The organism is Arthrobacter liuii (genome assembly GCF_014639275.1).
GTDB lineage: Bacteria > Actinomycetota > Actinomycetes > Actinomycetales > Micrococcaceae > Arthrobacter > Arthrobacter liuii.
This window is the reverse complement of the sequence record NZ_BMFW01000007.1, coordinates 55339-112491: the sequence shown is the minus strand read 5'-3', so window position 1 is coordinate 112491 and position 57153 is coordinate 55339. Positions and strand designations below refer to the sequence as shown.

Here is a 57153-nt window from a genome sequence, read left to right as displayed (position 1 = left end):
CGCTGCGTCCTGGAAGCCGCCATCAGGCTGCCCCGGTTCTTCCCGCTGTACATGACGGCAGCAGGGACCATCCCGCCGGCCCGCGTCCTGGTGCTCGGCGCCGGCGTGGCAGGGCTGCAGGCCATCGGCACCGCCAAGCGCCTGGGTGCGCGGGTCTTCGCCAACGACATCCGCCCCGCCTCCGCTGACGAGGTCGCGTCGATGGGCGGCACCTTCGTCCGGCTGGACCTTGAGACGGCGGAGTCGGCCGGCGGCTATGCCCGGCAGTTGAGTTCCGACGCCGGCACCCGGCAGCGGCAGCTGCTGGCACCCCACGTGGCGCAATCGGACGTCTTGATTACGACGGCGGCCGTCCCCGGGCGGCCGGCACCCCTCCTGGTGACCCGCGAGATGGTGCAGGGCATGCGGCCGGGATCGGTGGTCATCGACCTCGCCGCCGAGTCCGGCGGCAACGTGGAGGGTTCCGTTCCGGGCCGGGACATCCCCATCCCCACCGCCGACGGAACCGGGCACATCACCCTGGTGGGCCTGAAGGACCCCGCCTCCGCGATGGCATCGGACGCCTCCCGCCTCTACGCCAAGAACGTGGCAAACCTGCTGGCCCTGTTGGTCCGTGACGGCGCGCTCAACCTGGATTTCGACGACGAAGTGGTGGCAGGTGCGTGCCTCACCCACTCCGGTGCTGTGCGGCACCAGCCCACGGCGGATTTGCTCGGGGCCCGGACCGCCGCGGCCGCCGCACGGCAGGAAGGAGCGGTTTGATGGACGGAATAGCCCTGCTAACCGTCACGGTGCTGGCGGTGTTCGTCGGCTTCGAGGTGGTGTCCAAGGTCTCCAGCACCCTGCACACACCCCTGATGTCCGGCGCCAACGCCATCCACGGCATCATCCTGGTGGGGGCCATCATTGTCGCCGGGCAGGCAGCGGACCCGTGGGTCCTGGCGGTGGCGCTGCTCGCCGTCGTCCTTGCCACCGCCAACCTGGTGGGGGGCTTCGTGGTGACCGACCGGATGCTGCACATGTTCCACGCCAGGAAGGACGCGGCCCGGACCGCGGCCGGACCCAAGGCAGGCGGCAAATGAGCCTCCTTGACCCCGTCTGGACGTCACTGCTCTACCTGGCCGCGGCGATCTGCTTCATCCTTGCGCTGAGGCGGCTCAGCTCCCCCCGCACGGCCCGCCGCGGAAACCTGGTGGGGGCACTCGGCGCCCTGATCGCCGTCGTCACCGTGTTCCTGTCTTCCCGGCTGGAAAACATCCCCTGGATCCTGGCCGCGATTGCGGTTGGCTCTGCCGTGGCGGCGCCGGTGGCCCGCCGGGTGAACATGACCCAGATGCCGCAGTTGGTGGCGCTGTTCAACGGGGTGGGTGGCGGCGCGGCTGCCTTGGTGGCGCTCCTGGAACTGGGGCATGCGGACAACCCTTGGGTACGTGTGGCCATCGTTTTCACGCTCCTGGTCGGTGCCGTTTCCTTCGCCGGCTCAGGCGTCACCTTCGCCAAGCTGCAGGAACTGATGACCACCCGGCCTGTCGTGTTCCCCGGGCTTCCCGTGGTGATGGGCCTGGTCCTGCTCGCCGCGGTGGCTGCCGGCGTGGCAGTGGTCCTGACCGGTTCACTGCTCCTCGCTGTCCTCTTGCTCCTCCTGGGCCTTGCCGCCGGTGTCCTGCTGGTGCTGCCCGTGGGCGGCGCCGACGTGCCGATCGTCATCTCGCTGCTGAACGCCTTCACCGGCCTGGCAGTCGCGGCGTCCGGCTTGGTGCTGGGCAACGTTCTGCTGGTGGTGGCAGGCACCCTGGTGGGCGCCTCGGGCACCATCCTCACCCGGGCCATGGCGGCTGCCATGGGCCGGAGCGTGGCGGGCATCCTGTTCGGGGCATTCCGCGGGGGTTCGACGGCGGGGTCCACCGCCGTGAGCGAGCGTCCGGTCCGTTCGTCCTCGGCGGAGGATGTGGCAGTCCTTCTGGGGTACGCCCAGCGGGTGATCATCGTTCCCGGTTACGGGCTGGCGGTGGCACAGGGCCAGCACACGGCTGCCGAACTGGCCCTGGCCCTGGAGGCCCGGGGCATTGAGGTGGATTTCGCCATCCATCCGGTGGCCGGCCGCATGCCGGGGCACATGAACGTGCTCCTGGCGGAGGCCAACGTGCCGTATGAGTCGCTCAAGGAGATGGGCGAGATCAACGCGGAGTTCAAGACGACGGATGTGGCCCTGGTAGTGGGTGCCAATGATGTGGTGAACCCGGCCGCCAAGACCTCCTCGGGGTCGCCCATCTACGGGATGCCCATCCTGGAAGTGGCGGAGGCGCGGCAGGTGGTGTTCCTGAAGCGGTCCATGCGCCCCGGATTCGCCGGCATTGAAAACGACCTGCTTTACGAACCGCAGACCTCGCTGCTGTTCGGCGACGCCAAGGACTCCCTGGCCCAGGTCCTCGGGGCGGTCAAGGCACTGTAGGCGCGGAACAGCCCCCGTGCCGGGTTACCCTTCTTTCAGAAGCCTGCTTTCCATCCGCCATCAGAGGACGCCATGACTGACAACAGCTCTGCTACGCCCAAGCGCGCCGCCATCATCGTCAATCCCGCCAAGCCGGTGGACATCGACGTGCGGGGCCTGGTGGCCAAGCACTGTGTGGAAAACGGCTGGGGCGAGCCCATCTGGCTGGAGACCACCAAGGAGGATCCGGGGGTTGGCCAGGCGAAGGAGGCGCTGGCCCAGGGCGCGGACATCGTCATCGCGGCCGGCGGCGACGGCACCGTGCGGTGCGTCGCCGAGGTCCTGTCCGGCGGCGATACCCCGATGGGCCTGCTGCCCCTCGGAACGGGCAACCTGCTGGCGCGCAACCTGGGCATGGATGTGACTGACTACGACGGCGCCATGGCCGGGGCGCTGATCGGAACGGAGCGGAAGATCGACGTCGTCCGCGCCCGCCGCAGCGACCCCGACAAGGACCAGCTGTTCCTGGTCATGGCCGGCATGGGCTACGACGCCACCATCATGGCGGACACCAACGAGGACCTGAAGGACAAAGTGGGCTGGCTGGCCTACGTGGATGCCGGCATCCGGAACCTCCCCGGCAAACCGGTCAAGGCGACCGTGCTGATCGACGGCAAGTCCGTGGTGCACCGGGGTGTCCGCAGCGTGATGGTGGGCAACTGCGGGAAGGTCCAGGGCGGCCTGGAGATCTTCCCCGACGCGAAGATGGATGACGGCTTGCTGGACATCGCGGTCCTGGCGCCCCACCACGGCAAGCTGGGCTGGCTGTCCGTGCTGGCCGGCATCCTCGGCAAGGGCAAGAACAGGGACACTTCCGTGGAGTACTTCCAGGGCAAGAGCGTCGAGATCACGTTGGAGCACAACGACGACTACCAGCTGGACGGCGACCACGAGGGCCAGGGCAAGCACGTGCTCATGACCATGGAGCCCGGTGCCCTGACCCTGCGGATGTAGCGGCGGTTATCCCAGCAGCCGCCCCCAGTGCGGCTCCAGCAGCGGCGCGCCTGCCAGTCTCAGCGCGTGCCACAGGGTGACCGCCACCGAGTCCAGCACCGGCACCCCGGTGGCGTCCTCGATTTCCGCGGTGATGTTGGCGCCGTAGAGGTTGGTGCACAGGTACACCAGGGCATCGGGAGCCGCGGCGGCGAGTTCCATTGAACCCGGGCGCATCTCGTCGTCGGTGACCCGGGCAAAGGATTCGTTGTCGCTCAGGCCCAGTGCCCGGTGGTCCACGGTCTTGATGCCTTCACGCTCATAGGACGCGATGACCTGGTGGTTCACGTCCGCGGTATAGGGCGTGAAGAGGCCGATCCGCTCGGTGCCGAACGTCCGGAACGCCTCGAGGTAGGCCAGCGTGGAAGTGGTGGCCGGAATGCCGGTGGCGGCCGTGATCCCGTCGGCCAGTTCCTGGTCGTGCGCCGAACCCAGCCATGAGCCGGACGTGCCGTTCCAGGCGATCACGTCCACGTCCGCCGTCGAAAGCAACTGTGCCGCCTCGCGCATGACGGCGGGGTCGAATTGCCGGTCCGAGGAGTCATCCAGGGCGATCCGGGTGACCGGGATCCGGGTGAAGTGCACCGTGACGTCGGTGCGGCCGGCCAGGATGCCGTAGGTCTGCGGTTCCAGGCAGGTGTTGGAGGACGGCACGATCATGCCGATCCTGCGCGGGCGGGTGGTGGCAGGCATTGGGCTCCTAAAGGGCGGCGGCGGGCAGTTGGGTGGGTTCGGACGCGGCGGACTGGTGCTGCCGGAAGCCGTTGCGGTTGATGAAGCGGCCCACGGCGCCGGGATCGTGGAAGCCGTCAGCGTCCAGGACCACGCGCCCGTTGGAAACCACGACGGCGGGCCAGCCCGTGAGTGCCTTCCCCTCAAAGGGTGAGAAGTCCGTTCCCATGTGCATGGCTGCGCCGTTCACCGTGCGCTCCTCGGCGGGATCGAAAACCACCAGGTCGGCGTCGAACCCTTCGGCGATGCGGCCCTTGCCGGGAATGGCGTTGATCCGGGCAGGTTCTGCGGCGAAGGCGCTGACGAACTGCTCCACGGTTGCTCCGGCGGAGGCCATTGCGGTGAAGGTGACCGGCATCCGCGTCTCCACGCCGGGTAGTCCGTGCGGCATGGCGCGCACGTCATCGGTGCGCTCGCGCTTCTGGGACAGGTCGTAGCAGGAGTGGTCCGAGGACATGGTGTGGATGGCGCCGGACACCAGGCGCTCCTTCAATGCCGTCACGGTTTCCGGGCTCCGCATGGGCGGGCAGCAGGCGAACCACTCGGGGAAGGTGGAGGCGTACACGGAGTCATCGAGGGTGACGTAGTGCGGGCAGGTTTCGGAGTACGCCTGGAGTCCGCGCTCCCGCGCCTGTGATACCAGGTCCACGGCGCCGGGCGTGGACTGGTGGACAAAGTAGACGGGCGCGCCGGTGTATTCGGCCATGGCCAGGGTTTCCTTGACGGAGATCTCCTCGGCCAGCTCTGGCCGGGTCCGGTGCAGGTGTTCGATGCCGATCCGGCCGTCCTCGGCCTGCTGCTCGGTGCAGTCGGTAATGATCGGATCGTGTTCGGCATGGATATAGGCCAGTCCATCCAGCCGGACCATTTCCCGCATGACCTTCAGGATCGTGCCGCCGTCGGCCATCGTGGTGCCGCGGTTGGTGGTGTACATCTTCACCGAGCGGACGCCTTCCGCCGCCAGCTGCTCGAGCTGCCACGGAACCGTTTCGTCCCAGCTGACCACGGCGCCGTGGAGGGCCACGTCGCAGCGGGACTCAGTGGCGAGTTCCTTCTTGTGCAGGACGGCGGCGAGCGGAGTTTCCTGGGCGTCACGGGGAATCCCGAAGTCGATGATAGTGGTGGTGCCGCCCCACAATGCTGCCGTGGAGGTGGTCCGGTAGTCGTCGAGGGTGCGGAAGCGTCCGGTCACCTGGGCAACATGGCAGTGTCCGTCCACGCCGCCGGGGATAACGAGTTTTCCCGTGGCATCAATGGTGCGGTCCGCCGCGGGGACCGGCTGGGCGGCGTCGACCAGGCCGGCAATCCGCCCGTCGTGCACCGCGATGTGGGCTTCCTGGCGGCCGTGGCTGTTCACGACGGTGGCGTTGGCAATGACAAGTTCTGGCTGGCGGGACATCGGTGTCCTCCTTTGGTTTGATGGGGCCGTTTAAGCGGCGGGTTGGGGTGTGCCGGCATGTTGCTGGCGGGCGGCAAGGGCGGCGTCCAGGTTGCCGGACAGGCCTTTTCGGTCCTTGGCCGGCGGCGGGGCGAAGGCGCCGGCGCGGTGCGGTCCTGACTGCAGTGCGGCCACTGCCTCGGCCATGCGGATGCCGGCGGAGATGCCGTCCACCACGGGAACAGGGATCTGGCCGCGAAGGTCGCGGGCCAGGCCGGCCAGCGGGGCACCGGCAAGGATGACGACGTCGGCACCGTCCTCAGCCACGGCCTGCCGGCTCAGTGCCAACAGGGTTTCCCGAAAGTCCTGCTGGACCGAGGCAATGCTGGTGAGCGAGTCGTTGATGGACCGGATGGAGGCCAGCCGGCCGGCCAGGCCGAAGCGCTCCACGCACTGGCGGTACCAGGGTTTGATCCGGTCTGAGATGGCGATGATGGAGAAGCGGTGGCCCTGCAGGGCTGCTGCGCACAGGGCGGCCTCGGTGATGCCGATGACGGGCACGTCCGCCAGTTCCTTGAGGGCGGGCACACCGGGGTCACCGAAGGCAGCGACCACCACGGCATCCACCGGGTCCGCGCCGGGCCGGGTGTGCTCGGCGATGATCTCGGCCACCGCGCCGGCGGCCACCAGGGATTCGAAGCGGGTCTCGATGTATTCGACGCCATGGCCGGCCGTGCGGAGCAGCAGTTCGGTGCCGGGGGAGGCTGAGCGGACCGCCTCCGATTCGATCAGTGCGGTGACATCGGCGCTGATGTTGGGATTGATTACCAGGAGTTTCATTTTCTCTTCCGGTGGAATTCTGGTTCGGTCTTCTGAAAGTCCTCGGGGAACTGTTCCCGGTACTTTCCAATGTGGGACGCGGACTGCGCGGCCGCCCTGTCTGGATCTCCGCTGGCAATGGCCGCGTAGAGCTCGCGGTGTTCGCGGATGAGTTCAGGCAGGTCGCTGACGTGCCGGAACAGCCAGTGCATGCGGCCCTGGAGGGGTTCCAGGGCGGACTTGAGGAAGTTGTTGTCAGCGATGCCGGTGATGGCGTCGTGGAATTCGCTGTTGGAGCGGTGGGCTTCCCTCACTGCCCCCTTGGCCAGGAAAGCCTCCGCGTTGTCCAGGAGCCCTAAGAGGTAGGCGAGGTCGTCCGCGGTGGCCCGCTTGGCGGCGAGCCGGCAGGCCAGGACCTCCAGGGATTGGCGGACGTCGAAGAGGTCCTCCACGTCCTTGGGGCTGAGGCTGCTCACCTCAGCCCCGCGTGCGCCGCGGTCGCTGATGAGGCCTTCCTGACGGAGCATGCGCAGGGCCTCGCGGACGGGCAGCCGGGATACGGAGAATTCGGCGGCGAGGTCGCGCTCCACCAACCGCGTGCCGGGAGCGTAGTGTCCTTCGAAAATCCGGGTGCGGAGGGTGTCCCGGACAGTCTCGCGGAGGGGGCGGTCCTTGTCCTGGGTCTCTTCTGCGGTCAGCATGATGCTCCATTTTCGATTCTTGTAGGGCACTGCTCCCGGCTGCGGGGGCGTTGTGTGCAAGGTTCCCTGCGAGGGTTAGCTTAGACAGGAAGCCGCTTGTTGTAGTTCAGCGTCAGGACTGAGACGCCCATGATCACCGCGGATCCCACGAAGTACAGCAAGGCCCAGGTATAGGAGCCGGTGGCACCCACGATCAGGCCGACGACGATGGGGGTCACGAAGCCGGAGATGTTGCCGCTGAGGTTCATGGCTCCGCCCAGGACCCCGGCGTTGGTCCGGCCGCCGAGGATGGCGGGGATGCTCCAGAACAGGCCCACCCAGCGGAGGAAGAACAGGACCAGCGAAAGCAGGACCACGGCGGTGGTGGCATCCGGGACTACGGTGACGCCCACCAGGCCGCCCACCACCACGGCGCTGGAGATGCCGAGGAGGGTCCGCATCACCAGGTTTGCGGAGGCGCCGGACGCCCGCCACTTGTCCGCGACGGTGCCGCCGATGATTTCCCCGACGAACCCGGCGCCGAAGATTACCAGTGTTGACCAGCCGATGGTCTTCAAATCAAATCCCTTGGCCTGGGCCAGGTACAGCGGTCCCCAGGTCAGCAGGCCGTAGAAGACGCCGTTGAATCCCAGCCAGCCCAGGCACATGGCCCAGAAGGAGCGGAATTTGAGGTAGGGGAGCAGCCCGCGCTTGCCCTTGCTGCCCACCACTGCCGCTTCGGCATCCTCCGCAGCGTGTGACGCTTCGATGTAGGACGCTTCCGCCTCGTTGACGCCGCGGTGCTCACGTGGATTGTCCCGAACGTACCACCAGACAGCGAGGCCCATGAGGACAGTGGCGGCGCCGGCGATGACGAAGGACCAGCGCCAGCTGCCTGTGGTGGCAATCAGGCCGGCAATGATGATGCCGCCGAGCCCGGCACCCAGGGGTGCGCCGGCATCGAGGATGGTTGCGCCGCGGCCGCGTTCAGACTTGTGCATCCAAATGGCATTAAGCTTGCCGCCGGCGGGCATCACGCCGGCTTCGGTCACGCCGATTCCAAGCCGGGCGATGAACATGCTCAGGAAGCCGCCGGCCATACCGGAGGCCGCTGTGGCAGCACCCCAGCCCAGGCAGGACGCCGTCATCACCTTGCGCGGACCGAACTTGTCGATCAGCCACCCAACGGGGACCTGCATCAGGGCGTAAGTCCAGAAAAACGCGGACAGCAGCAGGCCGACCAATTCGGGAGCGAGGTTGAATTCCTTCTGGATGATGGGCAGGGCGACGGAGATGGATCCGCGGTCGATGGAGTTGACGGATACGAGGACCAACAGCAGCAGGAAAAGCCGCCAGCGGACAGCACTGCGCCGTTGCGTGCTGTCCGTTGCTGGTTTTTCGGCAAGGCCCGGGGTGGCCTCGTCGGACGTGGCCGTTGTTTCGGTGTTTGGAATGGACACAGCTTCTCCTTCACGGGGAAGTTTACGGATGGGGAGTATGCGAAAAGGTGCGTGGTGCCCGGCAGGGCGGTTTGGCCTGCCGGCGGGGACTGGCCCGCTGGACGATCCGGAGCGTGGAGAGCGGGGTGTGCGATTTTGGGATCCCAATTTGGGATCCCAAAATCAAAGGTAGAAGTGACTCCCGCCACTGTCAAGGGTTTTTGCTGCCGTTGGGGTAGGAAGGGCCTGCAAACCGATTGTGACTGCCCCTCCCAACCAGGTAGCAGTAGATGTCGTTATGAGGGCTCAAAACGACGCCTACTGCTACCTGGTTGGGTGACTCGCTACGAGCGGGACTCTTCGCATCCGTACGACAGGATCTCGGCCAGTTCGGCGAGCCGGTGGGCCCGCGCTGACTCCGCGGGGGTGAACGGCTCACCCGGGCGGGAAAAGGTGATGGGGCCGTGCCATGCCGTGGGGATCTTGAGGCGCGTACCGTCGTCGGGCCCCTGCAGGCCGGCGTTCGACGGCGGCACAATCCTTGCGTGCAGCAGCTCGGCCACCGCCAGGGGAAGTTCGTCCGGTGCGGCGGCGATCCTCGCGGCAAGGCTGAGCGCCCTGGTCTGCCCGTCCGCCATGGCCAAGGCGGTGGTGGGCCAGACGTGGGAACCGGTGCTGCCGCCGTCGTGCAGTGCCGCCAGCAGCTCACGCTCGCCAACCCCGCGCGGGACGGAGAGGACGAATTCGTCCAGAACCCCGTCCGGCACCGGGTGGACATGGATGCCCAGGACGTTGGCATCCAGCCGGGCCAGCGCCCGCGTGATCCGCTGCAATGAACCGGGTTCGTCCCGGAGCAGTGCGCGCGCCCGCCACAGCGATGGGGCCGCCGCCAACTGCCGGCGGTGCCGCAGCGCGGGGGCATGCAGCCAGCGCAGCAGGATCCGGGCGGCGGACGGCTCGGCCACCCAGATCACCAGGACCGTCGCGGTGAAGGTCAGCACCAGCACCTTGGCAACGTAGGGAAGGTGGGTCTCCACCACCAGGGCGTGGACCAGCAACTCGATGGGCAGCATCACGGCGACGTTGGCCGCGGTCAGGCGCGCCTTGGGCGGCTCCGGCATTTGGCCGCAGACCTCGCAGCGCAGTTCGGAAGCGGGCGTGTTGTGCGGAGGGCGCTTCATGACCCAAGCATTGCGGGGTGCTGTTTCCGCTGCATTGCCTTCCGATTCCATTCATGGGAACGCGTCGGGCGCCTGCAGGGGGTGCCCGCGTAGGATTTACCAGGAACGTCAGCGCGGCCGCCCGTTAGAATCCACCCCAGGAAGGCGCTGCCCGTGAAGATGTTTACCGAGATGTTCAGCATTGGCCCCGGCAACAAGGACCACCACCCGGCGCTCAGGTGCGCCGTGGGCGTCTTCGTCCCGCTGATCACCCTGGTGCTGCTGGGGCGGCTGGACCTGGCAATCTTCGCGTCCTTCGGCGCCTTCACGGGCATCTACGGCCGTGGTGAGCCGCATGCCGTCCGCTTTATGCTGCAGCTGCGCGCCGGGCTGCTGATGCTCCTGGTGATCTTCCTGGCGGCGCTCGCAGCGCGGATGGGTCCCGCGATGGGCCTGGACGCTGCCGCGCACACCTGGCTGCTGGTCCTGGCCACCACGCTGGTGGCCGGCGCCTGCTCCGTAGCCATTTCCTGGCTGCGGCTGCGCCCTGCGGGTTCGCTCTTCCATATCTTCGCTTTCGCCGCCATCGCATCCATTCCCAACCAGCCGCCGCTGTGGGAGGGCATGCTGGTGGCGGTGCTCACCACCGTGTTCGCCCTGCTCGTCGGCTTCTCGTCCCGGATCCTTCCCAGCCACCGCACTCCCTGGACCCGGCCTCCCCGGATCCGGCGCACGGCGGCGGAAAAGCGCACGGCCTGGCTTGAAGGGTTCGGTTACCTGGTGGCCGCGGGGCTCGCCGGCTCGTTGGCCACGTGGGCCGGCGGCCAGCTAGGTTTCGGCCACAACTACTGGGCCATGGTGGCCGCGGTGGTGCCCCTAGTGGGTCACACCACGCGGCACCGGGTACGCCGCGGCATCCAAAGGATCATCGGTACCGTGCTGGGCCTGGCATTGCTGGCCGTGATCCTGCTGCTGAACCTCGCTCCCTGGCAGATCGTGCTGGTCATCGCGCTGTGCCAGTTCGGCGCCGAACTCTTCATTGCCCGCCAGTACGTGCTGGCCCAGATCTTTGTGACACCGTTGGCCCTGATCTCCACTCTGCTAGTGGTGCCAGCTTCGCCCACCATCCTGTTGCGCGACCGCATCATCGAAACAGTGATCGGCGCCGCGGTGGGTGTCAGCGTGGTATTGGTACCGGGCGCGTGGCGCCGCGTCCGGCAACGCACGACGACGGCCTGACCGCCTTCCAGACGCACCGCACCTCCAGGCCTGCTGCCCTAAGGCCCGCGCGGCCCTCCAGGACCGCGGTACGCTGGACTTCCCGTTCAACGGAAGGATGCGGCCGTGGCGAACTCAACCTCGGGGGACTCGGTGGTGGACCGGATCGTGCGGCTGATCTCCGCCTTCCCCCAGGACGTCGGCGCCCTCCGGCTGTCTGAACTCGCGGAGCGCGCTGGTCTTCCGCTGACCACCACGCACCGGCTGGTGGCCCAGCTCTCCGGGCACGGGCTCCTGGAGACAGCCCCCGGTGGACTGGTGCGGCCGGGGCTGCGGCTGTGGGAGCTGGTGAACCGCGCCTCGCCGGCGCTGGCGCTGCGGCAGGCGGCCATGCCGTTCATGGAGGACATCCAGCAGGTCCTGAACCAGAACGTGAACCTGGCGGTGCTGGACGGCTGGGAGGCCTTGTTCGTGGAGCGGCTGTCCCGGCGGGGCTCGGTGGCCAACCGTGCGCAGGTGGCAGGCAGGATGCCCATCCACATCTCCTCCGCCGGGCTGGCGCTGATGGCCCACCAGTCAAAGGCCGTGAAGCAGGAATACCTGGGTCAGTTCACCGACCCGGACGGAAAACTGACCGCGGACGACGTCCGGACGCTGCTGGCAGAAACCTCCCGCCAGGGTTTCGCGCAACTCAAGGGCGTGGTGGATCCGGGGACCTGGGGCATCGCGGTGCCCGTTCTGGACCGCCGCCAGCGCGCTGTGGCATCACTGGGCGTGGTGGTCCCCCTGCAGGAGATGCGCCTGCAGGCCCTGGTTCCGGCGCTCCAGACCGCAGCCCGCGGCATTGCCCGAGGCCTGGCGTGAACCTGGATCCCAGCCCGTTCCGATCAACGGAATGCCTGTAACGCCCGTCACCCGTTCTGCCGCACACTGAAGCCAGGCAACCATTTCCGGCCCATTTCCGGGCCCCGCGACGAAGCGAGACACAGCCATGGCACGAAAAGTCATCACCACCCAGGTAGCAATCATGGGAGGCGGTCCGGCAGGGCTGATGCTCTCCCATCTGCTGGCAAAGGCAGGAATCGAGTCCACGGTGATCGAGATCCGCAGCCACGAGGAAATTTCCCACACCGTGCGGGCCGGCATCCTGGAGCACGGGACCGTCAACCTGCTGGTGGACAGCGGCGTCTCCGACCGGGTGCTGCGCGATGGGGACCGGCACGACGGCATCGAGCTTCGCTTCAACGGCGAAAGCCACCGCATCGACTTCAAGGACCGGGTGGGTGAGTCGGTGTGGCTGTACCCGCAGACGGACGTCTTCCTGGACCTCGCCGCGCGCAGGAAGGATGACGGCGGCGACGTCCGCTACAGCGTCACCAACACCACCGTCCACGACCTGGAGGGGAAGCCGAAGGTCTGGTTTACCGATGCCGACGGCGTCGAGTTCGAGATCCAGGCCGACTTCCTGGTGGGCGCAGACGGATCCCGCAGCCACTGCCGGTTCCAGATTCCGGAGGCCAACCGCAAGTGGTACTTCCACGAATACCCCTTTGCCTGGTTCGGCATCCTGGCCGAGGCTCCGCGCAGCTCCGACGAGCTGATATACGCCAACTCCGCCAATGGCTTCGCCCTGATCAGCCAGCGCACCGAAACCGTGCAGCGCATGTACTTCCAGTGCGATCCCAAGGAAAACGTGGCGGAGTGGGACGACGACAGGATCTGGGCCGAATTCCGCGGTCGCGTCAACGGCAACGGCTTTGAGCTCAAGGAAGGCCCGGTCCTGGAAAAGATGGTGCTGCCGTTCCGGAGCTTCGTCCACACCCCCATGCGGTACGGCAACCTGTTCCTGGCCGGCGACGCCGCGCACACCGTGCCGCCCACAGGTGCCAAGGGCCTCAACCTGGCCATCAACGACGTCAAGGTCCTTTTCGAGGGACTGGACAGCCACTACAACTCCGGCTCGGACAAGCTCCTGGAGACCTATAGCGACCGTGCGCTGGACCGGGTGTGGAAGGCGCAGCAGTTCTCCTACTGGATGACCACGATGCTCCACACCCCTGCGGACGCGGACGACTTCTCCCGCGCCCGCCAGCTCGGTGAACTGAATTCCGTGGTCTCCTCCCGCCACGGCATGGCCTACCTGGCCGAGGCATACACCGGCTGGCCCGGCCGCGCCTAAACCCGGGAGGATTACGACGGCGGGTGCGTCCTATGGTGCCAGCAGGCGGCGGATAGTCCCGGCGATGGCAGCGGCGTCCGGCTGCTCGTCCCGCCTGACGGTGAGGAGATGGAGCAGCACGCCGTCGCCGTAGTCCGCCACGTCCCGCGCCCGGGCCGCTGGGTCGGCCAGCCCCAATGCCGCCAGCGCCTGCTCCAGTCCGGCCACCAGCAGGTGATGGCCGGCGGTCACGGCCTCGGGATGGTCGAGCGAAAGGGCCAGCCGGGCGCGGGTGAGGCCGCCGTGGTGCCCGGCCAATGCCAGTATCAGCCCGGCCAGCTGGTCTGACAGCTCATCCACGTTCTGCGGCGGAGCGGCCGGGCCCTGGTCCTGCAGGAGCGCTGCGTCCAGTTCCAGCACCCGCTCCAGTACCGCTTCGACCAGGGCGTTGCGGTTCCGGTAGTAGTTGGAGGTGGTGCCCTCCGCCAGTCCTGCCGCCGCGTCCACGGCTCTATGGGTGAGTCCCTTCATGCCCTTGTCCGCCACCACGGCCAGGGCGGCATCTAGGAGTTGCGTCCTGCGGTCGGGCATGGGCCCAGTCTAGTAACAGCCCTTCAGGTTCACTACAAACGTAGTAAAATCTACTGCATGGAGACGATTTCGATCGTTGGCGGAGGCATTGCAGGGCTGGCACTCGCGGCCTGCCTGGACCCGGCCAGGTTCCAAGTGACTATTTATGAGAAGCGACCGGAGCTGCCCGTCGTCGGCACTGCGCTGGGGATGTGGCCCACCGCCCAACGTGCGCTGGCGCGGCTGGGGTTGCTCCAGGAAGCCAGGGCGGCGAGCCCGGTAATCGGCAGTGGCTCAATCCGCAACGGTGCCGGCGAGCCCTGGGTGACAGTCGATGCTGCAGGAATGTTCGCTATCTCCCGCATCGACTTGTTGCAGCTCCTGGACTCCGCCGTTCCCGGCGCCGTGCGGCGCGTCACGGCCAATATCGAGCGGGTTCCGGCTGGCGGCGGCCTGGTGGTGGGCGCCGACGGTGTCCACAGCATGATCCGCCGCGAGGTCTGGGGAGCCGGCACCGCTGCACGGCTCCTGCCCTACCTTGCCCTCCGGGGGATTCTTCCTTCCCCGGTCAACCAGGACCAGGTGGGGGAGTACTGGAGCCGCGGGGACCTGTTCGGCATCGCCGCTTCCCGGGGCGGCACGCTCTGGTATGCGAGCTACCGGTCCGGACTCGGCCCCTATGGAATCGATGTGGCTTCGGCACTGGACCAGGCGAGGGAACGCTACGCCGCACACGCGCCCGGCATCCGTCAGGTTCTGGCCGCCGCGACCCCAGAGGGTTCCCTGGTGCAGCGGCTGTGGACAGTTCCGCATCTGCGCTCCTACGTCAGCGGCAGGACTGTCCTGATTGGCGACGCCGCACACGCCATGACCCCCAACCTGGGCCGCGGGGCGTGCGAGTCCCTGGTGGATGCGGTAACACTGGCGGACCTCCTCAACACGCTGCCCGCAGACCAGGCGCTGCGTGCCTACAACCGTAAGCGCCGTCTCCGGACCCAGGCGGTGAGCCGGGGTTCGTCCGCCCTCAACCGTGTGGCCCTGGCGGAAGGTGCCCAGCCGCTGCGGGACCGCTTGCTCAGCCTGGCCCGACGGCGGAACGAACGGGCCGCCGTCGGCAGCGGTTCCGGCGGGTAATCACCGGACGGCGGTGGCCGGGCGGGTTGCGTCGTCCTCACCCGGAGCCTGGTCGCGGGGAAGTGCAGGGCCAGGCAGTTGCGAAAGGGGAGGGGGCGCGGGCTTGCGCTTCCTGGTCCTGCGGCGCCCGGCCCGGCCGTAGACGAGATACATTGTCACACCTGTGATGACCATAAGAAGCACCGTGTAAACGAACGTGTTCGCGATTCCCTCAGTGCCCTCCGCGCCATCGGTGTTGGCCTTGATCACCAGGCCCAGCGGCTGCACCAGCGGATGTGCCAGGAAGATGGCCGTGTCGTAGTCGTCCAGCAGGCTGTTGAAGTTCAGCGCCGTAATAGCCGCTGCCGCGGGGAGCACCAGCGGCAGGAGGATGCGCCTGAACACGTACAGCGTCTTGGCGCCCATGATGGCGGCAGCCTCCTCAAACGAAGAGTTCACGGAGGCAAAGGACGCCTTGAGCATCCGGAGAGTGAAGGGGATTTTCACCGTGACGAATGCGATAAGCAGGATCACCAGTGTCCCCGTCAGGACGGCACCGCCCACCAGAGGGCTGGGGTGGTCGTAGCTGACGATCAGGCCCAAGGCCAGCAGTGCGGAAGGCAGGATCCACGGGATGTGCAGCAGGTACTCGAACGCTGAGGCCACCCAGTTTTTGTGTTTATGCAGCAGCCGGGCCACGAAGAGGAGTCCGCCGACGGCGATCACGGCCGCAAGTGCGCTGTACACAACGCTGACGATGAAAGGCCGAAGCCCGGACTGCTGGGTGAGGACCCGGACGTAGTTGTCCAGTGTCAGGTTGGCCAGCGACAGTTGTCCCGTCTGGATGGCCGCGCCGTCGGCAAACGAGTAAAACACGATCAACACCACCGGAAGCGTGTACACGGCGAAGAAAAGATATGCCACGGCGTGCACGGCGACGTTGGCAACGGGATTGGTGATGTCCTGCTTCTGCAGTTCGGATGACACCTTCGACACCGAAAAGTATGTGCCACCCTTCTCCACGCGGGACATGACGGCGAGCATAAGCATGGTGGCCACGCCCAGGATCACGGCCAGCAGTGCCGCCAGGTCCCGCGAGGTGGGGCTGTTGGTGAAGGTCAGGATCATCGGCGTGATGGTCTGGAAGTCGCGGCCGCCCAGCACTTGCGGGGCGCTCAGGGCGCCCAGGCCGGTGAGGAAGGACAGGATGGTGACGGCGAACAGCGTTGGTTTGAGCATGGGCAGGACGATCCGCCGCAGGACGGTCCACGGGGAGGCACCCAGGTTCCGTGCGGCCTCGATGGTCTGGTAGTCGATACCTTTAAGGGCGTTGGCAACGAACAGCATGTGGTTGGTGGTGGTGGCAAAGGTCATGACCACCAGGACGGCGAAGAACCCTGAGAACCAGCCGGCGTCCATTCCGGGGACCAGCCTGACCAGCAGCGAGGTGACAATGCCCTTTTCCCCGTATATGAACTTGTACCCTGCCGCCAGCACTATGCCGCCATAGATGAACGTCGAGGCATATCCCAGGAAAAGGATCCTCGAACCGCGGATCCGGAAGTAATGCGTCACGAGGACGATGAAGACGCCCACCAGGTTGACGGTAATGGACAGCGCCACGGCCAGGAGGAAGCTGTTGCCCAGCGCCTTCATTGCCCGCTGTGAGGAGAACAGCTTCTCCGCAGCCCGGCCCGAAAAACTGCCGTCTGGGAAGAAGGTGGCCATCAGGATGTTGACGTTTGGCCATACCAGGAACGCGGCAATAAACCAGGTGAGAACGGCGCCCACCACCAGGACGAGCGGGGAGCTCGCCATGCTGCGCACCGTGTTGTTGCCGCTCATGGCAGGGCGACCGCCTGGTCCTGTCCCAGGGAGACGCCAGTGCCCGGATGGTATTGGAGAATGTGTCCGGGCTGGACGTAGACCGTGGTGGCGGCGCCCGTCTCCGGGTGCGCTCCCCCGTCTTCCCTGACCAGGAGACGGATGTCCGCCCCGTGGCTGCGGACCACGTAGCGGCTGTGCAGCCCGTGATAGGTACGGGAAATGACGGTGGCGGGAAGCCCGACGGCGGTCCCTCCGTCCGCAGGCCGGTCCAGGGAGGCCTTTTCCACGCGCAGGTAGGATCTGGTCTCCGTGCTGAGTCCGGCTGCGGAGAGCCGGTTGACCTCCGCGACGAACTCCGGCGTCAGGGCTGAGCTGTCGCCAATGAAATTGCAGACGAACTCCGTGGCGGCATGGTCGTAGATGTCCTGGGGCGTCCCGACCTGCTCGACCACTCCCTTGTTGAACACCGCTACGCGGTCGCTCATGGCAAGTGCCTCGTCCTGGTCGTGAGTGACATAGACAGTGGTGATGCCGAATTCGCTCTGCAGGTCCTTGAGCTGCTGGCGCAATTGGTGGCGCAGCTTTGCATCAAGGTTGGACAGGGGCTCGTCCAGCAGCAGGATCTTGGGCCGCAGTACCAAGGCCCGGGCAACAGCCACCCGCTGCTGTTGGCCGCCGGACAGCTCAGCCACATTTTTGGCGAGCTGCTCATCGCTGAGCTCCACGCGCCGTGCAATGTCCCGTACCAGGCGGTCGCTGTCTGCCGGTTTTTCCTTCCGGACCCTGAGTCCGAAGGCGATGTTCTCCCACACGCTCATGCTGGGGAACAGGGCGTAGTTCTGGAACACCATGCCCACCTGCCGCTTGTCGCTTGGAAGGCGGGTCACGTCCTTCCCGTCCACCCTGACCGTACCCCTGGCCGGCTCGATGAAGCCGGCCAAGGTGCGCAGCGCCGTAGTCTTTCCGCACCCGGAGGGCCCCAGGAGGGTGAAGAACTCGCCGGGCCGGACATGCAGGTCCAGGTGCGGAATGGCGGTGAAATCGCCAAAGGTAACTTCGATGTTTTCCAAGCGGATCATGGCAAACCTGTCTGAGGGAACACGGGGACGGCGGCTGGCAGGACGGGTTAGGTCATGTATTCGAGTTCGATCTTCTCCACCCAGGCGCCCATGTTTTTCTGGACGAAGTCCCAGTCGATGTCCTGCTGCTTGAGGCCGGCAAAGAAGTCCACCACCCCGGGGTTGGCCTTTGCCTGGGCGCCCTTGTTTACCGGCATTGAGTTGAACTTCTGCGCGAACTCGGCCTGGACTTCTGCGCTGCCGAACCAGTCGATGAATTTCTGTGCCTGCTCCTTTTTCTTGGTCCCCTTCACCAGGGCTATCTGCTCCACTGCAAGCGGGACGCCCACGGAAGGCATGACCGTGTCCACGTTCACTTTGAAGGACTTTTCGCGGTCGGCAATGATCGAGGACGGCATCTGGCCCATGTCCACGTCGCCGGAGGCAATGCGGGCAAACAGGTCGGTCTTGGCAACGGCGGGGCTGCCGTTCTTGAAGTACTGCTGAACCTGCTTCCACCCGTCGTCGGAAATCCCCAGATCGCCGGAGTTGTCCCGGTACCGGGAGAGGATCCCGGCGAAGACCAGTTGAGCAGTGGCGGTGCCCATCCCGGTGACCCGCTCGTAGCGGCTCTTGAACTCATCCTTGGTCCACAGGTCCGTCCAGTCCTTCGGCGCGGCGTCCTTGGCGATCTTGTCCGAGTTGTAGCCAAGGAGAATGGCCTGCTTCACCAAGGGCCAGTATGTCTCCCCGTCGCCGAGGCCCTTGTCCACGTCTCCCGCCCATGCCGGATGGTAGGCCTCCAGCGCACCCTCTTTTTTGATCTGGGAGAAGTACATGTTGTTGAGCCCAAAAGCGACATCAGCGATGGGGTTGTTCTTTTCGGCAATGAGCTTGTTGGTGGCATCGGCGCCCCCCGCCCCCACGATCTCGATCTTGAACCCGGCCTCTGCCGCCTTGGCAGCCAGCCAATCGCCCCGGCCTTCGCCGTTCGAGTTGGTGTAGACAACCAAGGTGTCACCGGACCCACCTGCCGTAGCTCCGGAGGCTTCACCGGTTGAGGCCGGCGGGGTGGAGGCCCCGCCGCAGCCGGCGAGAAGGGTGGCGGCGACGGCGGCAGCAACCAAAGTCTTCAATTTACGCACGATCAGGACTCATTTCTGGACTGGGATCGGAGCATGTCCGCACAGCCTTTAGCCGGGCATGACAAAAACCGGGCTGTTATGGCTATCGATTCGATAAACAGCCCGGCTGCCCACTTTGGACCAGTTGGAGAAACGGTTGGGGCCCTGGGCGTAAACCGGGGGCGAACGTTAGTCCTGCGGCGCCGTTGCGCTGAGGTGGTGGGTGGGGATGCGGTCCCGGTCGTAGGTGATTTCCGTGTAGCCGTGCGGCTCGGGCTTGCCGTCCCGGTCCAGGTTCACGAAAACGATCTCCTCGATGGTGAGGATGCTTTGCCTGGTGATCATGTTGCGGACCTCAGCCCGCATGGCCAGTGAGGTCCGGCCGAACCGGGTAGCCGTCAGGCCCATCTCGATGAGGTCGCCCTGCACGGCCGAGCTGACGAAATTGATCTCCGAAATGTACTTGGTGACGGCGCGGCCGTTGCCCAGCTGGAGGATGGCGTAGATGGCGGCCTCTTCGTCAATCCACTTCAGCAGGCTCCCGCCGAAGAGGGTCCCGTTGGCGTTGAGGTCCTCGGGCCGGACCCACTTGCGGGTCCGGAAGGTGATGTCTGCTGTTTCCATAGGCTGAGATTAGCTGAATGCATTGCGCGCGCTCGCAGTGTGACGGGCTGCACGGGTGCTAGGCCATGGCGGTCTGGGCGGCACTGTGGGCGTTGATGCTCTTGGCGTAGCAGTGCGAGTACTCCACTCCGATGTAGGGCCCGAAGTTCGGGATCGGATCGAATCCTGAATTTTCGTAGAAGTTCCGGCCGTCCGGCTGGGCTGATCCGGCCTCCGCCTTGATACGGGTGATGCCCTGGCTGAAGGCTTCAGCTTCGAGTGCCGCCAGGATGGAGCTGGCCACCCCGGAACCCCGGGTGTACGGCAGGACGTAGAGGCGCTTGATTTCGGCCGTTGATCCGTCCAGGAGCCGCAGCCCTCCGCAGCCCACGGGTTGTCCCGATCCCTTGTCGTACGCCACGAGGAAGACCGCACAGTCGGCGCGCGACGGCGGTGGGCCGGGTTCGTGGTCAGGGCGGCCGAAGCGCGCGTCGAGTTCGGCCTGCTGGGCGCGGCGAAGGTCGGCGCCTACGGGGTTGGACCAGGAGACTTGCCGGATGTTCAGCCTGGGGTTGGTCTGCATATCTGCCTCGATTCGCCGGAGGGGTATGCCTGATAAGGCTAGGCGCCGGGAGTTACGGAGGTGTTTCCCAAGGGTTAGCACTTGGATAACGTGCACTGGAGGCTTCAATCAAGTTACTTGGTGGTCTAGTTATCAGTTGGTCTAAGATGATCGCATGGTTTCTATGGGCAACGAGGGATCCGGTTACTGGTACGGACCCGACGGGCAACTGGACTACAGCGCGGCCGTGTTGAAGTCCCTCCGGGACTACCGCGCGGCGGAAACGGAAATCCGCCGCAGCACCAGGGACTCTATGGGCATGGGCGAAACCGATATCCTCGCCCTGCGCTACCTGCTGAGGGTCCAGGCGTCCGGCAAGCAAGTAGTCCCTAAGGACCTCAGCCGTTTCCTCAATATTACTAGTGCTTCCACCACCTCACTCATTGACCGCCTGGTGGCCAGCGGCCATGTCCGCCGCGAAGCACACCCCTCGGATCGCCGTTCCGTCGTGGTGATCCCAACCGTGGAATCGGATAAAGAGGTCCGCGAGACGCTCGGAGCCATGCACCGCCGGATGATGACGGTCGCGGAAGGCCTGACTGCCGAAGAGGCGCGGATTGTGGTCGACTTCCTCCAGCGGATGACGCAGGCGCTTCAGTCTCCCGAGGCCGAAGACCCAAAAAGTCACTAGGGCGACTAGCTAGATCAGCTAGTTATATGTAAGCTTACGATTGTTCCTGAAGCTGCTTCCCGACGGAGTCGTGAGTGTGTTGGTTACTTTTACCGAAGTTTCACCGCGTAATCCCCGCATGGGTGCGTCAGTACCGGACAACCGCGTGGACTTGATGCGATGCACCCTGGCCGGCACCTCTGCGCCGCAGGGAAAGCACGCTGTCTTCGCATGAGTATCGCGGGGGATGCGGCGCTGGCGGTGCCGCTTGAGTCGCGAAACGCTGGGGGCGGTGGTCCAATTGCCGGGCAATACCAGTTGCGGGAACGCCTGGGCCGCGGGTCGGCTGCCGAAGTTTTTCGTGCCGTTGACCTGGAGGGCGGTCACGACGTCGCCGTGAAGATCGCGGCAGCCGACGGGCGCAAGCAGCATCAGCGGATTCGCGACGAGGCGGCGGTTCTGGCGGGTCTCCACCACCCGTCCATCGTGCGGCTTGTTGCCCAAGGCGTCATGACCGGCGGCGGGGCTTACTCGGGGCGCCCCTTTCTCGTGGAGGAACTGGCGCTCGGCGAAAGCCTGGCCGAAACCATCCGGGTACAAAGCCCCCGGCACGGTGACGTTGCACGCTGGGCCCGCGGCCTTTTCGAGGCGCTTGCGCACCTGCATGCCCGTGGGCTTGTTCACCGTGACATCAAGCCCGCAAACCTGATGCTGAGCGGCCTGCGGCGAAGCCCCGTCCGGATCATTGATTTCGGAATTGCCGCCGCGGCGGGGTCGGCGCCGGAGCCCGGGATTTCCTCGGGAACGGTGCACTACATGAGTCCCGAGCAGGCATCCGGCGGGGTGGCGGAGCCCTCGTGGGATGTGTACGCCATGGGGTTGGTCCTGCTGGAGCTCCTCACGGGGTCAAAGGCGTTTCCTGGCACCGCCATCGAATCCCTCGTGGCCCGGACACTGCGGTCCCCGGAGATCCCGGACCACCTGGGCGACTGGGCCGTCCTGCTGCGTTCCCTGACGGCCATGGACCCCAAGGAGAGGCCGACGGCGGCACACGCCTCGGCTATGGCAGCGCGGCTTATCCCCGTGGTCCCGTCCCCCAGCCAAGACAGCCCCGATAAGCCGCGCGGCCTCGTGGCCGCCGGCCAGTGCCGGACCGTGCGGGTATTTCCTTCCCGGCGCCACCGGCAGCAGGCCTAGGGAGCCGCGACGTCCCGCCCCGTCGGATCCTCGGCGGTCGGGTCTGCCAGGGTAAGGCCGCCCACCGGGCTTCCGTCCCAGTGAATCAGGGTCCAGCCGCTATCCATGCTGCCCTCCAGTGCGACGATTCCGGTGTTGGCCAGGACGTGGCGGGCAGCGAACTCGTGGTCTGCCCCGTCGGCCCGCAACCCGGCCCAGGTGCGAATGGCCGCACCGTGGCTGACGACGGCAACCGTGCCGTGGTCCCGCCGTTCGGCCCGCTCCACCACCTGGGCAATCGCAGCGTCGAACCGTTCGAAGAAGGCATGGCCGTCCGGTCCTGCCGGCATGCGGCGGTCAAGGTCGCCGGCAGCCCAGGAGATCACGGTTCCCATATACCGCTTGTGGGATTCGTGGTCAGTCAGCTTCTCCAGTGATCCCGCCTCGATTTCGTGCAGCCCGTCCAGCACCTCAATATCAAGGGTGTGGAGCCGCGCCAGCGGGGCAGCGGTGATCTGCGTCCGGATCAACGTGGAGGCGTAGAGCGCGCCGATGCGTTCCGTTGGCTAGCGCCCTGGCCATGGCCTCTGCCTGGCGTTCGCCCAGTTCTGTCAGTCCGGGGCCGGGGTGGTCGGTATCCAGCTGGCCCAGCACGTTGCCGGGCGTTTCGCCGTGGCGGATCAGGAGCAACTTCATGTTCCCAGTCTCCCACCCCTGGATGGCTGCCGATGCAGGCCGGTCCGTGGCGCTGCCGGGACGCGCGGAAGGCGCCGGGCCCGTGGGAGCCCGGAGCCGCCGTCGTATATTCCTGACCGGCTGCGGGCTTACTTCAGGTGGTCCACCAGTTGGTCGGCGATGCCAGTGTATTTTCCGGGCGTGAGGGCCAAGAGGCGCGCTTCAGCGTCAGAGGACAGTCCCAGGCCCTGGACGAACTCCTGCATCCGGGCCCCGTCCACGCGCTGGCCCCGGGTGAGGTCCTTGAGGCGCTCGTAGGGGTTCTCCATGCCTTCGACGCCGGCGATCGCCTCGGCGCGCATGACCATCTGGATGGCCTCGCCCAGGACTTCCCAGTTGGTGTCCAGATCCGCCGCCAAAACGTCTTCCGCAACGTCCAGGCGTTCCAGGCCCTTGGCAACGTTGGAGATGGCCAGGAGGGAGTGGCCGAACGCCACGCCAATGTTGCGCTGGCTGGAGGAGTCGGTGAGGTCCCGCTGCCAGCGGGAGGTGACCAGCGTGGCGGCGAGGGTGTCCAGGAGGCCGTTGGAGATCTCCAGGTTCGCCTCGGCGTTCTCGAAGCGGATGGGGTTGACCTTGTGCGGCATGGTGGACGAGCCCGTTGCACCGGCAACCGGGATCTGCGCGAAGTAGCCGATGGAGATGTAGCTCCAGATGTCCGTGCAGACGTTGTGCAGGATGCGGTTGAAGCGGACCACGTCGGCGTAGAGCTCGGCCTGCCAGTCGTGGCTTTCGATCTGCGTGGTCAGCGGGTTCCAGGTGAGCCCCAGGCCCTCCACGAACGTCCGGGACACCTGCTGCCAGTCGGCGCCCGGGACGGAAGCCACGTGGGCTGCATAGGTGCCGGTGGCGCCGTTGATCTTGCCGAGGTATTCGGTCTTCGAGATCCGGTCCAGCTGGCGGGTCAGGCGGTGTGCAATGACCGCCAGTTCCTTGCCCAGGGTGGTGGGCGTGGCGGGCTGGCCGTGCGTGCGGGACAGCATGGGCACCGCGCGGTTCTCCTCGGCCATTCCGCTGATCTGCGCCACCAACTTGCGGGCTGCGGGCAGCCACACGTCCTCCACGGCGCCCTTGATGCCCAGGGCGTAGGACAGGTTGTTGATGTCCTCGGACGTGCAGCCGAAGTGGACCATGGCGGTGAGGTTTTCGATGCCGATCGCCGGGAGGCGGCGGCCGATGTAGTACTCCACGGCCTTCACATCGTGGACGGTGACGGCTTCGATTTCCGCCAGTTCCGCCACGGAGGCGGCATCGAATTCGGTGACGATGGCGCGCAGCTCCTGCTGCTGTTCCGCCGTCAGCGGTTCGGCGCCGGGAAGGACGTTGTTGCTGGTCAGGTGGATGAGCCATTCAACTTCGACGGCTACGCGGTCCCGGTTCAGGGCAGCCTCGGACAGGTAGTCGACCAGGGGCGCGACGGCGGACTGGTAACGGCCGTCCAGGGGTCCGAGCGCGATTTTTTCCGGCGACGCGGCGAGTGCCAGGCGTCCTGAGGGCGTACGGGTATCAGCTGTGGCGGCAGTTTCAGGCATGAGCTGATTCTTTCATGAAGTCCGCCGCCGCCTTAAGCGGGTCAACCACGTTACTTGTCCACATAGCCGACGGCGGTTCTTACCTGGAAGGGTGGGCGTCCTTAGCGTTGGGAGCAGCAGGATTTAGCTGGGCCAGTAAGGCCATGACAGGAAGCTGGCAGGGGAACAATCTGATGGACGGGATACGGGGCGGGGAGCATATGGACGCCCAACTACATGCGCTCGCGGGCCGCCTTGTGTCTTGCAGTGCCCGGGTGGAACAGGTTCTTGGCGGGTTCCAGGACATCCAGATGCTCGACTGGCAATCTCCGGCCGGCCGCGCCTACCGGGACGCTGTTACTCTCCAGGCAGCCAGTCTGCGCCGCGCGCTGGACCGGTTGCAGGAGGCCGGTAACGCGCTGGCACGGCGGGCTCAGCAGGGTCCCATACCGTCGCTGGCCAGTTCAAGCCGGCCGGGATGAGCACCAAAACTCCGCCCGGCGGCGGGGCCATCCAGCTGTATGGCCCCTCCCGGGAGGGGACTCTCACCGTGAGCGGCGGCACTTCCGGCATCACTGTGCAAATTGAGGAACTTACGGCAGGCGCGGAGAAGCTTGAAGGGCTGGCAAGACATCTGTCATGGGCTGAGGAGGAAACCGGGCGCATCCTGGACGGGCTTTGCCGGGTGGACCATCAGGGTGCGTGGTCCGACGCGGGCCACATAGCAAGCGTGCGGGACAGTGAATGGGTGCTCCGGGCCGTCCGGTCCGAAATGCAGCGGATCAGCACCGAGGTACGCAGCTGCATCCGTGAGTATGAAAACGCCGAAGAGCGCGCTGCAGCGGGCCGGTATTTTGGGTACCGCAGCACCCAGGAGCTGTTGCACTCGGCACTCGTGATCCTCGCCTCCAAAGCAGCAGACAGGCAAACGATGGAATGGCTGGTGGCCCAGCTCGGAGCGCAGTCCTCCTCGATGAAAGCCAATATTGAACGAAACGCGTGGGTCCGGGACGCCGTGTTCGGTGCCGCGTCAGGTCTTAAGCCGAGGCACATCGAAGTGCAGCGTGAAGAAGAAGTTGCCGTGGAACTGGATACTTCGCCTGCCGGCCTGCTGCAGCGGATACGGCAGATAGAAGCACGTGGACCCGGTTTCATCGAAATACTGGAGGTGGCAAATGGATCGGAAACCGCATATGTCGTTGTCATTCCCGGTACTCAACCCGCAGGCATTCGAGCGGGCGGTCCCAACCCGTTCGATGAAGCAGGCATCGCCGAAGGAATGTTTTACAGTTCCTCGGAAGTGAATTCAGCCATCCTTGAGGCGCTCGAAGCGGCCGGTGCAAAGCAGGGAGCGCCGGTCGTGGCGATTGGTTACAGCCAGGGCGGTATCCACGCCATGAATCTCTCTGCCGATCCCCGCTTCCTCCGCACTTACGATGTCCGATATGTACTTACTGCAGGATCGCCAGTCGCCGGCATCACGCCGGGAACAGGTGTCAGCTCGCTGCATCTGGAGCATGAAGCAGATTGGGTGCCGGGTGCCGACGGAGCTCCAAACGCCGATACTCGGAACAGGGTGACCGTAACCATGACCAACCCGGTGACCACTACGGAAGGGGAAGACGCCGGCCTCGGACCCGGGCACCGCCTCAGCGGCTATGAGGAGGCGGCCCGGCTGGTGTCCGCCAGCAAGGACCCGTCACTGGTCCACTCCACGGCGGCGCTGGGTGCTGTCCTGGGTGCCGGTGGTACTGCCACTGCCGCCCGCTTCTCGTTGTCAAAGACCCCGGCGCCCCCTCGTCCGCTGGACCGCCGGGACCCCCTCTCGGGCCGTCCCCAACCGGGTGCGAAATAGGAACCTATCCGCACCGGGGCCGCTGGCCTCATGAGATCTGGGCGGCGTGCAGTTCAGCGTAGGCGGTAACGCGCGTCGTCTTTGGTTGCGGGGCGGGCTGTGGGTCATGCTGCGGTGCCGTTGCCGTTGCCGGTGCCGGCGCGGCGGACGGGCAGGGGTAGTTGTAGTCGAGGTCCCCTTCAGTGAACTGGGTCATCGTGACCAGCGCACCGGGAGTGAGGGGGGCAGCCGACGAGCAATACTCCCGGGCGGACGCTGCGGATTCTGCACCCGCCAGCCAGTTCCTAAGCCCGTGGAGGTTGCTGCCGGGACTGACTTCCCCCACGATCTCGCCGAATTGGTAGGCCGTGGAGTAGATCCCTACTTCCGCGCCGGTTCCCACCAGGTACGCGGTCATGCCCTCCAGCTCGGCAGCATTGGCGGCCTTGTCCCACAGCCAGCTGTTCCCGGTCTCTACATCCAGCCACCACATACGCCTTGCCGCGCCGTCGCCGGATTCCTTCAGGATCACCACGTCGTTGAAGGCCATGGCGTAGCCGTGGACGTATGCGCAGGCCGGGGACGCCGTACCGTTGCACATCCCATAGGGATTACTGACCTCCGTGCCGCGGTAGGTGTTGTTTGCAGGCCACCACAAGGACTCCACGGGCCCTGTTGCGGCAGTATTTACATATACCGCCGCCGGGGTGCCTGCGGCTGCCTCCGAGCTCTGGCCTGCCCAGGCCAGTTGAGCGGCCAGGCATGGGTTGACGGTGTCCGGCCTTCCGCCGTTCACCCCCACGATCGCGAACGCCGGGGGTGCGGGAAGATCACTGCCGCACTGGGGCCAGGAGATGTCGTTTCCCAGCACGGCGGCGCCCTGCGGTACCGGCCCTGTTTCGACGTCCGCGTGTGCCGGGCCCACTTGCCATGCGAAAAGCAGGCAGGCAGCAAGCAGGATTTTAATGGGCTTCATTCTGGGGCCCCCGTTTCCGGAACTGACAGCAACGGGCCTCTTTATGGGCCCGATTGGCAGCCTAGGGGGGTCGTCCCCAGAGGGTCATGGGTGGCCGGTACTGAAGTTTTGGAAGTGCTTCGGAGAAAGGGCACCTGTTGGTACCTGTTTACCTCCGGCCTCCTACTTGGACTCGCAGCTGTCAGCGGCGGCCGCTCGGCAGCAGGCCTGCCACCAAGGAGACCAGGGAGATGATGATCACGGCCAGCACTGCGGTCCAGAAGAAGGTATCAATCGTGAGTTGAACGGGCGTGTAGCTGCTGATCCAGGCCGTCAGGTACAGCATGGCGGCATTGATGACGATGGCAAAGAGGCCAAGGGTCAGGATGGTGATTGGAAGTGCGAGAAGGCTGACCAGTGGCCGGACAAATGAGTTCACCAGGCCGAAAATGAGGCCGATGAAGAGGTAGGCCAGGACGATGCCGATGATCCCGGGATCCTGCGAAATGCCGGTCCTGGCCACCGCAGCGGATGCCCCGGTGCTGGTAATGTCCATGCCCGGCAGGATCCAGTTGGCGATCCAGAGGCCGGCAGCGTTGACGACAATCCGAAGGAGGTAAGAGCCCATGCCTTCATGCTTCCATACGGTCGGGCCCGCTGTCTGGCGGCGGGGCCCCCAATTATTCAGCCGTTCGCTCCCCGGGTTCGCGCGGGGCTTGGACGTAGGCTGGAAGCCATGACTTCACCTGAGACCAGGGCCGGCGGGATCATACCGCGGCCCGTGCTGGACCGGCTGCCCCGCTACGCCGCAGGAAAGCCGGCGGCCGCCGTCAGCGGTCTGGCCAGCTACAAGCTGTCCTCCAACGAAAACCCGCTCCCACCGATTCCTGCGGTGCTCGAGGCCATAGCCAGCCAGACGGACTTCAACAGGTATCCGGATCCGCTAAGCAGCAAGCTTCGTACGGCGCTCGCAGAATTCCTGGGGGTGCCCGCTGAGGATATCGTGACCGGAGCTGGAAGCCTGGGGGCCCTGAACCAGATCCTGGCGGCCTTCGCCGGGCAGAACGAGGACGGCAAGGCGGACGAAGTCATCTATGCCTGGCGCTCCTTTGAGGCATACCCCATCAGCGTGGGCCTGGCAGGTGCCGAGAGCGTGCGCATCCCCGTGACTACAGACGGCCGTCATGACCTGGAGGCCATGGCGGCCGCCGTCAGTGCCCGCACCAAGGTTATCCTTCTTTGCACGCCCAATAACCCCACCGGCCCGGCGCTCACAGCTGCCGAAACTGAGGCCTTCATCCAGTCCGTCCCGGCCGACGTGGTGGTGGTGATTGATGAGGCCTACCAGGAATTCGTCAGGGCGGAGGATGCTGTGGACGGCATCGATCTTTACCGCAAATATCCCAATGTGGTGGTGCTCCGGACGTTTTCCAAGGCCCATGGCCTCGCAGGCCTCCGGGTTGGCTACAGTGTTTCCCACCCTGAACTCACCCAGTACCTGCGGGTCGCGGCAACGCCCTTCGCGGTATCCCAAATAGCCGAAAAAGCAGCAATAATTTCGCTTGAGAACCATGCACAGGTTGTGGAAAGGGTACAAAAACTCGTGGCCGAGCGGGTGCGGGTGACTACCGGTCTCCGCCAACTCGGCTGGGCCGTCCCTGATGCCCAGGGAAACTTCGTATGGCTCGCACTTGGTGCTGAAAGCGCCGCCTTCGCAGAGATGGCGGGGAGCCGTGCCCTCTCGGTGCGGGCCTTCGCCGGAGAAGGCGTGAGGGTCAGCATCGGGGAACCCGAGGCCAACACCCGCTTTCTCCAATTGTGTGCCGACTATACAAAGGCGCCAGCAACTTCCTAGCACTTAACATGTAGCCCTCCCGCTACTTACCGAAGATAAAGTTAGGATCAGTAAGCCAATGTATATGCCATAAAGGGAATGTATTCCTTCTGGGGCATATATCCCAGCGACATTGCATTGCATCCGGATGCGGCAAGCAAGGAGACGGTATGGGCACTCATCTGCCTTCCACCGAGTTTGACGGAACAGCGGTAGACGACCAGCGGGAAGCCGATGCTGAAGCCGTCATGGGCGAGCCCGCGGCCCAGATGGTGCAGCTGCTCGGTCCCGACGGGAAGCTGGGTGCGGATCCGGTCTTCAGCGACTATGCGGACAAACTCACCCCGGAGCACCTCCGTGGCCTGTACGCCGACATGGCCGCGATACGGAGGTTCGACGTCGAAGCCACGGCCCTCCAGCGCCAGGGCCAACTGGCGCTGTGGGTACCGTTGACCGGCCAGGAAGCAGCGCAGATCGGCTCGGGCCGGGCCAGCCAGCCGCAGGACTACATCTTCCCCACCTACCGGGAGCACGGCGTAGCCCTGACCCGGAATGTGGACCTGGCAGAACTCCTGCGCCAGTTCCGCGGCGTGTCCAACGGCGGCTGGAACCCCAGGGACACCAACTTCCACCTGTACACCCTGGTCCTGGCCGCGCAGACCCTCCACGCCGTGGGCTACGCCATGGGAATCCAGCGCGACCAGAAGTTCGCCGCAGCAGCGAACGGCGCGGGCAAGCAGCCCGATGCCGCCGTCATCGCCTACTTCGGCGACGGCGCCAGCTCGGAAGGCGACGTCCACGAGTCCATGGTGTTCGCCTCCTCGTACAAGGCCCCCGTCGTGTTCTTCTGCCAGAACAACCATTGGGCCATCTCGGTCCCCACCAACGTCCAGACCCGCGTTCCGCTCTCCAACCGCGCCAAGGGCTATGGCTTCCCCGGCATCCGCGTGGACGGCAATGACGTGATCGCCGTCCACGCGGTGACCGAATGGGCGCTGGAGCACGCACGCCAAGGCAAGGGCCCGGTCCTCATCGAGGCCTTCACCTATCGGGTGGGTGCGCACACCACCGCCGACGATCCCACCAAATACCGGCAGTCGGCGGAAGAGGACGCCTGGCGTGCCAAGGACCCGCTGGCACGGCTCGAAAAGTACCTGCGTGCAGAAGGCCTCGCGGACGACACATTCTTCGCCAAGGTCAAGGCTGACGGCGACGAGCTGGCTGCCTACGTCCGGCGCACGGCCCACGATATTGAGAACCCGGACATCCGGCAGGCCTTCGCCAAGGTCTACAAGGAGGCCCACCCGCTGGTGGCCGAGGAATTGGCGTGGTTCGAGGAATACAGCGCAGGATTCGCCGGCGAGGAAGAGTCCGCCGGGCACGCAGCAAAGGCAGGCCACTGATGACCACCATGACCATCGCCAAGGCCATCAATGAGGGCCTTCGCGCCACCTTGGCCGCCAACCCCAAATCACTGTTGATGGGCGAGGACATCGGGCCCCTTGGCGGCGTCTACCGGGTAACCGACGGGCTGATCGGTGAGTTCGGCCCGGACCGCGTAGTAGACACCCCGCTGGCCGAGTCCGGAATCATCGGCACCGCGATCGGCCTGGCCCTGCGCGGGTACAGCCCAGTGTGCGAGATCCAGTTCGACGGGTTCGTCTTTCCCGGCTTCAACCAGATCACCACCCAGCTCGCCAAGATCCATTCGCGCAGCAACGGCAACCTCAGCGTGCCCGTGGTCATCCGGATCCCCTACGGCGGGGGCATCGGCTCCATTGAACACCATTCCGAATCCCCGGAGGCATTGTTCGCCCACACGGCCGGCCTGCGCATCATCAGCCCGTCCAACCCCCATGACGCCTACTGGATGATCCAGCAGGCCGTGGAGTGCCAAGACCCGGTCATCGTCTTCGAGCCCAAGCGCCGCTACTGGCTCAAGGGCGACGTCGACGTCGAGAATCCCGGCCCCTCGGAGGATCCCTTCAAGGCCCATGTCCTCCGGGAGGGTACAGACGCCACCGTGGTGGCCTACGGCCCCCTGGTGCCCGTGGCGCTTGCGGCCGCCAATGCCGCGGAGGAGGACGGCAGGAGTGTCGAGGTCATCGACCTCCGGTCGATCTCGCCGATCGACTTCGACACCGTCACCGCCTCCGTGCAGAAGACCGGCAGGCTGATCGTGGCGCACGAGGCACCCACGTTCGGCGGAATCGGGGGCGAGATTGCAGCCCGGATCAGTGAGCGGGCGTTCCACTCCCTTGAGGCGCCGGTGATCCGCGTGGGCGGATTCCACATGCCCTACCCCGTTGCGAAGGTGGAGGAAGACTACCTTCCGGACATCGACCGCATCCTGGAGGCGCTGGACCGCGCCCTCTCCTACTGAGGACACCATGACCCTGAACAAGTTCAACCTGCCCGACGTCGGCGAGGGCCTCACCGAGGCGGAAATCGTCTCCTGGAAGGTCAAACCCGGCGATGCCGTGGCCATCAACGACGTCATTTGCGAGATCGAAACCGCAAAGTCGATCGTGGAACTTCCGTCCCCCTTTGCCGGGACCGTCAACGAACTGCTGGTCCCGGAAGGGGTGACCGTCGACGTCGGGACCGCCATCATCAGCGTCAGCGACGAGGTATCCGGTGACCCGACTCCTGCCGACGTCCGTGCCCCCCAGGCCCCGGTCGCCGCCGATGTCCCCGTCGCCCCGGATGTCCCCGCCCAGCCGCTTTACGGCAAGCTGTCCCGGGATGCTGCGGACGAGGCGTTGGCCGACGGCGCCGCGGCCGCCACGTCCAACGCTCCCTTGGTGGGTTCCGGACCCAAGGCCGACGCCGTAAAGCGCCGTCCGCGCAAGACGTCTCCGGCGACGGCCGTGACCGCCAACGCTCCGGAGGTTGAACCAGTCCAGCCCCGCACCCCCGCTGCGGTTTCCGCCAATCCGGCCGCCGTCGTCGACAACCGTCCAACCATTGGCGGCACCATCACGGGCCTGGTCAACAGGGTGCTGGCCAAGCCGCCTGTCCGCAAGATCGCCCGCGACCTGGGCATCGACCTCGCGGACGTCGTGGCCACCGGTTCACGGGGCGAGGTGACGCGTGAGGACCTGGTCAGCTACCAGGCGCAGCGCGACGCGGAACTGGACAAGGCCGACGGCTTCTGGGGCAAGGTCGGCAAGCCGCAGGACCAGCGCGTGGAGCGCATCCCGGTCAAGGGCGTCCGCAAAGCCACGGCAAAGGCGATGGTGGAGTCGGCCTTCGCCGCGCCACATGTGAGCATCTTCGTCGATGTTGACGCCAGCCGCACCATGGAGTTCGTCAAGCGGCTTAAGGCCTCCCGGGATTTCGAGGGCATCAAGGTATCGCCGCTGCTCATTTTGGCTAAAGCCGTGATCTGGGCCGCCGCGCGCAACCCCAGCGTGAATGCCGCGTGGGTGGACAACGAAGGCTCGGACACGGCGGAAATCCACGTCAAGCACTACATGAACCTGGGCATCGCCGCGGCCACGCCGCGTGGCCTCATGGTCCCCAACATCAAGAACGCCCAGGACCTGTCGCTGAAGGAGCTTGCCCTGGCGCTGAACAACCTGGCCGTCACGGCCCGGGCCGGGAAGACGCAGCCTGCGGAGATGCAGGGCGGGACGCTGACCATCACCAACATCGGCGCCCTGGGCATCGACACAGGTACGCCCATCATCAATCCGGGCGAGGTTGCCATTGTGGCCTTCGGAACCATCAAGCAGAAGCCCTGGGTCCTGGACGGCGAGGTGATTCCCCGCTGGATCACCACGCTGGGGGGATCCTTCGATCACCGCGTGGTGGATGGCGATCTGTCCGCGCGCTTTATGGCCGACGTCGCGGCCATCCTGGAAGAGCCCGCGCTCCTGCTGGACTAGGCCTGGTGTACTCGGCGCCATGGACTGGGACGTGATAACAGTCAGCGGGTCCATCCGAGCCAAAAGCCGCGTGGCCAGGTGGCTGACGGAGGCCTTCCAGCCTCCGGTGGTTGTCTCACTGCAGCTGCTCATCAGCCCGATCGCCCAAGCAGGATATCCGGGAACCATCGGCTACGGGGCGCTGGCGGCCCTCTTTGTGTGCGTGCTGCCGCTGGTGGTGCTGCTGTTCCTCGTCAGGCTGGGAAAGGTCACAGACCACCACGTCAGCGACCGGAAGCAGCGCGCACCCGTGCTCCTGATGGCGCTGGGCTGCATCGCGGCAGGGCTGGTGGTGCTGGGCGCGGTGGGGGCTCCGGAGAGCGTGGTGGTCATGGTCCTGGCGGTGGTGGGCGGGGTGGCCGTGCTGGCGGCAGTCAGCCCGTTCTGGAAAATGAGCGGTCACGCCGCTGCCGTGTCCTGCGCCGCCGTCGTATCGGTGCTGATGCTTGGCATCGCGTGGGCCCCGCTGTTGCTCCTGATCCCGGCGGTCAGCTGGTCACGGGTGGTCCTGAGGGCCCATTCCTTAGCGCAGGTGGTGGCCGGTTCGCTCTTCGGCGGAGTGGTGATGGCCGGGATCTGGTGGCTGCTGCAGGGCCTGCTGGCGGGCTGAACAGCCCGGTGCGCGGCAGGCGGGAAGTTGGCCTAGTACGCGGAGTACGCTGTGAAGGCCTCAAGCATGGCCGGGTCGGCGGTGGTTCCCAGGACAACCGCGGCGGCAGTCATCAGTCCACCCACCAGGGCGGCCATGCCGGCCCAGGCGCTCAAAAGCTTCCAGTCCTCGCGCAGGACGCTGCGCACGGTTTGGGGAAGCTGGAGTCCGGGAGTGATCAGGTTGGGGGCGCTGTCCAGGCTGCCGTCATCGAGCAGTGCAACCACCCTGTCGTTGCTGCGGTCCACCCGCATGGAGCTGATGTGGTTGCCGTGGCGGGCCAGGAGGATGTCGTGGCCAACGAGCTGGCGGCGCTGCAAGGTGATCAAGGTGAGCCCTTCGCTGGGGGTGGATTCGTCGGTGTCCACGCCTTTGGGGCCTCTCACGATTTTATCGTTGCGCCAGCAGCTGAAATGGTGATAGACGGGTGAGAACGGACACCCCCCGCAGCCATATCCGCCACCACGGGGAGTGTCCGGGGTTACCCGGGTTGGTCCGGATGGCTCAGTCGGCGTCGTAGGTGTTGGCGATGTACACATCGCACGGGGCGTTGTGGGCCACGCTGTTGGCCACGCTGCCGAGGACCCGACCGATGCCGTGCATGCGCCGGTTTCCCACCACGATGATGCGGGCATCCATGCGCACGGCTTCCTTGATGAGGGCGTCCGCGGGCCGTCCACGCGCTGCCGAATACGTCACGGTGACGTCGCGGCCCAGTGATTCCGCTACCGTCCGTGCCACCTGCTCGGCGGCGTCCGCGTCAGACACGATCCAGCGGTCGCTTCCGCTGCCGAACACTTCGGTCCGGTCGCTGTCGAAGGCCGACACGATATGCAGCGAAGCGCCCAGGCCTGCAGCCAGGTCCTTGGCCGATTCGGCCGCCTTCTTTGCGGTCTCACTGCCGTCAACACCAACAACGATGATTCCACCCATATGCATGCTCCTTTGCTCGGTTTTCGGCACTCGTCTGGCTTACGCTACAGCGCAGCCATGGCTTCACGCAGGACCGGCGCCAACCGGCGCACTCCCTCGGCGATCGCCTCGGGGGGAACGGCGCTGAAGGCCAGTCTCAACTTGTTGGACGGATCGTCCGACGGCGTGAAGGCGGCGCCGGGGATGAACACGACGCCGGCGCCAATCGCCTTGTGCAGGAGCGGGTAGGTGTCGACACCCTCGGGCAGGGTCACCCAGACAAAGAAGCCGCCTTGCGGGCTGGTCCAGGAGGTACCGGCGGCCATGTATTCCTTGAGTGCGGCCAGCATCGCCCGGCACCGTTCGGCGTACAGTCCGCGGTAGGTTTCGATCTGTCCTTTCCAGTCGTAGTCCCGCAGGTAGGCGGAGACCAGCATCTGGTTCAGGGCAGGCGGGCAGAGCGTCACTGATTCGGCGGCAAGGTAGTAGCGGCGCTGCAGGTGCTCCGGAACCAGGGCCCAACCGATCCGCAGGCCGGGGGCGAAAATCTTGGAAAAGGAGCCCAGGTAGATGACGTCGTCCGGATTGGCCGCACGCAGGGGGGCCAGGGGCTCACCCTCGAAGCGGAGCAGGCCGTAGGGGTTGTCCTCAAGGACCAAGATATTCGCTCTGCGGCATATGTCCACCACCTGCTGCCGGCGATCCTTGGCCAGTGTGATGCCGGAGGGGTTGTTGAAGTTGGGGATGGTGTAGAGGAACTTGATGCTCCTGCCGGCAAGCTGGAGGGCTGCAATCCGCGCCTCCAGCAGTTCAGGAACCAGCCCGTACTGGTCCAATTCCACGGTCTCCACCTGGACCTGGTAGGCCTCAAAAGTGTTCAGGGCGCCCACATAGGTGGGGTCCTCCACCAGCACCACGTCACCTGGATTGCAGAAGAGCTTGGTGGCGACGTCCTGCGCGGATTGGGAACCTGCCGTGATCACCACGTTCTCCGGCTTGGCATCCAGGATGCCTTCGGCGGCCATCACTTCGCAGATCTGCGTCCGGAGCTCCAACGTTCCCTGCCCGGCGCCGTATTGAAGCGCGGTGAGTCCGTCTTCCGAGATGATCTTCGCTGCCGTTGCTGCGAGTCGGTCCAGGGGAAGGGACTGCAGGTACGGGCTTCCTCCGGCCAGGGACACCAGGCCGGGCCGCATCGAGATATCGAAGACATCCCTGACTGCCGACTGGCGGATGTTGGCCGCACGCTCGGAGAACAGTTCCTCGTGGCGGTGCGCCGAGGTGGCCGCGCGCTCGATCGCGTCGATGGCCTCGGCGGGCAGCGTCCCTGCCGCAGCGTCAAGTGTTTCGTGGGTCACAGAGTCAGGATACAGCCAGCGGTTGCCCTGAAAGCATCAGTTGTTTATCCATGATTTACCGGCTGGGGAGCCTTACTTCAGCTTCAGGTAGTCCGCCAGGGTCTCCCCGTTGATGTAGATGTCAGCCCGGATGGCCCCCGCCGCGTCAAGGGCAGTCTGGGTGAGCTGGGCCTCCACCCGCGGAAGGTCGCAGGCGCCGCCGGGGTTCAGGGTGCCGGCCAGGTAGACGGTGACGGTGGTGCCGTCAAAGCTGCCGGAGAGGAACTTCAGCCGGGCACCGCCCAGTGCGTTGTAGAGCTTTCCCGGCTGCTGTTCGCCTCCCAGCAGGGCACCGATCGCCGCGGCGAGCCGCGCATCGCCTGCGCCACCTGCCTGGGCGGAGCCAACCAGGCTGTCATTGCAGCCGAAGCGGACGCCGTGCCTCCCGCCGTCGTCCACCAGCACGAAGTACGCCGTCACCCCCTTGGCCGTGCGCCCCCTGCTGCTGCCCGGGTCCGGCGAGGCCGGCGCTGGCGGACCTCCCGTCTTCCCGGCCGCCTCTCCGGCCTCGGCTCCGGGTGGGGTGCCCACATTTGTGTCGGGAAGGAGGGCCAGCGGGGCTGCGCTGGATCCGGCACTTTCGCCGGTCCCCGGCAGGGAAGTCCCATCGGGTTGGGGGAGGCTGCAGCCTGCGAGCAGCAGCACCAGGCTGCCCACTGCGGCGGCGGCCCGGGTGCTCCGCCCACGTCCGCCCAAACTCCATTGTCTTGCCATGCGGCACCGCAATCCGATCCGGTAGGTCCAGTGGATTAACGCTACGGCGGCCCTCGCCGGCGCAGATGTCCGCAAGGTACCGGTTGGGACAAGAGTTGGTCACGGGGGACCTGGACGCAGCAGCGCCCGGCACGCCAACTGCGTGCCGGGCGCTGGGGAGCTGCGGGGAGGCTAGGCTGCCGGTGCCGCCGCGGCCAGGGCGTCGAAGACGCCCTTGATCTGTTCAACTACCTCGGCGTCGTCCTTGGGGTGGACTTCGGCGAAGCGAACCATGGAGCCGGGGACGGCGAGCCTGACCTCTTCCAGGATCTGCGCGCCAGCGATGCCGGCCGCCTTGCGCGCCTCATCCTGGGCCCAGACGCCGCCGTACTGGCCGAACGCAGTGCCGACGACGGCAGTCGGCTTGCCTGCCAGGGCGCCGGCACCGAAGGGGCGGGACAGCCAGTCGATGGCGTTCTTCAGTGCTGCGGGAACGGTTCCGTTGTGTTCGGGGGTGACCAGCAGGACCGTGTCCGCCTCTTCAGCTGCGGCCCGCAGTGCTGCGGCGGCGGCCGGGACCTGCCCCTCGACGTCGAGGTCCTCGTTGTAGAACGGGATGTTGCCCAGGCTCTCGTGGATCACCACGTCCACCTGCTCGGGGGCGTTGAGCTGGATGGCTTCCGCCAGCTTCTGGTTGGTGGACTCGGCGCGGAGGCTGCCGACAAGGGTAAGTACTGTGCTCTTAGTCATGGGAACTCCTGGCTAGGGGGCGCGGCGGCGGCCGCATTCGGTCAAACTTCAGGCTCATGAGCCTTCACCAGACTAAACGGACCGCAGTCCGGTTGTATTCCCCATGGCTAGACTGTCTTTGTGAGTTCCATCCCAGTGCGGCCGCGAATGACGCCGGTAACGGCCGCGGAACGCAGCGATGCTGCCCGGAACCGGGAACGCCTCCTGCTGGCTGCCCGGGAGCTGATTGAGCAGAGCGGAGCCGCGGCGCTCACCATGGACCGCCTGGCGGAGCACGCAGGGGTAGGCAAGGGCACGGTCTTCCGCCGCTTCGGCAGCCGGGCCGGATTGATGCTGACCCTGCTGAACGACTCGGAGGCCGCCTTTCAGGCCCGCTTCCTGTTCGGTCCGCCGCCCCTGGGCCCAGGCGCCGCGCCACTCGACCGGCTCATCGCCTTCGGAAGCGAACGGATCGCCTACGTGCTGGAATACGGGGACCTGGTCCTCGCGGCCGGCAATGCCCCGCGGGGCAGGTTCGAAGTCCCGGCCGCTGCCCTCTGGAACCAGCACGTGGAGATGCTCTTGCGGGAAGCCGGCTTCGACTCCCCGGAACCATGGCTGATGGCCGGATCCCTTAACTCAACCCTGGACCCTGAGCGGCTCCTGCACCTTGTCCGGGAACACGGAGTCACCAGTGAGCGGCTAGCAATTTCCTGGCGCGACCTTGTCACACGGGTGGCAGGGCGAGCGTAGATTACGCGGTGGAATGGCTCTGCGTCCAGTCACACCAACTTCACAGAATTATTCATAACGATCTGATACGGCACGCCGAATTCGGGTGATTCCCACACTTTCCGGGTTGGCGCTTGTGATAGTTTCCTCTGGAATGTGACCCGCGACATAGTCCATCAGGACCTGCCCTTTGGGCTGCGGGGAGGCCAGCTACCCGCTGGTGCAGGACCCGGTGAGACGGCACAATCCGTCCTTGTCCGGGGAAGACGGAAGGATCCAGCAGCGCCCATGCTCAAGTACCTCGCCAAGCGCGGCATCACGTATGTGGTGATGATCTTCCTCACCACGTCCGCTGGCTACTTCCTGGCTGTCAGCTCGCTCAAGCCGGCGCTGCTTGAACAGGAACGCATCCCCCGGCCCACCCCGGAGCAGGTTGCCGACTCAATGCGGCTAAAGGGCCTGGATCCGGACCTCAGCCCGTGGGAGCGCTACGTCGACTGGCTCACCGCCATTGTCACCCGCTGGGACTGGGGCCGGAGCCCCAACGGCGCCTACATCAACGCCGAGTTCGGTGACCGGGTGTGGATCTCCACCCGGCTGTTCCTGGCGTCCATCGTCCTGACCCTGGTGATCGGCGTCGCGCTGGGTGTCTACTCGGCGGCACGGCAGTACAAGTTCCAGGACCGCGTCATCACGTCCTACAGCTACCTGGCGCATATCGTCCCCGCCCCCATCGCCTACTTCCTGGTGCAGCTGGGTGCCATCAACATCAACGAATCGGTCGGAGAGCGGATTTTCTACGTCACCGGCATCTCCACCCCGGGCGTGGAGCCCGGCTGGCCCCAGTTCGTTGACATGCTGGCGCACTATGTGGTGCCTACGGTGGCCATCACCCTGGTGGGCTGGGGCGCCTACCAGATCGCGCAGCGGCAATACCTGCTGGACAACGTCAACGCCGACTTCGTCCGTACCGCCCGGGCCAAGGGCCTGAGCCGGAACCAGGCGATCGCCCGGCACGCGCTTCGCGTTTCGTTCATTCCGGTGGCCCAAAGCATCGCCTTCACCATCCCGGCCATCTTCGCCGGGGGCTTCTTCGCTGAAAAGATCTTCGCCTGGCCCGGCGTCGGCTCCTGGAGCATCGATGCGATCTCGCTGCAGGACGTCAACGCCGCCACCGCGACGCTGGCCTACGGTTCCGTGATCTTCGCCATCGGCGCCGTCCTCGCGGACTTCGCCACTACGCTTGTCGACCCGAGAGTGCGGGTGCAGTAGCCATGACCTACCTGAACGCCGTTGACCCGGCAGCCGTGGCGCAGGACGCGCACCTGGAAAGTGTCGACGTCGTCATCGGCAAAAACACCATCATCTTCCGCCGCTTCCTGCGCAACAAGACCGCGGTGGCGGGCCTGGCCATTTTCCTGGCCCTGACCGTTTTCTCATTCATCGGCGGGTTCTTCACCGAGTGGGACAAGGAAACCATTGACCCGTTCAACATCGGGATGCCGCCGTCGGCAGACCACTACCTCGGCACCTCGCAGGCCGGCATCGACCTGTATGCAATGACCGTCGAGGGCACCAGGATCTCCATCCTGATCGGCCTGGTGGTGGGCCTGGTGTCGGTCCTGGTCGCCGCCGTCTACGGCTGCACCATGGCCTACTTCGGCGGCAAAGTGGACAAGGGCATGCTGTTCATCCTGGAGGCGCTGATCATGATGCCGGCGCTCCTGGTGGTGGCCGTCGCCACCAGCGGCGGAGGGGCCGGCCTGAAACGCGACCTTCCCTCGTGGCTGCTGCTGATCATCGTCCTGCTGGTGTTCAGCTGGATGGGCACGGCCCGGTTGATCCGCTCCATGTCCATGTCCCTCATGCAACGGGACTTCGTCAAAGCCGCCCAGTACATGGGCGTCCCGCCCCGCCGGATCGTCTGGCGCCACCTGGTCCCGAACATCGGCTCGCTGCTGATCCTGGACATCACCCGCGGCGTCACGGCGGCAATCCTCGCCGAGGTGGCTTTCTCCTTCATCGGCATCGGCATCAAGGTTCCGGATGTGAGCCTCGGCGTGCTGATCGGCCAGGCCACCTCCCAGGTGCAGACGTTCCCGTGGATGTTCTGGGTTCCGCTTACTGTCATGTTCCTGCTGACCGGATCCCTGGCCATGATGAACGACGGCCTGCGTGACGCCTTCGACCCCAGCTCCAGTTCCACCGGCAAAGCCAAAAAGGCCAAAGCCCGGAAAATCCACGCGGAAAAGAAGACGGCATGAGCAGCGAAACCACCACCGGAGCCACGGGCTCCGCACGCCCGGACGTCGAGCGCCTCCATGTGGCAGGCCTGCACGCCGCTTCCGATGCGGTCCTCTCCGTCCGCGACCTGAACGTCCGCTTCAATTCAGAGAACGGCGTGGTCCACGCCGTCAGGGGCGTCGACTTCGACCTGATGCCAGGCAAGACCCTGGGCATCGTGGGTGAATCGGGTTCCGGCAAGTCGGTCACCTCCCTGGCCATCATGGGGCTTCTGCCGCCCACGGCGGAGGTCACCGGGTCCGTCCGGCTCAAGGGCCGGGAACTCCTGGGACTGAGCGACAAAGCCATGTGTGAGTTCCGCGGGAACGACCTGGCAATGGTCTTCCAGGACCCCCTGTCCTCCCTGACGCCCGTGTTCACGGTGGGCACCCAGATCATGGAAGCGCTGACCATCCACCATCCCGCCATGAGCAGGACGGCCAAAGAAGCCCGCGCCGTCGAGCTTTTGGCCATGGTGGGGATTCCCAGCCCCAAGGACCGGCTCAAGGCCTTCCCGCACGAGTTCTCCGGCGGCATGCGCCAGCGCGTCATGATTGCCATTGCCATCGCGAACAACCCGCGTGTCCTGATTGCGGATGAGCCGACGACGGCCCTGGACGTTACCATCCAGGCCCAGGTGCTTGAGGTGCTTCATACGGCGCAGGAGGAGACCGGTGCCGCCGTCGTGATGATCACGCACGATCTTGGCGTGGTGGCAGGCATGGCGGACGACATCATGGTCATGTACGCGGGCAAGCCGGTGGAAACCGGCGCGGTGGATGACATCTACTACAACCCGCGGATGCCGTACACCATGGGCCTGCTGGGGGCTGTGCCCCGGGTGGACGCGGCGGAGAAATCCTCGCTCGTCCCCATCGAGGGCATGCCTCCCAATCTGATTCACACCCCCACCGGCTGCTCGTTCGCCCCCCGCTGCCCCCTTGCCTCGGACGCCTGCCTGGACGGCGAACCCCCCCTGGCACCCGTGGCCGGCGGGGCACTGCACCGGGCTGCCTGCATCAAGTCCGAATCCCTGGGCGGGACCGTGGATGTCCATGACGTGTTCACCGCCCCGCCGGTGCCGTTGTCCCGGTTCGACGCGATTCCCCGGGCCGAGCGGTCCACCGTACTGCAGCTCAAGGACGTGCGGAAGCACTTCCCGCTGACTAGGGGCGCCCTGATCAAGCGAAGGATCGGCACCGTCAAGGCCGTTGACGGCCTGAGCTTCGACATCCGCGAAGGCGAATGCTTCTCCATTGTGGGTGAGTCGGGATCCGGAAAGACCACCACGCTCCTGGAGATCATGGAGTTCCACCCGGACCAGGACGGCGAGGTGGTGATCGGCGGCCTCAGCAACAAGCAGGCGGCCGACGCAAAGACCAAGGGCAGGATGCGGCGCGAACTCCAAATGGTGTTCCAGGACCCCACGGGAGCCCTGGACCCCCGGTTCACGGTGTACGAGGTCCTTGCCGAGCCCCTGCAGAACGCGGGTATGGACCGGGCAGCCATCAGGAAGCGGATCATGGAGCTGATGAGGCTCGTGGGCCTGCAGCCTGACCACGTCAACCGCTTCCCCAACCAGTTCTCCGGCGGCCAGCGCCAGCGGATCGGGATCGCCCGCGCGCTGGCCGTGAACCCCAAGCTGGTGGTCCTTGATGAGCCCGTCTCGGCACTGGATGTCTCGGTCCAGGCCGGCGTGATCAACCTCCTGGACCACCTGCGCGCGGAACTGGGCCTGAGCTACCTCCTGGTGGCGCACGATCTTTCCGTGGTGCGCCACATCTCCAACCGGGTGGCGGTGATGTACCTGGGGAAGATTGTGGAGATCGGTGCCGTGGACCGGGTCTTCGACAACCCCCGCCATCCCTACACCCGTGCGCTCCTCTCGGCCATCCCCGTGCCGGACCCGCAGCTGGAACGCACCCGCGAACGCATCATCCTCCAGGGTGACCTGCCCTCCCCGCTGCAGGCTCCCAAAGGCTGCAACTTTGCCACCCGTTGTCCTGTCTTCGCGGCACTGCCCCCGGGCAAGCAGGAGAAGTGCCTCACCCTGGAACCGCCCCTGGAACCAGCGGCATCCGCCACGGACCAGCAGTTCGCCTGCTTCTTCCCGGACGGGGAAATGGATGAGGACATGCTGGTGGTCCACGAGCCGGCGGACCACGTTGCACCCTAGGATTTTTTCGAACCCCAAAGCACCACCACTCGCACCAATCGAAGGGAAAACCATGAGGAAACTGAACAGGATCGGCGGAGTTGCGGCCATTGCCGCGGCCTTGGCGCTGACAGCCTGCGGCGGTGGCGGTGCCAGCGGCCCCCAAACAGCCAAGGCGGAAGCATCCGGAGGCGACCTCTCCAAGCTGATCAGCATCAATGAGAAGCCGGCCGCCGACCTCCAGCAAGGCGGCAAGGTCACCCTTCCACTGGGCAACATCGGGCCGGACTTCAACGGGTTCTCCAACAACGGCAACAGCGCGGACAACACTGCGCTCCACCGTCCTATCGACCAAGCAGGCACCTGGGGATGCTGGGACATTGCCTTCGACGGAAAGGTCACCCCTAATAAGGACTTTTGCGAGTCTGTAAAAAACGAAGTAAAGGATGGCAAGCAAACCATCACTATTGAGGTCAACCCCAAGGCCACGTATAACGACGGCACTCCCATCGATGTCAAGGCCTTCAAGAACACCTGGAACATCCTCAAGAGCCCGGATGCCGGGTACGACATTGTCAGCTCCGGCAACTATGGGTTCATTGAATCCGTCGAGGCCGGCAGCAGTGACAAGGAAGTCATTGTCAAGACCAGGCAGCCGGTCTATCCGCTGGATTCCCTGTTTACCGGTTTGATACACCCCGCCGTCAACTCTCCGCAGATCTTCAACGAGGGCTTCAACGGGAACCTGCACCCGGAGTGGATGGCTGGTCCCTTCAAGATTGACCAGTATGACGCGGCTGCCAAGACGGTAAGCCTGGTGCCGAACGACAAGTGGTGGGGCCAGAAGCCCGTCCTACAGAACGTGGTCTTCCGCCAGCTGGAAACCAGTGCGCAGATCGCCGCGTTCAAGAACGGCGAGATTGATGCGATGAACGCCAACACCATTTCGCTGTACAAGCAGTTGGACGGCACCAAAGATTCAGAAATCCGCCGCGGCCAGCGCCTCTTTGCCGGTGGCCTGAATCTTAACGCCCAGCGCATCACCGACGTCAACGTCCGCAAGGCCATCTTCGCCGCCGTAGACCGCGAAGCAATCCGTAAGGTCCGCTTCAACGGGCTGAACTGGGAAGAGCCCAGCTCCGGCTCCATGATGCTGCTGCCGTTCTCGGACTACTACCAGGACAACTACCCGGTCAAGGAAACCGGCGCAGACGCCGCCAAGAAGATCCTCACCGATGCCGGCTACAAGGCCAACGCCAACGGCATCATGGAGAAGGACGGCAAGCCTGCAACGTTCAAGATCAGCAACTTCGGTGACGATCCCACAACCGTGGCCGTGGCCCAGACCCTCCAGAAGCAGCTCCAGGCCGGCGGCATGGATGTCGGCATCGACCAGCGTGCCTCCGCCGACTTCGGCAAGGTCGTGGGCAGCCGTGAATTCGACCTGAGCATCTCCGGCTACACCGTTGGCGCGGATGCCACGGAAGCCGTTAAGCAGTACTACGACTCCAAGACCAACCAGAACAAGCTGGGCGACGCCGAGCTGGACAAGAAAATCGCTGATCTTACGTCCATCGAGGACAACGCCGCCCGCAACAAGGCAGCCATGGACGTGGAGAAGGAGCACATGGCCAAGTACTACTCCATGGGCGTGGTCTTCAACGGCCCGCAGATCTCCTTCGTCCGGACGGGGCTGGCCAACTACGGCCCGTCGCTGTTCCGCAGCACCTCGCAGGTTCCGGACTGGACCACCATCGGCTGGGTTAAGAAGTAAGCACCACTCGGGCGGCCTCAGCCGCCTAGCGTAGACGCCGGCATCCCTGGGCAGACCAGGGGTGCCGGCTTCTTGTTTGTGCCCGCGGCACCGGGGGTAGCGTTGCTTCCATGACCGGAACCGAAGGCGAGCCCCGCGCCATCCGCACTGCCGTCGTCGGCTATGGACTGGCCGGCAGCGTCTTCCACGCACCGCTGCTGGCTGCCAACAGCAGCTACTCGCTGGACGTCATCGCAACGTCCGACGCCGGGCGGCAGGGGGCTGCCTCATCCCGGCTTCCGCGGGCGGAGGTGGTACGCGACGGCGCCGCGGTCCTTGAGCGGTCAGCTGACCTTGACCTTGTGGTCCTGGCAACGCCGCCAATGGCCCACTACCCCTTGGCCAAGGCGGCGTTGGAGGCGGGCCTGGACGTGGTGGTGGACAAGCCGTTCGCTGTCACCAGCGCCCAGGGGCAGGAACTGGTTGCGCTGGCACGGCAGCTGGGCAGGGTGCTCACGGTGTTCCAGAACCGGCGGTGGGACGGGGACTTCCTAACCCTGCGGAAGCTGCTGGCCGCCCAGGCCCTGGGCCGGGTCACCAGGTTCGAGTCGCGCTTCGAGCGCTGGTCCCCGGCAATCGGCAAAGCCTGGAAGGCCCGGGCCACGGCAGCGGACGGGGGAGGTGCCCTGTTCGATCTTGGCAGCCACCTGGTTGACCAGGCGCTGCAGTTGTTTGGCCCAGCCACGGTGCTCCACGCGGAACTGAAGGCACGCCGTTCCGACGAGCGTGCGGATGACGACGTCTTCCTGGCCCTGCGGCACCAGTCCGGAGTGACCAGCCACCTGGCAATGAACATGTTGTGCGCCCAGCAGGGGCCCCGTTTCCGGGTGCTGGGCTCGATCGGCGGTTACACCAAGAACGGGGTGGACCCGCAGGAGCCCTACATCGTGGCCGGCGGCAGCCCCTTGGACAGGGACTACGGTGTGGAAGCACCGGAATGGGCGGGTCTGCTGGGCCGCGACGGCCACCTGGACAAACTTCCAACCGAACGGGGGAACTACCCGGAGTTCTACCGCATCCTGGCGGCAAAGATCCGCGACGGCGGCACCGCCTCAGCCCTGCCCCTTCCAGTGAATCCGGAAGACGCCGTCGACGTCCTCAAGATCATTGAGGACGCACGCACCCTTGCCCAAACGTGATCGATATCACTAAGGTCTGTTCAGCGGCGCGTCCAGCTTTGGGCTGTTGCAGCCGCAGGTCTGGGGCAAGCAGTCCTTGGATCGGAAACAGTGGCCAGTGCTGGGGAGCCTGCTATTGCGTGCCGCCCGGTTCCGGCAGAAATGGAGCAGCAGCATGCAGAAGTTCTTCAGGATCGCGGCGCCGATAGGTGTGGCGGCGCTCGCCGCAAGCCTCTTTGCGGCTCCCGCCCAGGCATTGGTGCCGTCCGGGCCGGCAGCCGGAACCGGGACAGCGCAGACCTATCTTGTCCTGTACAAGGGAAACTCAGTTTCGGGCGCCTCCCTGGCCGCCGTGCGGAACGCGGGCGGCACGGTGGTGCAGTCCTATCCACAGATCGGCGTCGCCGTGGTGTCGTCGGACCACGCCGGGTTTGGCGCGGCACTTCAATCCGCGGATGCATCGGTCCAGGGAGCCGCCTCCACGGCCAGCTTCGGGGTGGCAGCCAAGGAGGACGCCACTGCCGGCCCGGCGGTTGCGCCCGTGGCGCCTGGCGCGCCGGCACCCGGCAACGACACACTGGGCGCGCTGCAGTGGGACATGGATCAGATCCAGGCCCCGGCCGCGCGGGCAGTCAATGGCGGCAGCCCGTCCGTAGTGGTGGGGGATATTGACACTGGCCTGGACTACACGCACCCCGACCTGGCGCCGAATGTCGACTTCGCCAAGAGTGTCTCCTGCGTAGGAGGGGCCCCGGACCAGAGCCCGGCCGCATGGATGGATGACAACGGGCACGGTACGCACACGGCAGGCACTATCGCCGCCGCCAAGAACGGCATCGGCATGGTGGGTGTTGCGCCGAACGTCAAAATCGCCGGGATCAAGGCCGGCAACGCCGACGGCCTGTTCTACCCTGAGGCGGTGGTCTGCGCCTTCATGTGGGCCGGTTCCCAGGGCATCCAGGTAACGAACAACAGCTACTTCGCCGATCCCTGGCTGTTCAACTGCAAGAACGACCCCGTGCAGCGCAGCATCTGGGAGGCAGAGCGCCGGGCGATCCGGTTCGCCCAGCAGAACGGCACCACGGTGGTTGCGGCGCAGGATAACCAAGCGGATGACCTGGCCCATCCCACCCAGGATGCAACCAGCCCCGATGACACCACCCCCGCTGTTCGGGACATCACCAACGCCTGTGCCGTGGTTCCCACCGAGGTGCCCGGGGTGATCGGCGTGACAGCCAGCGGCAACAAGGGCTTTAAATCGTTCTTCTCAAACTATGGTTCGGGCACTGCCGATGTCATGGCACCAGGCGGTGACTCCGTGCTGCAGGTGACGGCTGCTGCGCCGAACGGGCGGGTGCTGTCCACCTATCCGGCAGCCCTGATAAGCCATTGTCTCCGGAAGGTTGTTGACCCCAGTGGTGCCACCTACTGCTACCTCCAGGGAACTTCGATGGCCGCACCCCATGTGGCCGGTGTTGCGGCGCTGGTGGTCAGCAGTGGCGTAAGCAGTCCCGGAGCCGTCGCCGCACGGATCACCGGCACGGCGGACCCGGTGGCCTGCCCGCCGGACACGGGCATCTACAGCTTCTTCCCGGCGCTGGACAATGGAGCCCCGCAGGTCTGCAAGGGTGGCGCTGGCTACAACAGCTTCAGTGGCCACGGCGCACTGAATGCCCTCCGCGCGATCGGGGGCTGACGCACCTTCCCCAAAGTACGACGGCGCGTCCCCGGCTTTCGCTCGGAAGCCGGGGACGCGCCGTCGTCATTCATTGATGCATCAGGCGGAAACCAGCTCGTGCCAATCCTTGACGAGGGGCAGGTCGTGGGCCTCGGACACGGAGTGGTGTGCCACGTGGCCGGCGGCGATGTTGAGGCCTGCGGCGAGGGCGGGGTCGCGGTCGAAGGCGGCCTTGACACCGAGGTTCGCCAGGGAGACGGCGTAGCGCAGGGTGACGTTGGTCAGCGCGTACGTGGAGGTGTTGGGCACGGCGCCGGGCATGTTGGCCACGCAGTAGAAGATGGTGTTGTGCACCTTGTACGTGGGTTCCTGGTGCGTGGTGGGGTGGGTGTCCTCGAAGCAGCCGCCCTGGTCCACGGCGATGTCCACCAGGACCGAGCCGGGCTTCATCCGGGCCACGAGGTCGTTGGTGACCAGCTTGGGAGCCTTGGCGCCCGGGATCAGGACTGAACCGATCACCAGGTCGGCGTCCACCACTGACTTTTCGATCTCGTACTTGTTGGAGGCAACCGTCTTCAGCCGGCCCTGGTACTGGGCGTCCAGTTCGCGCAGGCGGTTGATGTTGATGTCCAGGATGGTGACGTCGGCGCCCAGGCCCAGGGCCATGGCTGCGGCGTTGGTGCCGGCAACCCCGGCGCCCAGGACAACTACCTTGGCCGGGCGCACGCCGGGCACGCCGCCCAGGAGGACACCCTTGCCCCCGGCCGGAGCCATCAGGGAAGTGGCACCCACCTGCACGGACAGGCGGCCTGCAACTTCGGACATGGGAGCCAGCAGCGGCAGCGAGCGGCCTTCCTGCACGGTTTCGTAGGCGATGGCGGTGACGCCGGAGTTGATGAGTTCCCTGGTCAGTTCCGGCTCCGCGGCCAGGTGGAGGTAGGTGAAGAGGATGAGGCCCTTGCGGAAGCGGTGGTACTCGGACTTGATGGGCTCCTTGACCTTCATCACCATGTCGGCCCGGGCCCAGACGTCATCCGCTTCGTTGACGATCTCGGCGCCGGCGATCGAGTATTCCTCGTCGGTAATACCTGAGCCCAGCCCGGCCCCGCGCTCCACCAGGACGATATGTCCGTGCGTGCGGAACTCGTGGACGCCGGCGGCTGTGATGGCCACGCGGAATTCGTTGTTCTTGATTTCTTTGGGGACACCGATGATCATCGTCTGCTCCAGGTTTGCGGGGCCGGTAGGCCGGAAAAGCGGAAGGGATTTCGTGTTTCAACGATAAATCCCGCTGTGAGCCAGGTGACACGCTGTGGACCGGCGGCGGTCTCAAGAACCGCGTCATTCCGCGGTTCTTGCCGTCTTATGCTCGACACCTGTCGAGTCCTGAAGCGGCAGGTGTCGCCTCGTGTCCGTTCGTCGGCAAGGCTTCCGGGGAAGTAATGTTGGCCCATGCAGCAGCAGGGAGTGGAACAGCTCGTCGAACAGGTGGCGCAGAAGCTGGGCCGCGGCCTGTCCCTCGAGGACCTGGACGGCCTGCTGCTCGCTTACAGCTCCAACCAGTCCCACGCTGACCGGGTGCGGGTGAATTTCCTGCTGAGCAAGAAGGTCCCGGCGGACGTGAGCGCCTGGCAGCTCTCCCATGGGATCGCCACCGCCGTGCGGCCCGTTGTGGTTCCGGCCAACGCGGACCTGGGCATGCTGGGCCGCGTCTGCGTCCCCCTGATGGTGAGGGGTTTCCGCGTGGGGTACCTCTGGGTGCAGCAGGACTCGGCGGAGGAAAGCCCGACGGCGATCCTCACCCAGCTGCCGGGCGTCAACCACGAACTTGAGCTGCTGTCCGGCCTCCTGCTCGACTCGAACACGGCCGAATCCGAATTCCGGCGGGGCCGGGAGCGCGAGTTCCTGGCGGCCTGTGCCGGTGAACCAAATGCGGTGGCGGCCGTCGCCGGGTGGAAGGAAGTCCAGGGCCGGGGACCGTGGCAGATGGTCACGGTACTGGACGCGGACGGCTGGGCCAGCGGGCCGGACCCCATTGCGTCCACCCTGATCCACCGTTCCACCGCCCTCCAGGCCACGGTAGGGGTGGACGCCGCCCTGTTCAGTGCAGGTACGGAAACCCATTCGGTGGTGCTGTTCCGCGAATCGACGGGCCGGGCCAACCATGCCCAGGTCCTGGTGCACTACCAGCTGGAGTTGGCCAAGCGATCCGGCCGGCCGGTCCACCGGATCATCCTTGGCATCAGCGAGGGTTTCGCAAAGACCCGCCAGCTCACTGAGGCCTACCGGCAGTCAAAGGTGGCAGCCCAGGCTGCCGCCGTGGACCCGCAGCTCGGCGAGCTGGTGGACTGCAGGGCTGCCGGCGTGTACCAGCTCCTCGCGTCGGCCGGGGGAGGGGTTGGGGCCTGGGCGGACTCCGGTTCTGTGTACTTCCGGATGCTTGAGGACCACGACCGCAACGGCGAACTCATCCCCGTCCTGGAACTGCTCTATGACAATGACGGTTCGGTCCAGGACGTGGCCACTAAGCTCCACCTGCACCGCAGCAGCATCTACAACAGGCTGGGGCGTATCCGGCAGTTGCTGGGGGTGGACCCGCTCAAGGGGCTGGCCCGGCTGGAACTGCATGCAGCCCTCAAGATGCGGCGCTGGGCGGCACGGCCCAGGATCTGATGGCGTCCGCCACCGGCTGCGGGCGCAGGTGCTGCACGACGTGTCCCGCCCGCGGAATTTCCGCGAAACTTCCCTGCGGCACCGCCTGCGCGAGCCGGAGCGACCAGTCGGCGCCAGCCACCTGGTCATGGTTGCCGCGCAGCACCAGGACGGGCACAGTGATCCCGGCCAGCCGCTGCTCGGTGGGGTAGGCCATCATGACGGGGAGTTCGGTGGAGTACCAGCGTGGCCCACAGCGGAAGTAGTCCGTGAACACTATCCAGTTTGATCCGGCACTCTCCCTCAGGAGTGCATCCAGGAACAGCGCCATGCCCTGCCGCGGGACGCTCCGGTGCCGGGAGTCCACCACCGGCCCCATCAGCACCAGCCGTTGGGCCTGCCCCGGTGCGTAGAGCGCCGCCTCGATGGCGAACTGCACGCCCATCGAATGTCCCACCAGGATGTAGGAGGTGATGCCACTCGCCTTCAGGGCCTGGGCAATGAAAGCACCGTAGTCCTCCACGGACAGCGGCCGCCCGGGTTTTGGTGTTCCCGCGAAACCCGGCAGGTCCAGCGAATAGGTGGGGGCATCGCTTGCGAGTTCGCCGTGCAGGCGCCGAAGGTAGCGGTGGGAAACCCCGATGCCGTGGATGAGGATATAGGCAGTTGGGGCTGGAATCCCGGCGCTTTCCAGTCCCGGAGCAGGTGTCCCGTCAGCCCAAAGGATCCTGCCCGTGAGGCCGTGGGCTTCCACGTCCGCTGAAAGGAGTCGGGGACCTTTTCCGCCCTGCGGCCGGGCCAGGAGGGCCCGCACTATTCCACCGTGCCGGCGTTGTCCCCGGCGTTCCTGTGGTGCGTACGCTTTTGTTCCACGAGTTTCTGGTTTTCGAGCCAGGCCATGATGGCCGCCTGGCGGATGCGGCGGTGAGATCCCCGGTACTCCACGGGGATTTCACCGCGGTCCGTCATATTCCGCAGGTAGGTGTGCGAGATGCCGGCGAGTTCGGCCGCCTGCGACGTGGTGAGCATCTCCTCCACGCTGCTGACGGTCACCGTTTCGCCGTGGCTGAGCCGGGCAAGGAGGTCCACGACGGCGTCCCTCGCCTGGGCGGGCAGGCGGTGAACGGTCCCATCCACGAAGACGGTGATGTCATTGCTGTCCTCGAGGGCGCGCGCCAGGCTGCGGGCCTCGCCGGCGGGGAGGCCGGCCGTAACGCGGGGGGCTATCAGTGCCATGGACGTAGCCTATCCCGGGTACATCCGGCACCCTGGCGGGTCAGAGCCCGAGTTCCTCCAGCACGGGCAGCTTCTCCCGCACCCATGCCCGCGCTTCGGTAGCGCTCGGCGCAGACAGGGCCAGCTTGGCCAGCTCCTGGGCCTCGGACAGGGTGACCGTCTTTAGGACCGCCGCCACGGCGGCCAGCGAGCGGGCGGTCATGGACAGGGTGCTGACGCCCAGTCCGGTGAGGACGACGGCGAGGGCGGGATCGGCGGCAGCCTCACCGCACACGCCCACGGGCTTGGAGTGGCCCTCCGCCCGGGATCCTTCAACAGTCAGTCCAACCAGCCGGAGCACCGCGGGTTGCCACGGGGTGTTCAGGTTGGCCAGCGGGCCGAGCTGGCGGTCGGCGGCCATGGCGTACTGGGTGAGGTCGTTGGTACCCAGGCTGGCGAAGCCCACCTCGCGGAGGATGGCTTCGGCGGTAAGGGCAGCGGACGGGACTTCCACCATCACGCCTGGGGTCTTGATGCCGGCATCTGCACACATGGAAGCGAAGCGGGAGGCTTCTTCCGCCGTGGAGATCATGGGGGCCATGACCCAGACGTCCGCCTGGGACTGCTGCTGGGCCAGGGCGATGGCTTCGAGCTGCCGGTCCAGGACGCCGGGGGTGGTGAAATCGGTGCGGTAGCCGCGGACGCCAAGGGCCGGGTTGGGCTCCGTGGAGTCAGTCAGGAAGGGCAGGGGCTTGTCGGCGCCGGCATCGAGCGTCCGCAGGACCACTTTCTTGCCGGGGAAGGCATCGAACACGCTCTTGTAGGCCGCGGCCTGTTCCTCGACGCTGGGCTCGGTGTCCCGTTCCAGGAAGCAGAACTCGGTACGGAAAAGGCCCACGCCCTGGGCACCCAGCTTGGCGGCGGCTTCCGCGTCCTTGCCGCCACCCACGTTGGCGAGCAGCGGCACCTGGTGGCCATCCGCCGTCGCGCCCGTGCCGGTGAAGGCGGCCAGCAGCGACGCCGTCGCGGCCCATGCTTCCGCTGCTGCGCGGAGGGACTCGTCAGGCCCGGCGGTGATGCTGCCGGCCGCGCCGTCCACGTACACCTCGGTGCCGTCAGCGAGCTCGTCAACGCCGACGGCGGCAACTACGGCGGGAAGGCCGAGGGACCGGGCGATGATGGCGGTGTGGGACTGGGGGCCACCGCCCGCGGTGACGAGCGCCAGGACCTTGTTCGGGTCAAGCGTTGCGGTGTCCGCGGGGGCCAAATCCTCCGCCACCAGGACGAACGGCGTGTTGGATGCGGGAAGGCCGGGTGCGGGCACGCCGCGGAGTTCGGCCACGATCCGGGCGCGTACGTCCAGCACGTCCGTGGCGCGTTCGGCCATGTAGCCGCCGAGGTTGTGCAGCATCTCGGACACGGAGGAACCGGATTCCCAGATGGCGCGTTCGGCAGAGGTGCCCCTGGCCACCAGCTTGGCTGCACCCTTGATCAGCATGGTGTCCTTGGCCATCAGGGCCGTGGCTTCCAGGACGGCTTTGCCGTCGCCGGTGGCATGCGTGGCCCGGTCCTTCAGTTCGTCATGCACCGACTGCGAGGCTGCCTTCAGCGCTGCAGTGGCTTCCTCGGCTGTGGTGTCCGGTGCCAGCTGTTCACCGGCAGGAGGCTCACTGATCGGTTTGGGCATTTGGCGGATAGTGCCGATGACGCGGCCTGGGCTGACGCCTACTCCTGGGAAGTTCTGCACTGAAGGTCCTCATTCTCTGCCGGTAGACAGGCCCGCCAAGTTCTCCGGCGCCGTGCCGGGGTCCGCCGGAGGACTGCTACGTCCAGGGGCAGGAAACGTGCCTGAAAAAATTGTATGTGATTCAGTTCATATAGCAACGCTATAGGTGCTAGGGTAGCGGTTATGAGTTTGGATGGCCAGCTTCCCCCCAAAATGCGACTGCTTCGTGCTGCCGCGGAACTGCTGGCCAAATCCGCGGGAGCTCCGGTCTCCACCCGCCAGATCACCCAGCTGGCAGGAGTTTCGGCTCCCACGCTTTACCACCACTTCGGTGACAAGGAAGGTCTGTTCGACGCCGTCGTCGCCGCAGGGTTTGAGGAGTATGTAGCGGGCGAAAGGGATTTCGCCCCCTCCGGACAGCCCCTCGAGGACATCCGGAGAATGTGGGACAACCACGTCCAGTTCGGACTGAACCAGCCCGAGCTGTACCTGGTGATGTTCGGCAATATCCGCCCGGAAAGCCGGCCTGCCATTGTGGCGGACGCTGAGGCACTGATGGAGGAGATGCTGAACAAGGCAGCGGCGGCGGGCCAGCTGAACGTCCAGCCGCGGGAAGCGGCCAGGTCCATCCTGGCGGCCAACGTGGGAGTGACGCTGATGTTGATTGCGGAGCCCGCCACCGAACGGAACCTTGAACTGTCCACCATGACCCGGGACGCCATGATCTTCGCGGTGTCCACCGAGCCCGCCAGCGGCCCGGCCCAGGGCGGCACCGGGAAGTCCTCGGTGGTGGTGGCAGCGATCGCCCTGAACGCCGCACTTCAGGCTTCGCACTCTGACCAGCTTTCCAGCTCGGAACTCAAGCTTTTCCTCGAATGGCTCCACCGGATCTCCACCAGCCCGGCCGGTTAGCCCACAACCCCGCAGTACCCAGCAATACGTCGTCGTAATCATCGGACCAATCCTGCGGAGCCGCAGGAAAGACGGTTAGGAAATCACATGGCAACAGAGACAGTTGCAAAACCCCGCACCAGCGCGCGCGTGCACGTCCAAAAGTTCGGGACATTCCTGTCCGGCATGATCATGCCCAACATCGGTGCGTTCATCGCCTGGGGCATCATCACCGCCCTCTTCATTGAGAAGGGCTGGCTGCCCGTTCCCCAGCTGGGTGGTTTCGGCGAGACGGGCGGAAAGCCCAACATCGGCCTGGTAGGACCCATGATCACCTACCTGCTGCCGCTGCTGATCGGCTACACCGGCGGCAAGAACGTCTATGACGTCCGCGGCGGCGTGGTGGGAGCTATCGGCACCATGGGCGTGATCGTCGGCGCAGGCATCCCCATGTTCATCGGCGCCATGATCATGGGCCCGCTGGGTGGCTGGACCATGAAGAAGATCGACCTGCTGTGGGAGGGCAAGATCCGCCCCGGCTTCGAGATGCTGGTCAATAACTTCTCCGCCGGCATCTGGGGAGCGCTGCTGGCGTTGCTGGGCTTCTACGGCATATCGCCGGTAGTCACGGCATTCAGTGAGCAAGCCGGAAAGTTCGTTGAGTTCCTGGTGCAGAACGGCCTCCTGCCGCTGACCAGCATCTTCATCGAACCGGCCAAGGTCCTGTTCCTCAACAACGCCATCAACCACGGCGTGCTCACCCCTCTGGGCGTGCAGCAGTCCCTGCAACAGGGCAAGTCCATCCTGTTCCTGCTGGAAGCCAACCCCGGCCCTGGCCTGGGCATCCTGCTTGCGTACATGTTCTTCGGCCGCGGCGCAGCCAAGGCTTCCGCTCCCGGCGCGGCAATCATCCAGTTCCTCGGCGGCATCCACGAGATCTACTTCCCATACGTCCTGATGCGTCCGCTGCTGATCCTCGGCGCCATCGCCGGCGGCATGACCGGCATCGCCACCCTTGCCGTCACCAACTCCGGCCTCGTGGCACCCGCGGCGCCTGGCTCCATCTTCGCCGTCCTGGCCCAGACTGCCCGTGACAGCTACTTCGGCGTGATCCTCTCCGTGGTGCTCGCCGCCACGGTGTCCTTCCTTGTCTCCTCGGTGATCCTGCGGACCACCAAGCACAGCGACGAGGCGGACCTTGGCGACGCCACCGCCCGCATGGAGGCAATGAAGGGCAAGAAGAGTTCGGTGTCCTCCACGCTGACCGGTGCCGGTGCCGCTGCGGGCGCAGCGGGCGGCCGCGGCGGAGTGGGCGTCCTGGCGGGTCCCGTGCGGAACATCGTGTTCGCGTGCGACGCCGGCATGGGCTCCAGCGCCATGGGCGCCTCGGTGCTGCGGAACAAGATCAAGGCGGCCGGCTTCCCGGACGTCAAGGTCACCAACGCCTCCATCGCCAACCTCACCGACACCTACGACGTGGTGGTCACCCACCAGGACCTGACCGAACGCGCCAAGCCGGCCACGTCCAGCGCCGCCCACTACTCGGTGGACAACTTCATGAGCAGCCCGCGCTACGACGAGATCGTTGAACTGGTCCGCGAGAGCAACACCGAAGGTGGAACGCCCGACGCCGGCACCGCCCACGGCGCGCACGCCGCCGATGCCCCGGTGGATGCTGCGCCCGCTGCCGCCGGAACCGCCGTAGGTGCAGCATCAGCTCCTGATGCCGGCGGCTCCGCCGACATCCTGGCCCGCGAGAGCGTCGTGCTGACCGGTTCGGCCACCACCCGTGATGCCGCCATCGACGAAGCCGGCCGGCTCCTACTGGCCCGCGGCGCCGTGGATGAGGGGTACATCGCGGCGATGCACGAACGCGAAGAGTCCGTGTCCACCTACATGGGCAGCTTCCTGGCCATCCCGCACGGCACCAACGCCGCCAAGGACCACATCCGCAAGTCGGCAGTGTCCGTGATCCGCTACCCCGAAGGGATCGACTGGAACGGCAAGCAGGTGAAGTTCGTGGTGGGTGTTGCCGGCATCAACAACGAGCACCTGCACATCCTGTCCTCCATCGCCAAGGTCTTCACCAACAAGGAACAGGTAGCCCGGCTTGAAGCAGCGGGCTCGGTGGATGAAGTCCTGGAGCTCTTCGGAAAGGTCAACGCATAGTGAAGGCAGTACATTTTGGTGCCGGGAACATCGGTCGCGGCTTCGTGGGCCTGCTCCTGCACGATGCTGGATATGAGGTGGTGTTCGCGGACGTGGCCGAGGAGCTGATCAACCGGCTCAGGGGTGCGGACAGCTACGCAGTGCACGAAGTGGGGGAGAACCCCGCCGTGCGCACCGTGGACAACTTCCGGGCGCTGAACTCGAACGCCCAGGAAGCGGAGCTGGTCGCGGAGATCGCGACGGCGGACATCGTCACCACCGCAGTGGGGCCGCACATCCTGAAGTTCGTGGCGCCCGTCATTGCCAAGGGAATTGTTGCCAGGGAACCCGGTCTGGCGCCCCTGCAGGTGATGGCCTGCGAGAACGCCATCAACGCCACGGACATCCTGGCCAAGGAGGTGGCTTCCCAGCCGGGGGTCACGGCCGCAGTGCTCGACGGCAAGGCAGTATTCGCCAACACCGCCGTGGACCGGATCGTGCCCAACCAGGAGGCCGGGCAGGGCCTGGACGTGACGGTGGAGACCTTCTATGAGTGGGTCATCGACCGGACCGCCTTCGGTGATTCCGCCCCTGTGATCCCCGGTGCCACGTTCGTGGACGACCTCTCGCCGTACATCGAGCGGAAGCTGTTCACCGTGAACACGGGCCATGCCTCTGCCGCATACCTGGGGTTCGAAGCGGGGTTGGAGAAGATCTCCGATGCCATGGCGGACCAGGATGTGGCCGAGGACGTCCGGGCCGTGCTGGAGGAAACCAAGCAGCTCCTGGTGGCCAAGCACGGTTTCAGCAACGACGAGCAGGAGGCCTACGTCCAGAAAATCCTGGTCCGGTTCTCCAACCCGTACCTGCCGGACACGGTGAACCGGGTGGGCCGGGCACCCCTGCGTAAGCTGAGCCGGCACGAGCGGTTCATCGGGCCGGCCGCGGAACTTGCTGAACGCGGCGTGGTGCCGGAGGCCCTGCTGGGTGCCATCGCTTCTGCCTTGCGCTTCACTGACCCTGCGGATGCCGAGGCCACCGAACTGGCAGGCATCCTTGGGTCGGCCAGCCCCGCCGATGCCACCGCCAGGATCACCGGCCTTGAGCCGGGCCACCCGCTGTTCAGTGCCGTCGCCACCCTGGTGGAGGAGCGGCAGGCGGAAATGGCCAGCACCCCGGCCTGACGCACCCCTTGGCACGCGCCATCACTTCCTGCAGCCCCTGACGCAACGCTCCATCAGCTCTCGCAGGAATTGCGGCAACGCTCCATCACACCGACGCCGGCACTCAAGCGAGTGCCGGCGTCGTTGTTTTCCTGTGCCAAGCTGGGCAGGTGATCCCTCCCGCGGATGCCGCGCCCTCCTTGCTCACCGCCGACGTCGACGGCGGGACCTTCCGCCTCCGCCCGGCCTCCCGGGTGGACCTTCCCGCCGTCGTGAGGCTCCTTGCCGACGACGCCCTGGGGGCCGGGCGCGAGGCAGGCCAGGACATGGCGCCCTACGAGCGGGCCTTTGACGCGATCGACGCCGATCCCGCGCACATGCTGCTCGTGGGTGACCTGGTGCCGCACGGCGAAGCGGTGGGTGCGGTGGTTGCCACGTTCCAGCTGAGCTTCCTGCCCGGTATTTCGCGCCACGGCGCCTGGTGCTCGCAGCTTGAGGGTGTGCGCGTGGGTGCGCCCCTTCGCGGGCAGGGCATCGGAAAGCTGATGGTGGCGTGGGCCATCGCGGAGTCCCGGCGTCGGGGCTGCACCCTGATGCAGCTGACAACGCATCAGAGCCGCGGGGCAGCGC

At 65.9% G+C, this 57153-nt stretch carries 52 protein-coding genes and 1 pseudogene (2 of these 53 cut by a window edge); 28 read left to right on the top strand and 25 right to left on the bottom strand.

Translation table 11 applies throughout. The features are described from left to right. From IEW19_RS10210 to IEW19_RS10195, 4 genes are all read left to right on the top strand, one after another. On the top strand, window positions 1-762 hold the 3' portion of the coding sequence (locus tag IEW19_RS10210) for a Re/Si-specific NAD(P)(+) transhydrogenase subunit alpha (RefSeq protein WP_188571517.1). It extends 417 nt beyond the left edge of the window; only the last 762 of its 1179 coding nucleotides appear in the window; the start codon falls outside the window, past its left edge; it ends in the stop codon at window positions 760-762. Further along, entirely contained in the window at window positions 762-1082 is a 321-nt protein-coding gene (locus IEW19_RS10205; RefSeq protein ID WP_188571516.1) for an NAD(P) transhydrogenase subunit alpha part 2, read from the top strand. The genes IEW19_RS10210 and IEW19_RS10205 overlap by 1 nt, the downstream gene beginning before the upstream one ends. Then, window positions 1079-2452 carry an NAD(P)(+) transhydrogenase (Re/Si-specific) subunit beta gene (locus IEW19_RS10200; RefSeq protein ID WP_188571515.1) on the top strand — a complete coding sequence of 458 codons (1374 nt, stop codon included), beginning with the start codon at window positions 1079-1081 and terminating at the stop codon, window positions 2450-2452. The genes IEW19_RS10205 and IEW19_RS10200 overlap by 4 nt, the downstream gene beginning before the upstream one ends. A 72-nt stretch (window positions 2453-2524) precedes the next feature. Next, complete coding sequence (locus IEW19_RS10195) at window positions 2525-3445, top strand: diacylglycerol/lipid kinase family protein (protein ID WP_188571514.1); 921 nt, start codon at window positions 2525-2527, stop codon at window positions 3443-3445. A gap of 6 nt (window positions 3446-3451) precedes the next feature. Here the strand turns inward: IEW19_RS10195 and IEW19_RS10190 are convergent, their stop codons facing one another. The 6 genes from IEW19_RS10190 to IEW19_RS10165 form a co-directional block, all read right to left on the bottom strand. Beyond that, window positions 3452-4177 carry a maleate cis-trans isomerase family protein gene (locus IEW19_RS10190; RefSeq protein WP_188571513.1) on the bottom strand — a complete coding sequence of 242 codons (726 nt, stop codon included), beginning with the start codon at window positions 4175-4177 and terminating at the stop codon, window positions 3452-3454. A 7-nt stretch (window positions 4178-4184) separates the two neighbouring features. Further along, window positions 4185-5615 (bottom strand): amidohydrolase family protein, encoded by a 1431-nt coding sequence (locus IEW19_RS10185; protein WP_188571512.1) that lies wholly within the window; start codon window positions 5613-5615, stop codon window positions 4185-4187. A 30-nt stretch (window positions 5616-5645) separates the two neighbouring features. Next, window positions 5646-6434: an aspartate/glutamate racemase family protein gene (locus IEW19_RS10180; protein WP_188571511.1), complete on the bottom strand. Its 789-nt coding sequence runs from the start codon at window positions 6432-6434 to the stop codon at window positions 5646-5648. Then, window positions 6431-7114 carry a GntR family transcriptional regulator gene (locus IEW19_RS10175; protein ID WP_188571510.1) on the bottom strand — a complete coding sequence of 228 codons (684 nt, stop codon included), beginning with the start codon at window positions 7112-7114 and terminating at the stop codon, window positions 6431-6433. Before IEW19_RS10175 ends, IEW19_RS10180 begins: the two co-directional genes overlap by 4 nt. Before the next feature lie 80 nt (window positions 7115-7194). Continuing rightward, window positions 7195-8553 (bottom strand): MFS transporter, encoded by a 1359-nt coding sequence (locus tag IEW19_RS10170; protein WP_188571509.1) that lies wholly within the window; start codon window positions 8551-8553, stop codon window positions 7195-7197. 323 nt (window positions 8554-8876) lie between these two features. Continuing rightward, window positions 8877-9713 carry an ACT domain-containing protein gene (locus tag IEW19_RS10165; RefSeq protein ID WP_188571508.1) on the bottom strand — a complete coding sequence of 279 codons (837 nt, stop codon included), beginning with the start codon at window positions 9711-9713 and terminating at the stop codon, window positions 8877-8879. Window positions 9714-9866: 153 nt separating this feature from the next. On the opposite strand from IEW19_RS10165, the gene IEW19_RS10160 reads away from it, so the two are divergent. From IEW19_RS10160 to IEW19_RS10150, 3 genes are all read left to right on the top strand, one after another. After that, window positions 9867-10931 (top strand): FUSC family protein, encoded by a 1065-nt coding sequence (locus IEW19_RS10160; protein WP_188571507.1) that lies wholly within the window; start codon window positions 9867-9869, stop codon window positions 10929-10931. Window positions 10932-11036: 105 nt separating this feature from the next. Further along, window positions 11037-11774: an IclR family transcriptional regulator gene (locus IEW19_RS10155; protein ID WP_188571506.1), complete on the top strand. Its 738-nt coding sequence runs from the start codon at window positions 11037-11039 to the stop codon at window positions 11772-11774. A 127-nt stretch (window positions 11775-11901) separates the two neighbouring features. Next, window positions 11902-13089: a 4-hydroxybenzoate 3-monooxygenase gene (locus tag IEW19_RS10150; protein ID WP_188571505.1), complete on the top strand. Its 1188-nt coding sequence runs from the start codon at window positions 11902-11904 to the stop codon at window positions 13087-13089. Between the two features lie 30 nt (window positions 13090-13119). Here IEW19_RS10150 and IEW19_RS10145 read toward each other — a convergent pair whose 3' ends face one another. Then, complete coding sequence (locus tag IEW19_RS10145) at window positions 13120-13659, bottom strand: TetR/AcrR family transcriptional regulator (RefSeq protein ID WP_188571504.1); 540 nt, start codon at window positions 13657-13659, stop codon at window positions 13120-13122. 57 nt (window positions 13660-13716) lie between these two features. On the opposite strand from IEW19_RS10145, the gene IEW19_RS10140 reads away from it, so the two are divergent. Next, on the top strand, window positions 13717-14772 hold the full coding sequence (locus IEW19_RS10140; RefSeq protein WP_188571503.1) for an FAD-dependent monooxygenase: 1056 nt from the start codon (window positions 13717-13719) through the stop codon (window positions 14770-14772). On the opposite strand, the gene IEW19_RS10135 is transcribed toward IEW19_RS10140, so the two are convergent. The 5 genes from IEW19_RS10135 to IEW19_RS10115 form a co-directional block, all read right to left on the bottom strand. After that, window positions 14773-16596: an ABC transporter permease gene (locus tag IEW19_RS10135; RefSeq protein WP_188571502.1), complete on the bottom strand. Its 1824-nt coding sequence runs from the start codon at window positions 16594-16596 to the stop codon at window positions 14773-14775. Continuing rightward, window positions 16593-17657 carry an ABC transporter ATP-binding protein gene (locus IEW19_RS10130; protein ID WP_188571501.1) on the bottom strand — a complete coding sequence of 355 codons (1065 nt, stop codon included), beginning with the start codon at window positions 17655-17657 and terminating at the stop codon, window positions 16593-16595. Before IEW19_RS10130 ends, IEW19_RS10135 begins: the two co-directional genes overlap by 4 nt. Window positions 17658-17704: 47 nt before the next feature. Further along, window positions 17705-18781, bottom strand: a complete 1077-nt coding sequence (locus IEW19_RS10125) for an extracellular solute-binding protein (protein WP_188571500.1) — start codon at window positions 18779-18781, stop codon at window positions 17705-17707. Between the two features lie 168 nt (window positions 18782-18949). Beyond that, window positions 18950-19384 (bottom strand): acyl-CoA thioesterase, encoded by a 435-nt coding sequence (locus IEW19_RS10120; RefSeq protein WP_188571499.1) that lies wholly within the window; start codon window positions 19382-19384, stop codon window positions 18950-18952. Between the two features lie 58 nt (window positions 19385-19442). Next, entirely contained in the window at window positions 19443-19946 is a 504-nt protein-coding gene (locus IEW19_RS10115; protein WP_188571498.1) for a GNAT family N-acetyltransferase, read from the bottom strand. A 154-nt stretch (window positions 19947-20100) separates the two neighbouring features. Between IEW19_RS10115 and IEW19_RS10110 the strand changes: the two genes are divergently transcribed. Next, window positions 20101-20616, top strand: a complete 516-nt coding sequence (locus IEW19_RS10110) for a MarR family winged helix-turn-helix transcriptional regulator (protein WP_188571497.1) — start codon at window positions 20101-20103, stop codon at window positions 20614-20616. A gap of 210 nt (window positions 20617-20826) precedes the next feature. Beyond that, on the top strand, window positions 20827-21792 hold the full coding sequence (locus IEW19_RS10105; protein ID WP_188571496.1) for a serine/threonine-protein kinase: 966 nt from the start codon (window positions 20827-20829) through the stop codon (window positions 21790-21792). Here the strand turns inward: IEW19_RS10105 and IEW19_RS10100 are convergent. Further along, a pseudogene (locus IEW19_RS10100) lies at window positions 21789-22467 on the bottom strand (histidine phosphatase family protein). The gene IEW19_RS10105 and the pseudogene IEW19_RS10100 overlap by 4 nt on opposite strands. 128 nt (window positions 22468-22595) lie before the next feature. Next, complete coding sequence (purB, locus tag IEW19_RS10095) at window positions 22596-24038, bottom strand: adenylosuccinate lyase (protein WP_188571495.1); 1443 nt, start codon at window positions 24036-24038, stop codon at window positions 22596-22598. Window positions 24039-24495: 457 nt separating this feature from the next. Between purB and IEW19_RS10090 the strand changes: the two genes are divergently transcribed. After that, window positions 24496-25872 carry a hypothetical protein gene (locus tag IEW19_RS10090; protein WP_188571494.1) on the top strand — a complete coding sequence of 459 codons (1377 nt, stop codon included), beginning with the start codon at window positions 24496-24498 and terminating at the stop codon, window positions 25870-25872. Window positions 25873-25900: 28 nt separating this feature from the next. On the opposite strand, the gene IEW19_RS10085 is transcribed toward IEW19_RS10090, so the two are convergent. Together IEW19_RS10085 and IEW19_RS10080 are read right to left on the bottom strand one after the other, a co-directional pair. Next, on the bottom strand, window positions 25901-26827 hold the full coding sequence (locus IEW19_RS10085; RefSeq protein ID WP_188571493.1) for a glycoside hydrolase family 25 domain-containing protein: 927 nt from the start codon (window positions 26825-26827) through the stop codon (window positions 25901-25903). Window positions 26828-27008: 181 nt separating this feature from the next. Beyond that, window positions 27009-27434 carry a phage holin family protein gene (locus tag IEW19_RS10080; RefSeq protein ID WP_188571492.1) on the bottom strand — a complete coding sequence of 142 codons (426 nt, stop codon included), beginning with the start codon at window positions 27432-27434 and terminating at the stop codon, window positions 27009-27011. Window positions 27435-27542: 108 nt separating this feature from the next. On the opposite strand from IEW19_RS10080, the gene hisC reads away from it, so the two are divergent. From hisC to IEW19_RS10055, 5 genes are all read left to right on the top strand, one after another. Continuing rightward, window positions 27543-28661, top strand: a complete 1119-nt coding sequence (hisC, locus tag IEW19_RS10075; RefSeq protein ID WP_188571491.1) for a histidinol-phosphate transaminase — start codon at window positions 27543-27545, stop codon at window positions 28659-28661. Between the two features lie 149 nt (window positions 28662-28810). Beyond that, window positions 28811-30043, top strand: coding sequence for a pyruvate dehydrogenase (acetyl-transferring) E1 component subunit alpha (gene pdhA / locus IEW19_RS10070; RefSeq protein WP_188571490.1), 1233 nt, complete (start codon window positions 28811-28813; stop codon window positions 30041-30043). Then, window positions 30043-31023, top strand: coding sequence for an alpha-ketoacid dehydrogenase subunit beta (locus tag IEW19_RS10065; RefSeq protein ID WP_188571489.1), 981 nt, complete (start codon window positions 30043-30045; stop codon window positions 31021-31023). The genes pdhA and IEW19_RS10065 overlap by 1 nt, the downstream gene beginning before the upstream one ends. Window positions 31024-31030: 7 nt before the next feature. Beyond that, window positions 31031-32530 carry a dihydrolipoamide acetyltransferase family protein gene (locus IEW19_RS10060; protein WP_188571488.1) on the top strand — a complete coding sequence of 500 codons (1500 nt, stop codon included), beginning with the start codon at window positions 31031-31033 and terminating at the stop codon, window positions 32528-32530. 31 nt (window positions 32531-32561) lie between these two features. Then, on the top strand, window positions 32562-33179 hold the full coding sequence (locus IEW19_RS10055) for a phosphatase PAP2 family protein (protein ID WP_229748415.1): 618 nt from the start codon (window positions 32562-32564) through the stop codon (window positions 33177-33179). Between the two features lie 32 nt (window positions 33180-33211). Here the strand turns inward: IEW19_RS10055 and IEW19_RS10050 are convergent, their stop codons facing one another. From IEW19_RS10050 to IEW19_RS10030, 5 genes are all read right to left on the bottom strand, one after another. Next, window positions 33212-33547, bottom strand: a complete 336-nt coding sequence (locus IEW19_RS10050) for a hypothetical protein (RefSeq protein ID WP_188571568.1) — start codon at window positions 33545-33547, stop codon at window positions 33212-33214. Between the two features lie 175 nt (window positions 33548-33722). Next, complete coding sequence (locus IEW19_RS10045; RefSeq protein WP_188571486.1) at window positions 33723-34151, bottom strand: universal stress protein; 429 nt, start codon at window positions 34149-34151, stop codon at window positions 33723-33725. Between the two features lie 44 nt (window positions 34152-34195). Then, window positions 34196-35488 (bottom strand): aminotransferase-like domain-containing protein, encoded by a 1293-nt coding sequence (locus tag IEW19_RS10040; RefSeq protein WP_188571485.1) that lies wholly within the window; start codon window positions 35486-35488, stop codon window positions 34196-34198. A gap of 72 nt (window positions 35489-35560) precedes the next feature. After that, window positions 35561-36223 (bottom strand): GerMN domain-containing protein, encoded by a 663-nt coding sequence (locus IEW19_RS23465; protein WP_229748414.1) that lies wholly within the window; start codon window positions 36221-36223, stop codon window positions 35561-35563. A gap of 189 nt (window positions 36224-36412) precedes the next feature. Next, complete coding sequence (locus tag IEW19_RS10030; RefSeq protein WP_188571484.1) at window positions 36413-36970, bottom strand: NAD(P)H-dependent oxidoreductase; 558 nt, start codon at window positions 36968-36970, stop codon at window positions 36413-36415. 120 nt (window positions 36971-37090) lie between these two features. Between IEW19_RS10030 and IEW19_RS10025 the strand changes: the two genes are divergently transcribed. The 7 genes from IEW19_RS10025 to IEW19_RS09995 all read left to right on the top strand — a co-directional run bounded on the left by IEW19_RS10025 (window position 37091) and on the right by IEW19_RS09995 (window position 46746). Next, window positions 37091-37702: a TetR/AcrR family transcriptional regulator gene (locus tag IEW19_RS10025; RefSeq protein ID WP_373283584.1), complete on the top strand. Its 612-nt coding sequence runs from the start codon at window positions 37091-37093 to the stop codon at window positions 37700-37702. Between the two features lie 267 nt (window positions 37703-37969). Further along, window positions 37970-38953, top strand: a complete 984-nt coding sequence (locus tag IEW19_RS10020) for an ABC transporter permease (RefSeq protein ID WP_188571483.1) — start codon at window positions 37970-37972, stop codon at window positions 38951-38953. Between the two features lie 2 nt (window positions 38954-38955). Then, window positions 38956-39945, top strand: coding sequence for an ABC transporter permease (locus IEW19_RS10015; RefSeq protein WP_188571482.1), 990 nt, complete (start codon window positions 38956-38958; stop codon window positions 39943-39945). Further along, a complete protein-coding gene (locus tag IEW19_RS10010) occupies window positions 39942-42140 on the top strand; it encodes an ABC transporter ATP-binding protein (RefSeq protein ID WP_188571481.1) in 2199 nt (732 codons plus the stop codon). The genes IEW19_RS10015 and IEW19_RS10010 overlap by 4 nt, the downstream gene beginning before the upstream one ends. 52 nt (window positions 42141-42192) lie before the next feature. Further along, on the top strand, window positions 42193-43893 hold the full coding sequence (locus tag IEW19_RS10005; RefSeq protein ID WP_188571480.1) for an ABC transporter family substrate-binding protein: 1701 nt from the start codon (window positions 42193-42195) through the stop codon (window positions 43891-43893). A gap of 110 nt (window positions 43894-44003) precedes the next feature. Beyond that, the gene (locus IEW19_RS10000; protein ID WP_188571479.1) at window positions 44004-45071 is read left to right on the top strand and encodes a Gfo/Idh/MocA family protein; all 1068 of its coding nucleotides are present in this window, start codon (window positions 44004-44006) and stop codon (window positions 45069-45071) included. A gap of 154 nt (window positions 45072-45225) precedes the next feature. After that, on the top strand, window positions 45226-46746 hold the full coding sequence (locus tag IEW19_RS09995; protein ID WP_188571478.1) for a S8 family serine peptidase: 1521 nt from the start codon (window positions 45226-45228) through the stop codon (window positions 46744-46746). Window positions 46747-46827: 81 nt separating this feature from the next. On the opposite strand, the gene ald is transcribed toward IEW19_RS09995, so the two are convergent. Continuing rightward, window positions 46828-47946, bottom strand: coding sequence for an alanine dehydrogenase (ald, locus tag IEW19_RS09990; RefSeq protein WP_188571477.1), 1119 nt, complete (start codon window positions 47944-47946; stop codon window positions 46828-46830). A gap of 234 nt (window positions 47947-48180) precedes the next feature. Here ald and IEW19_RS09985 point away from each other — a divergent pair, with 234 nt between their 5' ends. Continuing rightward, window positions 48181-49401, top strand: coding sequence for a PucR family transcriptional regulator (locus IEW19_RS09985; protein WP_188571476.1), 1221 nt, complete (start codon window positions 48181-48183; stop codon window positions 49399-49401). On the opposite strand, the gene IEW19_RS09980 is transcribed toward IEW19_RS09985, so the two are convergent. From IEW19_RS09980 to ptsP, 3 genes are read right to left on the bottom strand one after another with little or no spacing between them, the layout of a single operon-like run. Beyond that, the gene (locus tag IEW19_RS09980) at window positions 49364-50194 is read right to left on the bottom strand and encodes an alpha/beta fold hydrolase (RefSeq protein ID WP_229748413.1); all 831 of its coding nucleotides are present in this window, start codon (window positions 50192-50194) and stop codon (window positions 49364-49366) included. The genes IEW19_RS09985 and IEW19_RS09980 overlap by 38 nt on opposite strands. Next, the gene (locus tag IEW19_RS09975) at window positions 50194-50616 is read right to left on the bottom strand and encodes a helix-turn-helix domain-containing protein (protein WP_188571475.1); all 423 of its coding nucleotides are present in this window, start codon (window positions 50614-50616) and stop codon (window positions 50194-50196) included. The genes IEW19_RS09980 and IEW19_RS09975 overlap by 1 nt, the downstream gene beginning before the upstream one ends. Before the next feature lie 40 nt (window positions 50617-50656). After that, window positions 50657-52342, bottom strand: a complete 1686-nt coding sequence (gene ptsP / locus IEW19_RS09970; RefSeq protein ID WP_188571474.1) for a phosphoenolpyruvate--protein phosphotransferase — start codon at window positions 52340-52342, stop codon at window positions 50657-50659. A gap of 162 nt (window positions 52343-52504) precedes the next feature. Between ptsP and IEW19_RS09965 the strand changes: the two genes are divergently transcribed. The 4 genes from IEW19_RS09965 to IEW19_RS09950 all read left to right on the top strand — a co-directional run. Further along, window positions 52505-53233, top strand: a complete 729-nt coding sequence (locus tag IEW19_RS09965; RefSeq protein WP_188571473.1) for a TetR/AcrR family transcriptional regulator — start codon at window positions 52505-52507, stop codon at window positions 53231-53233. A gap of 87 nt (window positions 53234-53320) precedes the next feature. After that, on the top strand, window positions 53321-55381 hold the full coding sequence (locus tag IEW19_RS09960) for a PTS mannitol transporter subunit IICBA (RefSeq protein ID WP_188571472.1): 2061 nt from the start codon (window positions 53321-53323) through the stop codon (window positions 55379-55381). Next, window positions 55381-56544, top strand: a complete 1164-nt coding sequence (locus tag IEW19_RS09955; RefSeq protein ID WP_188571471.1) for a mannitol-1-phosphate 5-dehydrogenase — start codon at window positions 55381-55383, stop codon at window positions 56542-56544. Before IEW19_RS09960 ends, IEW19_RS09955 begins: the two co-directional genes overlap by 1 nt. Window positions 56545-56723: 179 nt before the next feature. Beyond that, a protein-coding gene (locus tag IEW19_RS09950; protein WP_188571564.1) for a GNAT family N-acetyltransferase crosses the window boundary here: on the top strand, window positions 56724-57153 show its 5' portion. The gene runs 62 nt beyond the window's last position; 430 of the gene's 492 nt are visible here — the first part of the coding sequence; the start codon lies at window positions 56724-56726; the stop codon falls past the right edge of the window.

Bases quoted from the DNA above. Each gene is read 5' to 3' on its own strand.
- IEW19_RS10015 (WP_188571482.1), top strand. From the start codon at position 38,956: ATGACCTACCTGAACGCCGTTGACCCGGCAGCCGTGGCGCAGGACGCG.
- IEW19_RS10145 (WP_188571504.1), bottom strand. From the start codon at position 13,659: ATGCCCGACCGCAGGACGCAACTCCTAGATGCCGCCCTGGCCGTGGTG.
- IEW19_RS10010 (WP_188571481.1), top strand. From the start codon at position 39,942: ATGAGCAGCGAAACCACCACCGGAGCCACGGGCTCCGCACGCCCGGAC.
- IEW19_RS10105 (WP_188571496.1), top strand. From the start codon at position 20,827: ATGAGTATCGCGGGGGATGCGGCGCTGGCGGTGCCGCTTGAGTCGCGA.
- IEW19_RS10180 (WP_188571511.1), bottom strand. From the start codon at position 6,434: ATGAAACTCCTGGTAATCAATCCCAACATCAGCGCCGATGTCACCGCA.
- pdhA (WP_188571490.1), top strand. From the start codon at position 28,811: ATGGGCACTCATCTGCCTTCCACCGAGTTTGACGGAACAGCGGTAGAC.
- IEW19_RS10000 (WP_188571479.1), top strand. From the start codon at position 44,004: ATGACCGGAACCGAAGGCGAGCCCCGCGCCATCCGCACTGCCGTCGTC.
- hisC (WP_188571491.1), top strand. From the start codon at position 27,543: ATGACTTCACCTGAGACCAGGGCCGGCGGGATCATACCGCGGCCCGTG.
- IEW19_RS10030 (WP_188571484.1), bottom strand. From the start codon at position 36,970: ATGACTAAGAGCACAGTACTTACCCTTGTCGGCAGCCTCCGCGCCGAG.
- IEW19_RS10205 (WP_188571516.1), top strand. From the start codon at position 762: ATGGACGGAATAGCCCTGCTAACCGTCACGGTGCTGGCGGTGTTCGTC.
- IEW19_RS10065 (WP_188571489.1), top strand. From the start codon at position 30,043: ATGACCACCATGACCATCGCCAAGGCCATCAATGAGGGCCTTCGCGCC.
- IEW19_RS09985 (WP_188571476.1), top strand. From the start codon at position 48,181: ATGCAGCAGCAGGGAGTGGAACAGCTCGTCGAACAGGTGGCGCAGAAG.
- IEW19_RS10185 (WP_188571512.1), bottom strand. From the start codon at position 5,615: ATGTCCCGCCAGCCAGAACTTGTCATTGCCAACGCCACCGTCGTGAAC.
- IEW19_RS10130 (WP_188571501.1), bottom strand. From the start codon at position 17,657: ATGATCCGCTTGGAAAACATCGAAGTTACCTTTGGCGATTTCACCGCC.
- IEW19_RS10200 (WP_188571515.1), top strand. From the start codon at position 1,079: ATGAGCCTCCTTGACCCCGTCTGGACGTCACTGCTCTACCTGGCCGCG.
- ald (WP_188571477.1), bottom strand. From the start codon at position 47,946: ATGATCATCGGTGTCCCCAAAGAAATCAAGAACAACGAATTCCGCGTG.
- purB (WP_188571495.1), bottom strand. From the start codon at position 24,038: ATGCCTGAAACTGCCGCCACAGCTGATACCCGTACGCCCTCAGGACGC.
- IEW19_RS10165 (WP_188571508.1), bottom strand. From the start codon at position 9,713: ATGAAGCGCCCTCCGCACAACACGCCCGCTTCCGAACTGCGCTGCGAG.
- IEW19_RS10090 (WP_188571494.1), top strand. From the start codon at position 24,496: ATGAGCACCAAAACTCCGCCCGGCGGCGGGGCCATCCAGCTGTATGGC.
- IEW19_RS10085 (WP_188571493.1), bottom strand. From the start codon at position 26,827: ATGAAGCCCATTAAAATCCTGCTTGCTGCCTGCCTGCTTTTCGCATGG.
- IEW19_RS10195 (WP_188571514.1), top strand. From the start codon at position 2,525: ATGACTGACAACAGCTCTGCTACGCCCAAGCGCGCCGCCATCATCGTC.
- IEW19_RS09965 (WP_188571473.1), top strand. From the start codon at position 52,505: ATGAGTTTGGATGGCCAGCTTCCCCCCAAAATGCGACTGCTTCGTGCT.
- IEW19_RS09975 (WP_188571475.1), bottom strand. From the start codon at position 50,616: ATGGCACTGATAGCCCCCCGCGTTACGGCCGGCCTCCCCGCCGGCGAG.
- IEW19_RS10080 (WP_188571492.1), bottom strand. From the start codon at position 27,434: ATGGGCTCTTACCTCCTTCGGATTGTCGTCAACGCTGCCGGCCTCTGG.
- IEW19_RS10020 (WP_188571483.1), top strand. From the start codon at position 37,970: ATGCTCAAGTACCTCGCCAAGCGCGGCATCACGTATGTGGTGATGATC.
- IEW19_RS10005 (WP_188571480.1), top strand. From the start codon at position 42,193: ATGAGGAAACTGAACAGGATCGGCGGAGTTGCGGCCATTGCCGCGGCC.
- IEW19_RS10110 (WP_188571497.1), top strand. From the start codon at position 20,101: ATGGTTTCTATGGGCAACGAGGGATCCGGTTACTGGTACGGACCCGAC.
- IEW19_RS10190 (WP_188571513.1), bottom strand. From the start codon at position 4,177: ATGCCTGCCACCACCCGCCCGCGCAGGATCGGCATGATCGTGCCGTCC.
- IEW19_RS10060 (WP_188571488.1), top strand. From the start codon at position 31,031: ATGACCCTGAACAAGTTCAACCTGCCCGACGTCGGCGAGGGCCTCACC.
- IEW19_RS10120 (WP_188571499.1), bottom strand. From the start codon at position 19,384: ATGGAAACAGCAGACATCACCTTCCGGACCCGCAAGTGGGTCCGGCCC.
- IEW19_RS10150 (WP_188571505.1), top strand. From the start codon at position 11,902: ATGGCACGAAAAGTCATCACCACCCAGGTAGCAATCATGGGAGGCGGT.
- IEW19_RS10115 (WP_188571498.1), bottom strand. From the start codon at position 19,946: ATGCAGACCAACCCCAGGCTGAACATCCGGCAAGTCTCCTGGTCCAAC.
- IEW19_RS10175 (WP_188571510.1), bottom strand. From the start codon at position 7,114: ATGCTGACCGCAGAAGAGACCCAGGACAAGGACCGCCCCCTCCGCGAG.
- IEW19_RS09995 (WP_188571478.1), top strand. From the start codon at position 45,226: ATGCAGAAGTTCTTCAGGATCGCGGCGCCGATAGGTGTGGCGGCGCTC.
- IEW19_RS10045 (WP_188571486.1), bottom strand. From the start codon at position 34,151: ATGGGTGGAATCATCGTTGTTGGTGTTGACGGCAGTGAGACCGCAAAG.
- IEW19_RS10135 (WP_188571502.1), bottom strand. From the start codon at position 16,596: ATGAGCGGCAACAACACGGTGCGCAGCATGGCGAGCTCCCCGCTCGTC.
- IEW19_RS09960 (WP_188571472.1), top strand. From the start codon at position 53,321: ATGGCAACAGAGACAGTTGCAAAACCCCGCACCAGCGCGCGCGTGCAC.
- IEW19_RS10140 (WP_188571503.1), top strand. From the start codon at position 13,717: ATGGAGACGATTTCGATCGTTGGCGGAGGCATTGCAGGGCTGGCACTC.